The organism is Enterobacter cloacae complex sp. IR5418 (assembly GCF_049238105.1).
Taxonomy (GTDB): Bacteria; Pseudomonadota; Gammaproteobacteria; order Enterobacterales; family Enterobacteriaceae; genus Enterobacter; species Enterobacter hormaechei.
On sequence record NZ_JBMKHS010000001.1, the window covers coordinates 115,344 to 171,597 of the forward strand.

58 protein-coding genes (2 of these 58 only partly in view) are annotated in these 56,254 nt (G+C 55.0%); 16 read left to right on the forward strand and 42 right to left on the reverse strand.

The features are described from left to right. Positions 1-241, reverse strand: partial view of a transcriptional regulator LrhA gene (lrhA, locus tag ACOTX7_RS00490; protein ID WP_213827673.1) — the 5' end (the start) only. It extends 698 nt beyond the left edge of the window; only the first 241 of its 939 coding nucleotides appear in the window; it begins with the start codon at positions 239-241; its stop codon lies off the left edge, out of view. Between the two features lie 937 nt (positions 242-1,178). Between lrhA and alaA the strand changes: the two genes are divergently transcribed. Continuing rightward, complete coding sequence (alaA, locus tag ACOTX7_RS00495) at positions 1,179-2,393, forward strand: alanine transaminase AlaA (RefSeq protein WP_003861471.1); 1,215 nt, start codon at positions 1,179-1,181, stop codon at positions 2,391-2,393. Between the two features lie 117 nt (positions 2,394-2,510). Continuing rightward, positions 2,511-3,110, forward strand: coding sequence for a 5'-deoxynucleotidase (gene yfbR / locus ACOTX7_RS00500; protein ID WP_205922599.1), 600 nt, complete (start codon positions 2,511-2,513; stop codon positions 3,108-3,110). A gap of 82 nt (positions 3,111-3,192) precedes the next feature. Here yfbR and ACOTX7_RS00505 read toward each other — a convergent pair whose 3' ends face one another. The 4 genes from ACOTX7_RS00505 to yfbV all read right to left on the reverse strand — a co-directional run bounded on the left by ACOTX7_RS00505 (position 3,193) and on the right by yfbV (position 6,814). Beyond that, positions 3,193-5,025, reverse strand: a complete 1,833-nt coding sequence (locus ACOTX7_RS00505; RefSeq protein ID WP_221256276.1) for an SLC13 family permease — start codon at positions 5,023-5,025, stop codon at positions 3,193-3,195. A gap of 75 nt (positions 5,026-5,100) precedes the next feature. Further along, complete coding sequence (locus ACOTX7_RS00510) at positions 5,101-5,760, reverse strand: sugar phosphatase (protein ID WP_047353432.1); 660 nt, start codon at positions 5,758-5,760, stop codon at positions 5,101-5,103. Between the two features lie 11 nt (positions 5,761-5,771). Further along, entirely contained in the window at positions 5,772-6,266 is a 495-nt protein-coding gene (locus tag ACOTX7_RS00515) for a YfbU family protein (RefSeq protein WP_003861461.1), read from the reverse strand. Between the two features lie 92 nt (positions 6,267-6,358). Continuing rightward, a complete protein-coding gene (yfbV, locus tag ACOTX7_RS00520) occupies positions 6,359-6,814 on the reverse strand; it encodes a terminus macrodomain insulation protein YfbV (RefSeq protein ID WP_006811387.1) in 456 nt (151 codons plus the stop codon). Positions 6,815-7,151: 337 nt separating this feature from the next. Between yfbV and ackA the strand changes: the two genes are divergently transcribed. After that, a complete protein-coding gene (gene ackA, locus ACOTX7_RS00525) occupies positions 7,152-8,354 on the forward strand; it encodes an acetate kinase (protein ID WP_006811389.1) in 1,203 nt (400 codons plus the stop codon). 76 nt (positions 8,355-8,430) lie between these two features. Further along, complete coding sequence (gene pta, locus ACOTX7_RS00530) at positions 8,431-10,572, forward strand: phosphate acetyltransferase (RefSeq protein WP_006811390.1); 2,142 nt, start codon at positions 8,431-8,433, stop codon at positions 10,570-10,572. Between the two features lie 110 nt (positions 10,573-10,682). On the opposite strand, the gene ACOTX7_RS00535 is transcribed toward pta, so the two are convergent. The 5 genes from ACOTX7_RS00535 to ACOTX7_RS00555 form a co-directional block, all read right to left on the reverse strand. After that, positions 10,683-11,636 carry a transketolase family protein gene (locus ACOTX7_RS00535; protein WP_221256277.1) on the reverse strand — a complete coding sequence of 318 codons (954 nt, stop codon included), beginning with the start codon at positions 11,634-11,636 and terminating at the stop codon, positions 10,683-10,685. Beyond that, the gene (locus tag ACOTX7_RS00540) at positions 11,629-12,459 is read right to left on the reverse strand and encodes a transketolase (protein WP_214591802.1); all 831 of its coding nucleotides are present in this window, start codon (positions 12,457-12,459) and stop codon (positions 11,629-11,631) included. Before ACOTX7_RS00540 ends, ACOTX7_RS00535 begins: the two co-directional genes overlap by 8 nt. Further along, complete coding sequence (locus ACOTX7_RS00545) at positions 12,456-13,847, reverse strand: PTS ascorbate transporter subunit IIC (RefSeq protein WP_006811393.1); 1,392 nt, start codon at positions 13,845-13,847, stop codon at positions 12,456-12,458. Before ACOTX7_RS00545 ends, ACOTX7_RS00540 begins: the two co-directional genes overlap by 4 nt. A gap of 21 nt (positions 13,848-13,868) precedes the next feature. Further along, the gene (locus ACOTX7_RS00550; RefSeq protein WP_003861447.1) at positions 13,869-14,141 is read right to left on the reverse strand and encodes a PTS sugar transporter subunit IIB; all 273 of its coding nucleotides are present in this window, start codon (positions 14,139-14,141) and stop codon (positions 13,869-13,871) included. Positions 14,142-14,220: 79 nt separating this feature from the next. Beyond that, a complete protein-coding gene (locus ACOTX7_RS00555) occupies positions 14,221-14,664 on the reverse strand; it encodes a PTS sugar transporter subunit IIA (RefSeq protein WP_213827667.1) in 444 nt (147 codons plus the stop codon). A gap of 236 nt (positions 14,665-14,900) precedes the next feature. Between ACOTX7_RS00555 and ACOTX7_RS00560 the strand changes: the two genes are divergently transcribed. After that, positions 14,901-15,920: a LacI family DNA-binding transcriptional regulator gene (locus ACOTX7_RS00560; RefSeq protein WP_006811395.1), complete on the forward strand. Its 1,020-nt coding sequence runs from the start codon at positions 14,901-14,903 to the stop codon at positions 15,918-15,920. Between the two features lie 3 nt (positions 15,921-15,923). Here ACOTX7_RS00560 and yfcD read toward each other — a convergent pair whose 3' ends face one another. Genes yfcD through yfcF form a run of 3 tightly spaced genes read right to left on the reverse strand, consistent with a single transcriptional unit; the run spans position 15,924 to position 17,798 of the window. After that, on the reverse strand, positions 15,924-16,490 hold the full coding sequence (gene yfcD / locus ACOTX7_RS00565) for an NUDIX hydrolase YfcD (RefSeq protein ID WP_006811396.1): 567 nt from the start codon (positions 16,488-16,490) through the stop codon (positions 15,924-15,926). A gap of 55 nt (positions 16,491-16,545) precedes the next feature. Then, positions 16,546-17,097, reverse strand: coding sequence for a phosphodiesterase (gene yfcE / locus ACOTX7_RS00570; protein ID WP_221256278.1), 552 nt, complete (start codon positions 17,095-17,097; stop codon positions 16,546-16,548). 56 nt (positions 17,098-17,153) lie between these two features. After that, a complete protein-coding gene (yfcF, locus tag ACOTX7_RS00575) occupies positions 17,154-17,798 on the reverse strand; it encodes a glutathione transferase (RefSeq protein ID WP_221256279.1) in 645 nt (214 codons plus the stop codon). 140 nt (positions 17,799-17,938) lie between these two features. On the opposite strand from yfcF, the gene yfcG reads away from it, so the two are divergent. The 4 genes from yfcG to ACOTX7_RS00595 all read left to right on the forward strand — a co-directional run bounded on the left by yfcG (position 17,939) and on the right by ACOTX7_RS00595 (position 21,832). Further along, positions 17,939-18,568, forward strand: a complete 630-nt coding sequence (yfcG, locus tag ACOTX7_RS00580) for a GSH-dependent disulfide bond oxidoreductase (RefSeq protein ID WP_006811399.1) — start codon at positions 17,939-17,941, stop codon at positions 18,566-18,568. Positions 18,569-18,643: 75 nt separating this feature from the next. Further along, positions 18,644-19,012 (forward strand): dihydroneopterin triphosphate 2'-epimerase, encoded by a 369-nt coding sequence (gene folX / locus ACOTX7_RS00585; protein ID WP_032673976.1) that lies wholly within the window; start codon positions 18,644-18,646, stop codon positions 19,010-19,012. Positions 19,013-19,025: 13 nt separating this feature from the next. Then, a complete protein-coding gene (locus ACOTX7_RS00590) occupies positions 19,026-19,919 on the forward strand; it encodes a TIGR01777 family oxidoreductase (protein WP_221812893.1) in 894 nt (297 codons plus the stop codon). A gap of 92 nt (positions 19,920-20,011) precedes the next feature. Continuing rightward, the gene (locus ACOTX7_RS00595) at positions 20,012-21,832 is read left to right on the forward strand and encodes an ATP-dependent nuclease (RefSeq protein ID WP_221812891.1); all 1,821 of its coding nucleotides are present in this window, start codon (positions 20,012-20,014) and stop codon (positions 21,830-21,832) included. Positions 21,833-21,853: 21 nt separating this feature from the next. On the opposite strand, the gene ACOTX7_RS00600 is transcribed toward ACOTX7_RS00595, so the two are convergent. Further along, positions 21,854-22,105: a helix-turn-helix transcriptional regulator gene (locus ACOTX7_RS00600; protein ID WP_221812889.1), complete on the reverse strand. Its 252-nt coding sequence runs from the start codon at positions 22,103-22,105 to the stop codon at positions 21,854-21,856. Positions 22,106-22,227: 122 nt separating this feature from the next. Between ACOTX7_RS00600 and ACOTX7_RS00605 the strand changes: the two genes are divergently transcribed. Then, positions 22,228-22,488 (forward strand): helix-turn-helix domain-containing protein, encoded by a 261-nt coding sequence (locus tag ACOTX7_RS00605; RefSeq protein ID WP_045343824.1) that lies wholly within the window; start codon positions 22,228-22,230, stop codon positions 22,486-22,488. 83 nt (positions 22,489-22,571) lie between these two features. Next, positions 22,572-23,081, forward strand: a complete 510-nt coding sequence (locus ACOTX7_RS00610) for a GNAT family N-acetyltransferase (RefSeq protein ID WP_221812887.1) — start codon at positions 22,572-22,574, stop codon at positions 23,079-23,081. Positions 23,082-23,177: 96 nt separating this feature from the next. Here ACOTX7_RS00610 and hisP read toward each other — a convergent pair whose 3' ends face one another. The 15 genes from hisP to pdxB form a co-directional block, all read right to left on the reverse strand. Continuing rightward, positions 23,178-23,951: a histidine ABC transporter ATP-binding protein HisP gene (gene hisP, locus ACOTX7_RS00615; protein WP_032673977.1), complete on the reverse strand. Its 774-nt coding sequence runs from the start codon at positions 23,949-23,951 to the stop codon at positions 23,178-23,180. Positions 23,952-23,960: 9 nt separating this feature from the next. Further along, positions 23,961-24,674, reverse strand: a complete 714-nt coding sequence (locus tag ACOTX7_RS00620) for an ABC transporter permease (protein ID WP_003861424.1) — start codon at positions 24,672-24,674, stop codon at positions 23,961-23,963. After that, positions 24,671-25,357, reverse strand: coding sequence for a histidine ABC transporter permease HisQ (locus tag ACOTX7_RS00625; protein WP_006811404.1), 687 nt, complete (start codon positions 25,355-25,357; stop codon positions 24,671-24,673). The genes ACOTX7_RS00620 and ACOTX7_RS00625 overlap by 4 nt, the downstream gene beginning before the upstream one ends. An 88-nt stretch (positions 25,358-25,445) precedes the next feature. Next, positions 25,446-26,228, reverse strand: a complete 783-nt coding sequence (gene hisJ / locus ACOTX7_RS00630) for a histidine ABC transporter substrate-binding protein HisJ (protein ID WP_003861421.1) — start codon at positions 26,226-26,228, stop codon at positions 25,446-25,448. Positions 26,229-26,453: 225 nt separating this feature from the next. After that, a complete protein-coding gene (gene argT / locus ACOTX7_RS00635) occupies positions 26,454-27,236 on the reverse strand; it encodes a lysine/arginine/ornithine ABC transporter substrate-binding protein ArgT (RefSeq protein WP_006811405.1) in 783 nt (260 codons plus the stop codon). Between the two features lie 290 nt (positions 27,237-27,526). Beyond that, positions 27,527-28,096: a UbiX family flavin prenyltransferase gene (locus tag ACOTX7_RS00640; RefSeq protein WP_047353425.1), complete on the reverse strand. Its 570-nt coding sequence runs from the start codon at positions 28,094-28,096 to the stop codon at positions 27,527-27,529. A gap of 89 nt (positions 28,097-28,185) precedes the next feature. Further along, on the reverse strand, positions 28,186-29,703 hold the full coding sequence (purF, locus tag ACOTX7_RS00645; protein ID WP_205922590.1) for an amidophosphoribosyltransferase: 1,518 nt from the start codon (positions 29,701-29,703) through the stop codon (positions 28,186-28,188). A gap of 33 nt (positions 29,704-29,736) precedes the next feature. Further along, positions 29,737-30,225: a colicin V production protein gene (gene cvpA, locus ACOTX7_RS00650; protein WP_221257273.1), complete on the reverse strand. Its 489-nt coding sequence runs from the start codon at positions 30,223-30,225 to the stop codon at positions 29,737-29,739. A gap of 256 nt (positions 30,226-30,481) precedes the next feature. Continuing rightward, positions 30,482-31,168: a cell division protein DedD gene (gene dedD, locus ACOTX7_RS00655; RefSeq protein ID WP_221812885.1), complete on the reverse strand. Its 687-nt coding sequence runs from the start codon at positions 31,166-31,168 to the stop codon at positions 30,482-30,484. Next, positions 31,158-32,426 (reverse strand): bifunctional tetrahydrofolate synthase/dihydrofolate synthase, encoded by a 1,269-nt coding sequence (folC, locus tag ACOTX7_RS00660; protein WP_047353424.1) that lies wholly within the window; start codon positions 32,424-32,426, stop codon positions 31,158-31,160. Before folC ends, dedD begins: the two co-directional genes overlap by 11 nt. A 69-nt stretch (positions 32,427-32,495) precedes the next feature. Continuing rightward, positions 32,496-33,401 carry an acetyl-CoA carboxylase, carboxyltransferase subunit beta gene (gene accD / locus ACOTX7_RS00665; RefSeq protein ID WP_003861408.1) on the reverse strand — a complete coding sequence of 302 codons (906 nt, stop codon included), beginning with the start codon at positions 33,399-33,401 and terminating at the stop codon, positions 32,496-32,498. Positions 33,402-33,555: 154 nt separating this feature from the next. Beyond that, positions 33,556-34,215 carry a DedA family protein gene (locus ACOTX7_RS00670; protein ID WP_006811410.1) on the reverse strand — a complete coding sequence of 220 codons (660 nt, stop codon included), beginning with the start codon at positions 34,213-34,215 and terminating at the stop codon, positions 33,556-33,558. A 28-nt stretch (positions 34,216-34,243) separates the two neighbouring features. After that, on the reverse strand, positions 34,244-35,056 hold the full coding sequence (truA, locus tag ACOTX7_RS00675) for a tRNA pseudouridine(38-40) synthase TruA (RefSeq protein WP_001286071.1): 813 nt from the start codon (positions 35,054-35,056) through the stop codon (positions 34,244-34,246). After that, positions 35,056-36,069 (reverse strand): aspartate-semialdehyde dehydrogenase, encoded by a 1,014-nt coding sequence (locus tag ACOTX7_RS00680; protein ID WP_006811411.1) that lies wholly within the window; start codon positions 36,067-36,069, stop codon positions 35,056-35,058. The genes truA and ACOTX7_RS00680 overlap by 1 nt, the downstream gene beginning before the upstream one ends. A gap of 67 nt (positions 36,070-36,136) precedes the next feature. Continuing rightward, the gene (gene pdxB, locus ACOTX7_RS00685) at positions 36,137-37,273 is read right to left on the reverse strand and encodes a 4-phosphoerythronate dehydrogenase PdxB (protein WP_006811412.1); all 1,137 of its coding nucleotides are present in this window, start codon (positions 37,271-37,273) and stop codon (positions 36,137-36,139) included. Between the two features lie 111 nt (positions 37,274-37,384). On the opposite strand from pdxB, the gene flk reads away from it, so the two are divergent. Next, on the forward strand, positions 37,385-38,389 hold the full coding sequence (flk, locus tag ACOTX7_RS00690) for a flagella biosynthesis regulator Flk (RefSeq protein WP_006811413.1): 1,005 nt from the start codon (positions 37,385-37,387) through the stop codon (positions 38,387-38,389). Positions 38,390-38,427: 38 nt separating this feature from the next. Here flk and ACOTX7_RS00695 read toward each other — a convergent pair whose 3' ends face one another. Further along, entirely contained in the window at positions 38,428-39,606 is a 1,179-nt protein-coding gene (locus tag ACOTX7_RS00695) for an MFS transporter (protein WP_221812882.1), read from the reverse strand. A gap of 68 nt (positions 39,607-39,674) precedes the next feature. Beyond that, positions 39,675-40,892: a beta-ketoacyl-ACP synthase I gene (gene fabB / locus ACOTX7_RS00700; RefSeq protein ID WP_006811415.1), complete on the reverse strand. Its 1,218-nt coding sequence runs from the start codon at positions 40,890-40,892 to the stop codon at positions 39,675-39,677. A 158-nt stretch (positions 40,893-41,050) separates the two neighbouring features. Between fabB and mnmC the strand changes: the two genes are divergently transcribed. Then, positions 41,051-43,048, forward strand: coding sequence for a bifunctional tRNA (5-methylaminomethyl-2-thiouridine)(34)-methyltransferase MnmD/FAD-dependent 5-carboxymethylaminomethyl-2-thiouridine(34) oxidoreductase MnmC (mnmC, locus tag ACOTX7_RS00705; RefSeq protein ID WP_221812880.1), 1,998 nt, complete (start codon positions 41,051-41,053; stop codon positions 43,046-43,048). Positions 43,049-43,113: 65 nt separating this feature from the next. On the opposite strand, the gene ACOTX7_RS00710 is transcribed toward mnmC, so the two are convergent. The 6 genes from ACOTX7_RS00710 to prmB are packed head-to-tail and all read right to left on the reverse strand — an operon-like array spanning position 43,114 to position 47,662. After that, positions 43,114-43,389: a YfcL family protein gene (locus ACOTX7_RS00710; RefSeq protein WP_006811417.1), complete on the reverse strand. Its 276-nt coding sequence runs from the start codon at positions 43,387-43,389 to the stop codon at positions 43,114-43,116. A 13-nt stretch (positions 43,390-43,402) separates the two neighbouring features. After that, a complete protein-coding gene (locus ACOTX7_RS00715) occupies positions 43,403-43,948 on the reverse strand; it encodes an elongation factor P hydroxylase (protein ID WP_221256285.1) in 546 nt (181 codons plus the stop codon). Further along, positions 43,948-44,757: a sulfite exporter TauE/SafE family protein gene (locus ACOTX7_RS00720; protein ID WP_003861386.1), complete on the reverse strand. Its 810-nt coding sequence runs from the start codon at positions 44,755-44,757 to the stop codon at positions 43,948-43,950. Before ACOTX7_RS00720 ends, ACOTX7_RS00715 begins: the two co-directional genes overlap by 1 nt. Then, positions 44,757-45,581 (reverse strand): penicillin-insensitive murein endopeptidase, encoded by an 825-nt coding sequence (mepA, locus tag ACOTX7_RS00725; RefSeq protein ID WP_221256286.1) that lies wholly within the window; start codon positions 45,579-45,581, stop codon positions 44,757-44,759. The genes ACOTX7_RS00720 and mepA overlap by 1 nt, the downstream gene beginning before the upstream one ends. 2 nt (positions 45,582-45,583) lie before the next feature. After that, positions 45,584-46,669 (reverse strand): chorismate synthase, encoded by a 1,086-nt coding sequence (gene aroC / locus ACOTX7_RS00730; RefSeq protein WP_221256287.1) that lies wholly within the window; start codon positions 46,667-46,669, stop codon positions 45,584-45,586. A gap of 60 nt (positions 46,670-46,729) precedes the next feature. Next, entirely contained in the window at positions 46,730-47,662 is a 933-nt protein-coding gene (prmB, locus tag ACOTX7_RS00735; protein WP_047353630.1) for a 50S ribosomal protein L3 N(5)-glutamine methyltransferase, read from the reverse strand. Positions 47,663-47,807: 145 nt separating this feature from the next. On the opposite strand from prmB, the gene smrB reads away from it, so the two are divergent. Next, the gene (gene smrB, locus ACOTX7_RS00740; RefSeq protein WP_015572246.1) at positions 47,808-48,359 is read left to right on the forward strand and encodes an endonuclease SmrB; all 552 of its coding nucleotides are present in this window, start codon (positions 47,808-47,810) and stop codon (positions 48,357-48,359) included. A gap of 47 nt (positions 48,360-48,406) precedes the next feature. On the opposite strand, the gene sixA is transcribed toward smrB, so the two are convergent. The 4 genes from sixA to ACOTX7_RS00760 form a co-directional block, all read right to left on the reverse strand. Further along, positions 48,407-48,892 carry a phosphohistidine phosphatase SixA gene (sixA, locus tag ACOTX7_RS00745; protein WP_221256288.1) on the reverse strand — a complete coding sequence of 162 codons (486 nt, stop codon included), beginning with the start codon at positions 48,890-48,892 and terminating at the stop codon, positions 48,407-48,409. A gap of 209 nt (positions 48,893-49,101) precedes the next feature. Beyond that, entirely contained in the window at positions 49,102-51,249 is a 2,148-nt protein-coding gene (gene fadJ / locus ACOTX7_RS00750) for a fatty acid oxidation complex subunit alpha FadJ (protein ID WP_221256289.1), read from the reverse strand. Next, entirely contained in the window at positions 51,249-52,559 is a 1,311-nt protein-coding gene (fadI, locus tag ACOTX7_RS00755) for an acetyl-CoA C-acyltransferase FadI (RefSeq protein ID WP_221256290.1), read from the reverse strand. The genes fadJ and fadI overlap by 1 nt, the downstream gene beginning before the upstream one ends. Before the next feature lie 238 nt (positions 52,560-52,797). Continuing rightward, positions 52,798-53,082 (reverse strand): YfcZ/YiiS family protein, encoded by a 285-nt coding sequence (locus tag ACOTX7_RS00760; protein WP_003861368.1) that lies wholly within the window; start codon positions 53,080-53,082, stop codon positions 52,798-52,800. A 372-nt stretch (positions 53,083-53,454) separates the two neighbouring features. Between ACOTX7_RS00760 and fadL the strand changes: the two genes are divergently transcribed. Continuing rightward, positions 53,455-54,738, forward strand: a complete 1,284-nt coding sequence (gene fadL, locus ACOTX7_RS00765) for a long-chain fatty acid transporter FadL (RefSeq protein ID WP_032673980.1) — start codon at positions 53,455-53,457, stop codon at positions 54,736-54,738. A 44-nt stretch (positions 54,739-54,782) separates the two neighbouring features. Here fadL and mlaA read toward each other — a convergent pair whose 3' ends face one another. Beyond that, positions 54,783-55,535 (reverse strand): phospholipid-binding lipoprotein MlaA, encoded by a 753-nt coding sequence (gene mlaA, locus ACOTX7_RS00770; RefSeq protein WP_221256291.1) that lies wholly within the window; start codon positions 55,533-55,535, stop codon positions 54,783-54,785. A 314-nt stretch (positions 55,536-55,849) separates the two neighbouring features. Here mlaA and ACOTX7_RS00775 point away from each other — a divergent pair, with 314 nt between their 5' ends. Then, on the forward strand, positions 55,850-56,254 hold the start of the coding sequence (locus ACOTX7_RS00775; RefSeq protein WP_017383457.1) for a formate/nitrite transporter family protein. The gene runs 525 nt beyond the window's last position; only the first 405 of its 930 coding nucleotides appear in the window; its start codon is at positions 55,850-55,852; its stop codon lies beyond the right edge, outside the window.

Sequence of the window (56,254 nt, forward strand, 5' to 3'; positions counted from 1 at the left end):
TCTTTCTGGCATAACCCAGAAGCTGAATACCATGTTCTGTTAAAAGCTTATTACGCCCATGACGCGCAAAAAGCTCTTTACCAACCAGTTGTTCCAGCCGCTGCATTTGCTGACTCACGGCGGACTGGGTACGGCAAACGGCGGCAGCAGCTGCTGCAAAAGTGTTGAGATCGGCGACCGCAACAAACGTTCTCAGCAGATCGAGGTCGAGATTCATTATCGGACGATTTGCATTTATCATATCTTTTCACTTTCAGGTTGCTCGTGCGGAGCTGCCCGGGTTGAAGCTGTGTGTAACAGTTAAGCAATTCCTTCTGAAGAGTTTCCCTCGCATCCCGGCCCGGCAGACTGCCTGACAGATAGTTATTGTACTGCGGTATATCAACAGTCAGAAATCACGTTTCATGACGTTATTTTTATTCTCTTGCATTCAGGATATTTCGTTGTTTGCAGGTCGATGTAAATACCATTAAGAGTAAGACATGTTTTCTGCCATCTATATCGCAGCGTTGCTAACGTAGCAAGATGTGACTTACCCAATCAGCCAGAGATAACTTTAACAATAACAATCGATTAATACAGGAAAGCAGACCGCGTTATACGTAACAGGCCTATCGCTATGCTGCATTCCCGAAACACATCTTAACCCAAATCCACTATATTTATAAGTCTTATTGCAATATTAAGGATTTACCGCCAATGATAAGCAACTACACTCATTTTATTAAAATTAACGAAAGTTGCATTTTCGTCGTTAATAATAAATAAAGTTTAATTTAGATTCAGGCCATTCATTAATAACCCTTAACATTAATTTCACATGAGTAACTTTTAACCTGGCTTCGCTAATATGGCAATCGGTATCTCAGCATTCAGGTTTTACGAATGATTACTCAGGGGTACGAATCCTTCAGTCAGGATCGTCTTTTTATTTACCCCAGAATAATATTCATCATTATATGAAATTTTCAGCATAAACAACCCAGCAATTCCCTTTATTACGGTAAGTTCAGGCACAAAATCACTCCCTCGTTAGATTAAGCGATCACAGCGGTGCTGCCCGGTTGTACAAAATCTTCTTCTGTGCACCCTTCAAAACGAAGCGCGGTGGGAGTACATTGTTCCGTGCTCACTTCCACGGCAGGAAGTTGCAATAATAGCGAAAAGGTTAAAGGTTCATGTCCCCTATCGAAAAATCCAGCAAGCTCGACAACGTCTGTTACGACATCCGTGGCCCGGTACTCAAAGAGGCAAAACGCCTTGAAGAGGAAGGCAATAAGGTTCTGAAACTCAACATCGGCAACCCCGCGCCATTTGGTTTTGAAGCGCCGGATGAGATCCTGGTGGATGTGATCCGTAACCTGCCCACTGCACAAGGCTACTGCGATTCAAAAGGGCTTTACTCTGCCCGTAAAGCCATTATGCAGCACTATCAGGCTCGCGGCATGCGCGACGTCACCGTTGAAGATATCTACATTGGCAACGGTGTCTCGGAACTGATCGTTCAGGCGATGCAGGCGCTGCTCAACAGCGGTGACGAAATGCTGGTTCCTGCCCCGGATTATCCGTTGTGGACGGCCGCGGTGTCCTTGTCCAGCGGTAAAGCGGTGCACTACCTGTGCGACGAATCGTCTGACTGGTTCCCGGATCTGGATGATATTCGCGCCAAAATCACCCCACGCACCCGTGGTATCGTGATTATTAACCCGAATAACCCGACGGGCGCGGTCTACTCAAAAGAGCTGCTGATGGAGATCGTCGAGATCGCCCGCCAGCACAACCTGATCATCTTTGCCGATGAGATCTACGACAAGATCCTGTACGACGCGGCGCAGCACCACTCTATCGCCGCGCTGGCGCCCGATCTGCTGACGGTCACCTTTAACGGACTGTCTAAAACTTACCGCGTGGCCGGTTTCCGTCAGGGCTGGATGGTGCTGAACGGGCCGAAAAAACATGCGAAAGGCTACATTGAAGGGCTGGAGATGCTGGCATCCATGCGTCTGTGCGCCAACGTACCGGCGCAACATGCGATCCAGACAGCGCTCGGAGGCTATCAAAGCATCAGCGAGTTTATCGTCCCAGGCGGCCGACTGTATGAGCAGCGCAACCGCGCATGGGAATTAATTAACGATATTCCGGGCGTCTCCTGCGTGAAGCCTAACGGCGCGCTGTATATGTTCCCGAAAATCGACGCGAAGCGCTTCAATATTCACGACGACCAGAAAATGGTGCTCGACTTCCTGTTGCAGGAAAAAGTGCTGCTGGTTCAGGGGACGGCGTTTAACTGGCCGTGGCCGGATCATGTGCGTATCGTCACCCTGCCGCGCGAAGACGATCTCGAAATGGCCATCAGCCGCTTCGGGCGATTCCTCTCCGGGTATCATCAGTAACGTTGCCTTTCTGCCGGGTGGCGCTGCGCTTACCCGGCCTATACCATCCGCAAATTTGCATCTTCCCTCCCCTCCCCGCACAATGCAGTCTGTCGCAGTGAAGACATAAGGTAACCTATGAGTCAGAGTCATTTCTTTGCCCACCTCTCCCGCCTGAAACTCATCAACCGCTGGCCGCTGATGCGCAACGTGCGCACCGAAAATGTGTCTGAGCACAGTTTGCAGGTTGCCATGGTCGCTCATGCGCTGGCCGCGATTAAAAACCGCAAATTCAACGGGCAGGTGAATGCCGAACGTATCGCCCTGCTGGCGATGTACCACGACGCATCGGAAGTGCTGACCGGGGATCTGCCGACGCCGGTGAAATATTTCAACTCGCAGATTGCCCAGGAATATAAGGCCATAGAGAAGATTGCCCAGCAGAAGCTGATCGACATGGTCCCTGAAGAGCTGCGTGATATCTTTGAGCCGCTGATCGACGAGCATCAGTATACGGAAGAGGAAAAATCCCTCGTTAAGCAGGCCGATGCGCTGTGCGCCTACCTGAAGTGCCTGGAAGAGTTATCCGCCGGGAATAACGAGTTCCTGCTGGCGAAATCGCGCCTGGAGAAAACGCTGGACGCCCGCCGTAGCGAGGAAATGGATTACTTCATGCAGGTATTTGTGCCGAGCTTCCATCTGTCGCTGGATGAGATCAGCCAGGATTCGCCGCTTTAACAGTTCGCCCAGCGGCGCTGCGCTTGCAGAGCCTACGAGTTATGTAGGCCGGGTAAGGCGCAGCCGCCACCCGGCGAAGTTCTCAGAACGGAAATAACACCGGAATCAACACCACGCATACCAGCATCACCAGCACGGTGAACGGCACGCCCAGCTTCACAAAATCACTGAATTTGTAATTCCCTGGTCCCAGCACCAGCGTATTCACCGGGGAAGAGACCGGCGTCATAAATGCCGCGGACGCCGCCATCGCAACCATCATCGCAAATGGATACGGTGAGACGCCCATGGATTTCGCCATCGCCAGCGCAATGGGTGCCATCAGCACCGCCGTGGCGGTATTGGAGATGAACAAACCAATGGTGGCACACATGACGAACAGGCAAACCATCATCAGGTACGGACCATATCCCCCGCCCGCGTCCATTAAGCCTTTCACGATCAAATCCACCCCGCCGGTTTTCTGTAGCGCCAGGGCAAAAGGCATCATCCCGACAATAAGAATGATGCTCGGCCAGTGAATCGCTTTGTAGGCGCTTTCGGCGTCGATACAGCGGAATTTGCCCATTAACAGACAGGCGATGATCGCCGCCACCGGGTTAGGGATCTCGTCCGTCAGCATCAGCGCGACCATCAAAACCAGACAAAATATCGCGTGGGGCGCCTGACTGTGCGCCGGTGAGGCATCGCTCTCTTCAATCGGCATATTCAGCACCACAAAGTCACGGCCTTTCTGCCCGAGCTGGCTAATCAGTTTCCAGTTGCCGACCACCAGAAAAATATCCCCCAGCAGGATCGGCTCATCCACCACCGCCCCTTCAAGGGCGACCCCATCGCGTTTCAGGCCGACCACGTTGAGGCCATAGCGGGTACGAAAGCCGATTTCACGCACGGTTTTACCCAATAACTCCGATTCCGGGATCAGGGACACCTCGGCCATTCCCACATCCAGCGCCTGGTCGGAGAAATACTCACCGCGCAGCACCATCGGCTCCAGCAGCTGTTCGCTACAAAACTCGCGCAGATCCACGTCCGCCGTGGACATATCAATCAGCAGGACGTCACGCGCGCGAAACTCGGACACCCCGTTAACGTTAACGATCACCCGACGAAAACGACGCCAGCGCTCAACCCCGATGACGTTCGCGCCATAGCGTTCGCGTAGCTTAAGGTCATCCAGCCGCTGCCCCACCATAGGCGACCCCGGGCGGATAGCCAGACGCCGGGCACGCCCGGTCAGATGGTACTCTTTAATCAGATCGCGAAAAGAGCGCCGCTTCCAGCCCTCTTTGGCTTTGTCCTGCTTCTCCCCTTTCAGCGCGAAACGGGTCAAAAGCATATAGATAATGCCCAGCACCAGTACCACCAGCCCGATCGGCGTCACGCTAAAGAAGCTAAACCCCTCAAGCCCTTCACGGATCAGCTCGCTGTTCACAACGAGGTTCGGCGGCGTCGCGACCAGCGTCATCATACCGCTGATAAGCCCGGCAAAGCTCAACGGCATCATCAGCCGCGACGGGGAGATCTGCATTCTCATGCAGACGCTAAGCACCACCGGAATAAAGATAGCCACGACGCCCGTAGAGCTCATAAACGCGCCCAGCCCGGCGACCGTCAGCATCAGGTAAATCAGCATTTTGGTTTCGCTGCTGCCCGCCACCTTAACCAGCCACGACCCCATCATCGTCGCCACGCCGGTGCGTACCAGCCCGTCGCCAATAATAAACAGGGCGGCAATCAAAATAACGTTGGGATCGCTAAACCCAGAAAAGGCTTCCGGCAGGGAAAGCATACCGCTCAGAACGAAAGCGACAATCACAAACAGGGCGACGGCATCCATGCGCACCTTGCCCGTGGCAAAAAGAATGATGGCGATTAACAGCAGGCTCAGGACCCAAATCAGTTCACCGTTCACAACATGTCCTTGTCAGTGGAGGAGAAGCAATTTTGCCATAAAAAAGCCCCGGTAATACGGGGCGATATCATGGGATTACATTTTTAGCGAGACGGTTACAATGCCGTCAGAAGCCTTCGAGACGTCGAGGGCGGTCAGGGTGTTTAGCACAAAATCCGCCTCATTCAGTCGGGGGGAATCCGCCGGAACGTTTACTGCGATGACGTGGCATCCCGCGTTCAGCCCGGCCAGCACGCCTGCCGCCGCGTCTTCCACCACGACGCACGCCGCTGGCGCAAGGCCAAGCAGTTCCGCGCCGAGCAGAAACGCATCCGGTTCAGGCTTGCCGCGCTTCACGCGCTCAGCGGTAATGAACACGTCCGGCGTCGGTAAACCTGCCGCCTTATGACGGGCATGCGCGACGGGAATCGAGCCGGAGGTGACGATAGCCCACGGGATCTGCGCTTCATTCAGGTGCTCCAGCAGTTCGCGCGCACCGGGCAGCGCGGTGATACCCTCGGTGTCGGTGGCTTCAATCTGCTCAAGATAGCGGAACTCCGCCTGAATCTCGTCCTCAGAACGTCCCGCCAGGAAGTGTCGCAATGAGGTAATGGCCTGTTTGCCATGGATGAAATTCAGTACGTCCTGATGGTCAATACCGTGCCGGTCGGCCCAATGGCACCACGAGCGCTCCACCACCGGCAGTGAATCCACCAGCGTACCGTCCAGATCAAACAGAAAACCTTTACACTGCACACGCACCTCCGTCAGGCATTAATGATTTGTTGAATTTCGTTGCTGCTTAAATGGTACTGACGCGGACAGGCGTGCCACGCGCTCAGCATCCGTTGATATTTATCCCACATCGGGGTCTGGGCGTTGAAGCCGTGCGTACCCGCATCAAAATGGGTGTAGCGCCCTTCGGTATTCACCATAAAGCGCACATAGCTCAGATAGCGCGCTTCCGTCGCGGCATCAAAGCCCAGGAACGTCACGCGGCGCTCGTCAATGGTCTGCTGGTCTTTCAGATTGGTCCAGGACACATGCAGCGCATGGTACATCTCCATGATGTCGATAACGATACGGCAGGTTTCCTCTTTCAGTTCGCCAAATTCGCGATCCAGTTCGCGCATTTGCAAGCCAAAGCCGCGTTCGACAATGGTTTGCAGGCGGCTGTAGCGCGCAGCGTTATCGGGATCAAGCATAGTCATCATCTTGTACTGGTTAGACAAAATCAGACGTTGAGCATGGGTCATTTCCATCTTTCGACTCCTGTAGCGCATTGCACTGTAAAAAAAAGACACGGTAACGGTGTGTTACTGTGCCTTCTTTTGGTCGTCGTTTCGATGATCAATCACAAGTCATCGAGGAATGTTTTATCAAGCTGTTTAAAGGCGCGCTTGAGGGTATCCGCCAGCGCCTGGTAATCCGGCTTGCCTTCCACCGGCGCAAGCGCCTGGCCGGCCTCCTCCAGTTTTCCACGCACTTCATAAAACCAGTGTAAAATAGAGGGAGGAAGTGGCGTGACGGAACGTTTACCTAACCACCATAACCCCTGCATCGGCAGGCTTAACGCAAAGAGCGCCGTCGCGACGGCAGGCCCAAGCTGTCCACCTAACGCAATCTGCCAGCACAGGGTAAAAACGGCAATCGGGGGCATAAAGCGAATCGCATAGCGCGTGGCGCGGATAGTGCGATTCTCAATAAACATCGGCGCGAGGCGCTTTTCCATTGGCCACGTCTTTGAATAATGCTGCCCCCGGCGAAACAGACTGAAGAAGTTCACGGACGGGATTTCGGGTGTCGACATGGCTGTACCTCAACTTCACATATAAAAATTAAAATTTTCGTGCAAAACCACAACAGGCTATGACAACGTTCAAAATATTTTGTCATCGCTACCCCGTATCGGGTATCCTGTGCCAGCCTGATAGGGCCGTAGACGATAAGCGTTAGCTCGTCAAATTATCGCATATTATGCCATTGTCTGAAAAATGTTCAAAATGGCTTAAAATCATAGGTATTTCTTCCATCCTGCCAGAATGTTCGTTTGGCATGATGTTAATCATAAATGTCTGGGTCAGCATGCGTTACGCTTTTAGACTCACTGACGTTTTTTTAGCCACGTATCAATAATAGGTACTTCCATGTCGAGTAAGTTAGTACTGGTTCTGAACTGCGGTAGCTCCTCACTGAAATTCGCCATCATCGATGCGCTCAACGGTGACGAGTACCTCTCTGGTTTGGCCGAATGTTTCCATCTGCCTGAAGCACGTATCAAGTGGAAGATGGACGGCAGCAAACAAGAAGCGGCTTTAGGTGCAGGCGCCGCTCACAGTGAAGCGCTGAACTTTATCGTTAACACTATTCTGGCACAAAAACCAGAACTGTCTGCTCAGCTGACTGCGATTGGTCACCGTATCGTCCACGGCGGCGAAAAATACACCAGCTCCGTCGTGATCGACGACTCTGTGATTCAGGGCATCAAAGACTCTGCATCCTTCGCACCGCTGCACAACCCGGCTCACCTGATCGGTATCGCTGAAGCACTGAAGTCCTTCCCGAATCTGAAAGAGAAAAACGTGGCTGTGTTCGACACCGCGTTCCATCAGACCATGCCGGAAGAGTCTTACCTCTATGCCCTGCCGTACAGCCTGTACAAAGAGCACGGCGTTCGTCGTTACGGCGCACACGGCACCAGCCACTTCTATGTGACTCAGGAAGCCGCAAAAGTTCTGAACAAGCCGGTTGAAGAAGTGAACATCATCACCTGCCATCTGGGCAACGGTGGTTCTGTTTCCGCTATCCGCAACGGTAAATGTGTTGATACCTCCATGGGTCTGACCCCACTGGAAGGTCTGGTGATGGGTACGCGTTCCGGTGACATCGACCCGGCGATCATCTTCCACCTGCACGACACCCTGGGCATGAGCGTTGACGACATCAACAAAATGCTGACCAAAGAGTCTGGCCTGCTGGGTCTGACCGAAGTGACCAGCGACTGCCGTTACGTTGAAGACAACTACGCAGAAAAAGCAGACGCTAAACGTGCAATGGACGTTTACTGCCACCGTCTGGCGAAGTACATCGGTTCTTACACTGCACTGATGGACGGTCGTCTGGACGCGGTTATCTTCACCGGTGGTATCGGTGAAAACGCAGCGATGGTGCGTGAACTGTCCCTGGGCAAACTGGGCGTTCTGGGCTTCGAAGTTGATCACGAGCGTAACCTGGCTGCCCGCTTCGGCAAGTCTGGCTTCATCAACAAAGAAGGCACCCGCCCGGCTATCGTTATCCCAACTAACGAAGAGCTGGTCATCGCGCAAGACGCGCACCGCCTGACTGCCTGATTCCACACCGCCAGCATTGCTGGCGGTGCTGTTTTGTAACCCGCCCAGTCGCGGCGGTAACGAAAGAGGATAAACCGTGTCCCGTACTATTATGCTGATCCCTACCGGAACCAGCGTCGGCCTGACCAGCGTCAGCCTCGGCGTGATCCGCGCTATGGAACGCAAAGGCGTTCGTCTGAGCGTCTTTAAGCCTATCGCCCAGCCACGTGCCGGTGGCGATGCGCCAGACCAGACCACCACCATCGTGCGCAAAAACTCTAATCTGCCAGCGGCTGAACCGCTGAAGATGAGCCACGTTGAGTCTCTGCTCTCCAGCAACCAGAAAGACGTGCTGATGGAAGAGATCATCGCCAACTATCACGCTAACGCGCAGGACGCGGAAGTGGTGCTGGTTGAAGGCCTGGTCCCGACCCGTAAACACCAGTTTGCCCAGTCTCTGAACTTTGAAATCGCGAAAACCCTGAACGCAGAGATCGTTTTCGTGATGTCTCAGGGCACGGATACCCCAGAGCAGCTGAAAGAGCGTATCGAACTGACGCGCAGCAGCTTCGGTGGTGCGAAAAACACCAGCATCACTGGCGTAATTGTTAACAAACTGAACGCACCAGTCGATGAACAGGGCCGTACGCGTCCTGACCTGTCCGAAATTTTCGACGACTCCTCCAAAGCGAAAGTCATCAAAGTTGACCCGGCTAAGTTGCAGGATTCCAGCCCGCTGCCTGTTCTGGGCGCGGTGCCGTGGAGCTTCGATCTGATTGCTACCCGTGCAATCGATATGGCGCGTCACCTGAACGCTACCATCGTTAACGAAGGCGATATCAACACCCGCCGCGTGAAGTCCGTCACTTTCTGCGCACGTAGCATTCCACACATGCTGGAGCACTTCCGTGCAGGTTCCCTGCTGGTGACCTCCGCAGACCGTCCGGACGTGCTGGTTGCAGCCTGTCTGGCCGCGATGAACGGCGTGGAGATCGGCGCGATCCTGCTGACCGGTGCCTATGAGATGGACCCACGCGTGAGCAAGCTGTGCGAGCGCGCGTTCGCCACTGGCCTGCCCGTCTTCATGGTGAACACCAACACCTGGCAGACCTCCCTGAGCCTGCAAAGCTTCAACCTCGAAGTGCCGGTTGATGACCACGAGCGTATCGAGAAAGTTCAGGAATACGTTGCAGGCTACATCAACGCAGACTGGATCGAATCCCTGACGGCAACTTCCGAGCGCAGCCGTCGTCTGTCTCCTCCGGCCTTCCGTTACCAGCTGACCGAGCTGGCGCGTAAAGCGGGCAAACGCGTGGTTCTGCCAGAAGGCGACGAACCACGTACCGTTAAAGCGGCGGCCATCTGTGCAGAGCGCGGTATCGCGACCTGCGTGCTGCTGGGTAATCCGGACGAGATCAACCGCGTGGCGGCGTCTCAGGGCGTTGAGCTGGGCGCAGGCATCGAAATCGTTGATCCGGAAGTGGTTCGCGAAAGCTACGTTGCCCGTCTGGTTGAGCTGCGTAAGAACAAAGGCATGACCGAAGCCGTTGCGCGCGAGCAGCTGGAAGACAACGTTGTACTGGGTACGCTGATGCTGGAGCAGGACGAAGTTGACGGTCTGGTTTCCGGTGCGGTTCACACCACCGCGAACACCATCCGTCCACCGTTGCAGCTGATCAAAACCGCACCGGGCAGCTCTCTGGTCTCCTCCGTGTTCTTCATGCTGCTGCCTGAACAGGTTTACGTTTACGGCGACTGCGCGATCAACCCGGACCCAACCGCAGAGCAGCTGGCTGAAATCGCAATCCAGTCTGCGGACTCCGCGATTGCCTTCGGTATCGAACCGCGTGTCGCAATGCTCTCCTACTCCACCGGTACCTCTGGTGCAGGCAGCGACGTAGAGAAAGTGCGTGAAGCGACCCGTATTGCGCAGGAAAAACGTCCTGATCTGATGATCGACGGCCCGCTCCAGTACGATGCCGCCGTCATGGCTGACGTGGCGAAATCCAAAGCGCCGAACTCACCGGTTGCTGGTCGCGCTACCGTGTTCATCTTCCCGGATCTGAACACCGGTAACACCACCTATAAAGCGGTACAGCGTTCAGCAGACCTGATCTCCATCGGGCCTATGCTGCAAGGTATGCGCAAACCTGTGAACGACCTGTCCCGTGGTGCGCTGGTAGACGATATCGTCTACACCATCGCGCTGACGGCGATCCAGTCTTCGCAGCAGCAGTAAGCTAAAAAGCCCGGTGGCGCTAGCGCTTACCGGGCCTACGGTTTTGTAGGCCGGATAAGCGAAGCGCCATCCGGCAAGAGAGGCGACCACTTAACCGGTCGCCTTTTTTATTACAGCAGCTCCCGCGCCGCCGACACAATATCATGTGCCGTCAGGCCATACTCCTTCTGCAAGAAGTCCTGCGTCCCGACCTGGCCATACCGTTCTTTCACACCCACTCGCCGCATCGGCACAGGGCAGCTTTCCACCAGCACTTCCGCCACCGCTGACCCCAGCCCGTTGTGTATGCTGTGGTTTTCGCAGGTCACGATGCGTCCGGTTTTCTCGGCATAGTTTTTCACCAGCATCCGATCGATGGGCTTGAGGGTAAACATGTCGATGACCGCTGCGCTTACCCCCTCCGGTTCAAGCTGGCGCGCCGCCTCCAGCGCCTCCGCCACCATGATGCCGTTAGCAATCAGGGTAATATCGGTTCCCTCGCGCAGCACGTTGCCCTTGCCAATGGTAAAGGTCGAGCCTGGGGCATAGACACTCGGCGCCTGCTTGCGGATAGTGCGCACCCAGTAGAAGCCTTCCAGGTCGATAAGCTGACGCAGCACATCTTCGAACATCACCGCGTCGGTCACCTCCAGCACCACTGAATGCGCCAGACCGCGCACGATGCCCATATCCTCAAACGACATATGCGTTCCGCCGTTGTGGCAGGCCGTCACGCCAGCATCCGAGGCAATCACCTTCACGTTATTGCGCTGGTAGTCCAGGGACATAAACAGCTGGTCAAAGCAGCGACGGCTGGCAAAGGCGGTAAAGGTATGGACGAACGGCTTACGGCCGGTGAGCGACAGCCCCGCCGCGGTGCCGATGACATTGGCCTCCATAATGCCGCAGTTGATGACGTGCTGTGGATAATCACGCGCTACGCCGTCCATCGCCATTGAACTCATCAGATCCGCTTCGAGGGCAATGATCTCGCTCCCGGCCTCAATCTGCTTTGCCACAAATCCCGCGTAGACCTTACGCATCTCAACGGCATCTTTCTGTCCTGTCGGTGCAACCTTAATCATGTGAAGCCTCCAGTTGGCGAATCGTCTCGTTGAGCGCGGCTTTGCTCTCCTCGGTTAATCGCAGGTGATGCGAATTACTGAGCTGTTCCAGGTAAGGCACTCCCTGCCCTTTGATGCTGTCGAGGATCACCACCCGCGGACGCGCATCGGCCGCAGGGATCGGCGCAGTCACTTCCAGCAGCGCCGAAATGTCGTCCCCTTTCACCGTCACCACGTCAAAGCCAAAGGCGCGGAATTTCCCTTCCAGGTCGAAGGCGCTGATAATTTCGTCCAGCTCGCCGTCGAGCTGCTGTTTGTTCCAGTCCACGAATACCGTCAGGTTGTTCAGTCGATGGTGAGCGATAAACTGGAAGGCTTCCCAGCACTGGCCTTCGTTCAGTTCCCCGTCGCCAACGATGCAAAACACCCGGTTTGGCCTTCCTGCCAGCTTGTGCGACAGCGCCATGCCGCCAGCGATGGAGATCCCCTGCCCCAGCGAACCGGTGGTGGCATCCACGCCGCGCGTTTTCAGGCGATCCGGGTGACTTGGCAGACGCGTCCCGTTCTGGTTCAGCGTACTCAGCTCTTCAGTCGGGAAGTAGCCCTTAATCGCCAGCGTGCTGTACAGCGCCGGGCCGGCATGTCCTTTCGACAGCACAAAGTAGTCGCGCTCTGGCCAGTCTGGATCGGCCGGGTCAATTTTCATCACTGCGCCATACAGCACGGCCAGTGTTTCAACGACTGACATGCTGCCGCCGTAGTGGCCAAAGCCCAGCTGCGTCAGGGATTTCAGGGTCTCAAGGCGAATCTGACGTGCCAGCTCGGTTATTTCATTCTCATTCATGATTTGGCTCCGGGGTTTTCCTGCGCGTTACCGTTCGCAGGTTTGTTTTTAGCGAAGACGTTGTAGGCCACCAGCAGCGCGAACAACACAACAACCAGTCCGGTGATGGCAAGCGGTGAGAGGAAGCGTGCCAGGTTGCCCAGCACAATCCCGACCGCACCAAAATCAGCGTCCGAGAAGGTAGTATTGGCAAAGCCAATCGCGCCCAGAACAGGCAGCAGCAGGACCGGCAGGAAGGTGATCAGCAGGCCGTTGGCAAACGCGCCAATCATCGCCCCGCGACGTCCGCCGGTGGCATTACCAAATACGCCCGCCGTCGCGCCGGTGAAGAAATGCGGCACGACGCCCGGCAGGATCAGCACCCAGCTAAACTGACCGCAGATAAACAAGCCCACAATCCCGCCGAGGAAGCTGAACAGAAAACCAATCAGCACCGCGTTTGGCGCATACGGGTAGACCACCGGGCAGTCCAGCGCAGGTCGCGCATTGGGCACCAGTTTTTCCGAGAAGCCGGTAAAGGCCGGGACGATCTCCGCCAGAATCAGGCGCACGCCCTGCAAGATGATGAACACGCCTGCCGCGAAGGTGATGGCCATAATGATGGCGTACACCAGGTAGTTCTGGCCGCCGCTGAAGGTGGCCTCCACGTACTCACGTCCGGCGCTCACCGCCATGATCAGGTAGATAATCATCATGGTCAGAGAGATGGAGATTGAACTGTCACGCAGGAAGCTAAGGTTCTTCGGCAGGTTCATCTCTTCGGTGGAGCGCGAGCCTTTGCCGACCTTGCTGCCAATCCAGCCGGAGAGCACGTAGCCCAGCGTGCCGAAATGACCGAAGGCGATCTCATCGTTGCCGGTAATACGCTTCATATAGCGCTGCGCAATGGCCGGGAAAAAGGCCATAATCAGGCCGAGGATCAACGAACCGGTAAAGACCAGCCCTACCCCCTCGAAACCTGCGACCGTCAGGATCACGCCAATCATGCATGCCATGTAGAAGGTGTGGTGCCCTGTGAGGAAGATGTACTTCAGGCGGGTAAAGCGCGCGACAATAATATTTGCCACCATCCCGAAGGCCATAATGAGCGCGGTGGAAGCACCATATTTTTCCAGGGCAATCGACACAATAGCTTCATTATTGGGAATAATGCCCTGAATATTAAAAGCGTGCTCAAACATACCGCCCAGGGGATTTAAAGAGCCCACCAGCACGGTTGCGCCGCCGCCCAGTACAATAAAGCCGAGAATGGTTTTAATTGTGCCTTTCACCACATCCGAAAAGGCTTTTTTCTGCGCCACAAGACCAATCAGGGCAATTAACCCGACCAGCACTGAAGGAACTTTTAAAATATCAACAACGAAATTCAGCGTTTCAAGGATAAACATATCCACCTCGCCTTATCAGGATTATTGTCTTTCGAACCAGGCGCGCAGCTGCGCTTCGAGTTCGTTGATATCGATGATATTGTTGATTACCACCAGCTGGCTTTCCGGCACGCTGGCGCTGGCGGCAATGTCTTTCGCCATCACAAACAGGTCCGCCGCACCCGGCGTGGCCGAGGAGAGATCGGAGTGTTCAACCTCGGCCTCAATCTCCAGTTTTTTGAGCACCTTTTTAATATTCATTTCAACCATAAAACTGCTGCCCAGACCGGAGCCGCAAATAGCCATGATTTTCATTGTTATCCCCTTTTTTGAGTAGAGTACGTCCCATCACGCTGACGCGTAATGTTGAGATGAATTGGATTAAATAATTAAATCAGAAGCGGTCGATGACGGTTTTTATCTCCTCCAGCGTGTTCGCCCGATGTAATTCAGCCATATCTTCGTCGCTGGAAAATAATTCTGCTAAGGCGGATATCATTTCGATATGGCTATGTTTGTCCGGCGCCGCCAGCATCACAATCACATCGACGGGGTCAAACTCACCGGCACCAAAAGAGACGCCCTGTTTCAGTTTTAATAATGACAGGCCATGTCCTTTCGCCCCTTCTTCCGGCCGCGCATGTGGCATGGCCAGCCCCGGAGCCAGCACATAGTAGGGACCTAACGTATGGTGCTGCTCGATGATAGCCGTGACATATTCCGGCGCAATGACCTGCAAATCCAGCAGCGGTTTCGCGCACAGTTCCAGCGCCTGGGGCCAGTTTTCTACGCTATCCTGTAGGGTGATGGTTGTATCATATATCCATTTTTTGAGCACTTTTCACTCCCGCTAAAGACCAGACATGGGCAAACTTTATTCAACCCATCAATCAATGACTGCGATCGCGATCACAAAGATAGCGCTACCAACGACTAACATGCAGAACTGTGATAGCGCTATCAAATTGCTATCATGGTGTGAAATCACAGCAAAAAAAGGGATTTAAGGCGTATACTGCCAGTCACGTAAAATGAAGGATGAAACTGAATCGCGTCCTGTCAGCAGGAAGATGTATGTCTTTAACCCGAAAACGGCGCAGTACTGGAAAAGTAACGCTCGCGGATGTCGCACAGCTTGCCGGAGTCGGCACGATGACTGTTTCCCGTGCCCTCCGCACGCCCGAACAGGTTTCCGATAAACTGCGTGAAAAAATTGAAGCCGCGGTGCAGGAGCTGGGTTACATGCCCAATCTTGCCGCCAGCGCACTGGCATCGGCGTCGTCATGGACGATTGCGATGGTTGTTCCCAATCTTTCTGAAGCGGGCTGTTCCGAGATGTTCGCCGGGCTACAGCAGGTGCTCCAGCCAGCCGGATATCAGATCATGCTGGCGGAATCTCAGCATCGGCTTGAACAGGAAGAGAAACTGCTCGAAACGCTGCTGGCGTCAAATATCGCCGCCGCGATTTTGCTCAGCGTCGAGCACACGGATACCGTTCGCCACTGGCTGAAAAATGCCTCGATTCCGGTGATGGAAATGGGTGCCATGCGCGCCGACCCGATTGATATGAATATTGGGATCGATAACGTCGCCGCCATGTATGAACTCACAGAAATGGTGATTCAGCGCGGCTACCAGAATATCGGCCTGCTGTGCGCCAACCAGGAGCAGTGGATTTTCCAGCAGCATTTGCAGGGCTGGTACAAAGCGATGCTGCGCCACCATCTGTCGCCGAACCGGGTGATCAACGCGGCCATGACGCCAAGCTTTTCGACGGGCGCGGCACAGCTGCCTGAGTTCCTGCTGGCATGGCCGGAGCTGGATGCGCTGGTGTGTGTTTCAGATGAGCTGGCCTGCGGCGCGCTGTATGAGTGCCAGCGTCGGCGCATTAAAGTCCCTGACGATTTAGCGGTAGTGGGCTTTGGCGATAGCGACGTGAGCCGCGTCTGTCAGCCGCCGCTGACGACGATGGCGGTGCCGCATCGCAAGATTGGCATTGAAGCCGGGAAAGCGTTACTGGAACGTCTGAATGATGGAGACTGGCGCGACCATAAACCCATCGCGTCCAGCCTGTGCCTGCGGGAAAGCTGTTAAGGCTTACTCAGCCTCTTCCTCTTTTTCGGCTTTATTTTCCGGTTTAGCGGATTCGTTTTTGGCGTTGCGGGTCATCCACAGCGCCAGTGCTTTCAGGGAATCTGGCGTGAACTCGTCGCAACGCGCGGTGATCTCTTCCGGCGTCATCCAGCATACTTCGCTCACTTCCTCTTCCTGCAAGGCGAAAGGTCCGTGGGAAACGCAGCTAAACAGCCCGCCCCAGACGCGACAATGTTCATCTTCGAAATAAAATTGCCCGTGCTCGGCAAACGGCACGCCAGCAATGCCTAACTCCTCTTCCGCTTCACGACGTGCGGAATCCAGCAGTACTTCATCGGCCTGCACGACGCCACCCGCTGTGGCATCCAGCATACCAGGAAGAAAATCTTTGGTGTCGGTGCGGCGCTGGACCAGAATCTTGCCCATGCCGTCATGAACAACGATATACGTCGCGCGGTGACGCAGACGCTCCGCACGCATTTGTTCGCGGCTGGCCTGCGCGATCACTTCATTTTCTTCGCTGACAATGTCAACCCATTCAGTACTTGCCAAATGATTCTGCTCCACCATCGGGAAACCTTCTCGTCTAAGCGCTCTTTCGGCGCGTTTGCAGTTGTGGTGTAACTTACGGATTAATCGCTATCTGCGCAATAACTTGCTGATCATTAAGTGCGATAACGCTTAATGTGCCGTCTTCATATATGCCGTAGCTTGCCGGGTTGCCGCCTTTAGGAATGCTGACAGACCCGGGGTTAAAGTGATAAAACGCCCCACGTTTTTCCGCCACCGGAATATGAGTATGACCATAAACCAGGACATCGCCAGCGGCGAGTGATGGCAGGTTATCCGGGCCGAACAGGTGCCCATGGGTCAGGAACAGACGGCTGTTTTCCATCAACACCTGTTGCCAGGGAGCGGTGATGGGAAAATGCAGCAGCATCTGGTCAACTTCGCTGTCACAGTTGCCGCGAACGGCGATGATGCGTGAGGCAAGAGGATTGAGTTTTTCCGCCACCTGCGCGGGGGCATAGCCTTCCGGCAACGCGTTACGTGGGCCGTGGTTTAACACATCGCCCAGGATCACCAGCCATTGCGCCCCGCTTTGGGCAAACAGAGAAAGCACGCGTTCGGTCGCGGGCAGCGATCCATGAATATCCGACGCAAACATCAGTTTCATCAGTTACTCCTCGGGAATTCAGACTGCCCCTATCATACCTCAAGCGCCCCGTCTTATCAGCCCACGCGCTTAGCAGAGAGTGCCAGATAGCGCTGTACTGACGCGCGCTGCCACTGGAATGTGGCGTAATCCACCAGCAGCTGTGGTACGGCATCGCCGTTGAGGATCAGGCGATTAAGCATCAGCGCCAGATCGGTGTCGGCAATACACCACTCGCCAAACAGGTTTGGATTACCCTGCGCCAGCAGCGATGACGCGGTATCAATCAGCTTCCGGGCGCTGGATAAGCCTTCTTCGCTGAGGGCGGGCTTTTTGACGCCTGCGAACACCACGTCCGTAGAGCGTTCGGTGCGAATCGGCACCAGGTCGCTACGCAGCCATGCCTGGATCTGGCGGGCGCGGGCGCGCTTTTGCAGATCGTGAGGATAGATGCGTTCCCACTCTGGCGGGGCAAAACGGTCCTCAAGGTACTCGTCAATCGCCGAGGATTCACTCAACTCAAAACCGTCTATCTCCAGTACAGGGACACGGCGGGTGAGCGCGTAGCCCTGCCACTGGGGCTTCAGATGTTCGCCGCTGTCCAGGTCAACGGTTTTCAGACTAAAAGCAAGCCCCTTTTCTGCCAGCGCCACATAAACGCTCATGACATAAGGAGAAAAGAAGTTCGCATCGGACCACAACGTTATTACAGGCTGGCTCATAACATCCTCATCGGCTGATCGGTTTTCACTCAACATATAATCTCTTTGCCTCGCTGTCACTTGATGAAAACTCACGATTTACACCAAGCACCTATACTGTCTTTTCATGGCAACACTATTCGCACTGACAGGAGTTGAGAATGATAGATCTCTATTATGCCCCCACCCCTAATGGCCATAAGATCACCCTCTTTCTCGAAGAAGCCGAAGTGGACTACCGGATCATTCGCGTGGATATCAGCAAAGGCGACCAGTTCCGCCCCGTTTTTCTGGCCATATCCCCCAACAATAAAATTCCGGCCATCATTGATAACCTACCCTCCGACGGCGGCAAACCGTTAAGCCTGTTTGAGTCCGGAGAGATTTTGCTCTATCTGGCGGAGAAAACCGGCAAGCTGCTGAGCGGGGAGTTGCGCGAGCGTCATCACACGCTGCAATGGTTATTCTGGCAGTCGAGCGGCCTCGGGCCGATGCTGGGGCAGAACCACCACTTTACCGCCTATGCGCCGCAGACGATCCCTTACGCCATTGAGCGGTATCAGGTCGAGACCCAGCGCCTGTACGGAGTTCTGAACCGTCGGCTGGAAAAATCACCGTGGCTGGGAGGCGAACACTACAGCATCGCAGATATTGCCTGCTGGCCGTGGATCAACACCCATGAACGTCACCGGATCGATCTGGCCTCCTATCCGGCGGTGAACAACTGGTTTGAGCGCATCCGGACCCGCCCGGCCACCGAACGCGCCATGCAAAAAATCCATCAGATTTGAGCCTGCGCCCCGTTGGGTGCAGGTGTTCTCCTCATGTATGATGAGGCGAAAATACTGACACGGAGAAGACCTGCAATGTCCCAGCATGACGCTGTTATTCGTATAAAAAATTTACGCTTACGCACGTTCATTGGTATCAAAGAGGAGGAGATCGCTAATCGCCAGGACATCGTGGTGAATGTGGTGATCCACTACCCGGCAGACAAGGCGCGCGCCAGCGAGGACATCAATGACGCGCTGAACTATCGCACGATCACCAAAAGCATCATCCAGTACGTTGAGAACAACCGTTTTGCGCTACTGGAAAAATTAACTCAGGATGTGCTCGACATCGCACGCGAACACCACTGGGTCACTTATGCTGAAGTGGAGATCGATAAACTTCACGCCCTGCGTTACGCCGACTCCGTCTCGATGACGTTAAGCTGGCAGCGCCAGGCGTAAACCTGGAGGTTGTATGAAGATCCTGCTCACCGGCGGTACGGGCCTGATTGGTCGCCATCTCATTCCACGCTTGCAGGCGTTGCATCACGATATCACCGTGGTCACGCGCAGCCCGGAGAAAGCCCGTCAGGTGCTGGGCGCTGGGGTTGAGATCTGGAAAGGCCTGGCGGAACGGCAGGATCTGAACGGCTTTGACGCCGTCATCAACCTCGCAGGTGAACCTATCGCCGATAGGCGCTGGACTGAAGAGCAAAAACAGCGTTTATGCAACAGCCGCTGGAACATGACCGAAAAGCTGGTGGAGCTGATTCGCAACAGCGAGACGCCGCCCTCGGTGCTGATATCCGGCTCTGCTACAGGCTACTATGGCGATCTCGGTGAAGTGGTGGTGACCGAAGAGGAGCCGCCGCACAACGAATTTACCCATAAGCTTTGTGCCCAGTGGGAGCGCATCGCCTGCGCGGCGCAGAGCGATCGTACCCGCGTCTGCCTGCTGCGCACCGGCGTGGTGCTTGCGCCGAAGGGCGGTATTCTCGGTAAAATGCTGCCGCCGTTTAAAATGGGGCTTGGCGGGCCTATCGGCAACGGCCGTCAGTATCTGGCGTGGATCCATATCGACGATATGGTCAACGGCATTCTCTGGCTGCTGGATAACGACCTGCGCGGGCCGTTTAACATGGTATCTCCGTATCCCGTACGTAATGAACAGTTTGCTCACGCCCTGGGCCATGCCCTGCATCGCCCGGCAGTGCTGCGCGTGCCTGCAACAGCGATCCGGCTGCTGATGGGCGAGTCTTCCGTGCTGGTGCTGGGCGGGCAGCGCGCACTGCCAAAACGGCTGGAAGCGGCCGGATTTACGTTCCGCTGGTATGACTTAGAAGAGGCGCTGGGGGATGTGGTGAGATAAAACCAATAATGAGACATCTGACAGCATTTTAACTAATGACTTATAGTAATTTTGTTTGGCTAGAAGACAAATAAACCTATAAGGAAATTAAAATGCGTTTGGATAATTTAATTATAAAAAACTTTAGAAAATTAAAAGACTGCACAATAAACTTTAGAGATGCCACGTTCTTAATTGGTTCAAACAATGCTGGAAAGTCCAGTGTTTTCAGGGCATTGCAATTACTCCATCAAAATATTAATCCTACATCAGACGATTATTCTAAATGTTATAACCAAGAACGTGATGATTACATAAAAGAAGAGACTATAGAAATAATAGGGGAATACCATAATATTCCTGACGAAGCGGAAACATGGATAGGGTTTAAAGGTAGAATTATTAGGAATGAACACCCTTTACCTGGAGAAACAAACAATAAAATTGTTTACAGGAAAGTGTGGAGTATTACAAGCACAAAACCTGAAATTTATATAATGGAGAAAAACAAAAACAGAAGTGAAAAGTATCTTGCAGCGCAAACTCCTGCAGAACTTGAGGGCGATGATTTTACAGTTAAATTTCTAACAGATCATTTCGGTGTTGATAATTTAAATACATCGCTAAATACGAAAGCAAATAAAGAAAAAGCAAACGAACTACCGCAACTATGGGATGTTGTTGCAGATTCTGCAGCAACTTGGGTAAAAAATCCAGGCGGCATCCCAGGCAATATAATATCTAAACTGCCAAAAGTAATTATCATTCCAGCCGAATCGTGCATGTCTGAATTAACTAGCCAAAATGGGGCTCTATTAAGTCTATTAGGCGATCTATTCAAAAGTGTCAGAAACAGATCTGATAACTATACTCAAGCTCAGCAACATCTTTCTTTACTTGCCAGAGAAATGAATCCACAAGACAGGGAAACAGATTTCGGACGATTGATACAAGATCTGAATATAATGGCACATTCTTTATTTCCAAATGCATCTATACATGTAACTGCAAATTTAGATGATGCAGATAAAGTAATTAAACCATTATTTAATGTTGAAATGGAAAGCAATGTCAGAACTTCAGTAAGTTATCAAGGCCATGGAATTATTAGGTGCACTGCTTTTCAATTGATTAGATTTATACAGGATTATTTGAATACGCATGAAGAATCCCAAAGATCAACAATTCTATGCTTCGAAGAACCAGAAATATATTTACACCCTGCTGCTGCAAGTCAGATGAGAGATACAATCTATCAATTCGCATCGGGCATAAGTCAAATTGTAGCGACAACACATTCGCCTTACATGATAAATTTAGGATCAGATATTAACTTAAGCCTCACTAAATTCTCTGTAAGCGAAAATGATTTTACATCCACTCATTCTTTTAATCTTGAACAAGCATTCACAAGTTTACAAGAGAATGAAAAATTAAATCTTAAAATGCTCCTGAAGATTGATGATTATATTGCTAGAATATTCTTTACAAATAAATGTATATTTGTCGAAGGTGATACTGAAGAAGTCATGGTAAGAGAAACTATTAAAAGACTTTCTCCAGAACAAAAGTCTATAGCTATAGGAAATTGCGAGATTTTGCGTGCCAGAGGAAAGGCGGTTATGATTTCAATGGCTAAATACCTAAATGCATTAGGAATTGACTACATCATTTTACACGATTCTGATATAGGAACACCAAAAGCGGAATTAATTAACCCATTGATTTTAGCCGAAACAGGTGAGGCACGTAGAATAATGGTTAATAACTGCATAGAAGATATTCTCGGCTATGACGCGCCTTCGAAAGATAAACCATATAAAGCATATAATTTTATACAGCAAGAATGGGGAACTGATTTTAGTACCCTTCTTCAAAACTGGCGAGATATTTTTTTAAATCTTCACTCACCTTATCTTGATCATCTCCGCTAGTTAATTATACAAGCCAACTATTTACGAGTTGGCTTTTTTATAACTTTCAATATATTCAGCCAAATCATCTTCGACCGTATAAAAATAACAAGCCGGTATATTCAGCACCTCCGCCAACTTGCACGCCAGCGCAAAGTCAGGAGTGTGGATCCCCTTCTCATACTGGTTCATACGTGCGCTAGCCGTCGCTTCATCAATCCCCGCAAGGATCCCAAGTTTTTGCTGTGATAGTCCCGCTTTCAGTCGCGCCGCTTTAAGTCGATGGGGAAGCATGATGACTCTTCAAAATCTGGAAGTAGAGTCATGATTCTGGTATCCCATTATTGAAAATGTACTAAGTATTACTTAGTATTTATATCTGCAATTTGAACAAAATCATATATAAAGGAAAATGTATGAATAGAAATCAGGACATGCACCCAGCAGATATCATCGCCATGCTCCACAAGCGTAAGCTGTCACTTGCAGCTCTTTCACGCCAGGCGGGTTTAAGTTCTTCTACGCTTGCAAACGCGCTCTCCAGGCCGTGGCCCAAGGGGGAAAAGATCATCGCGGATGCACTTGAAAGAGATGCGGCGTCGATCTGGCCCAGTCGCTATTACGATCAATATGGCAACTATGTTGATCGTTCTAAGTTGATGAGGACCAAACGCTAACCCCCACCAACAAAATCCATTCTGTTCGCCAGTTCCATTCCGGTGTTAAGGTATTAAGCCAAATTCATCGGAATGGCGTAACAATGGCAACCATCACCACTCCCCGGCTCCACCTCACCCCTTTCGAACCTTCTGACTGGGCATTCTTCCGCTCTCTGCGTGAAGACCCCACCATCATGCGCTACATGGCCGCAATCACGCCGGAAAAAGAGACGCGCCGCGTATTTGCCGCGCGCCTGATGGCGGAGCATGTCTTTGTGATCCGTTTCCAGAATGACAATACGCCGTTGGGTGATATTGGCCTGCAAATCAGCCCGGCAAACCGTGAAGAGGCGGATATTGGCTACACGGTTGTGCCTGCCGCGCAGGGCAAAGGCATTGCCAGCGAGGCGCTGCGTGCGGTGTGTGATTACGCCTTTAACCAGGCGGGCGTGAAGGCGATTAACGCCTGGGTGCTGGCGGATAACAGCGGGTCGGTGCGGGTGCTGGAGAAAGCCGGTTTTGTACGTACGCAGGTGCTGGAGAAGGCGTATGAGATTAACGGCGTGCGGTATGACGACTGGGGATATCGGCTGGAGTGTGGTACGGTGTGATGCCCTCACCCCGGCCCTCTCCCACGGGGAGAGGGAGAACAACCCAATCCGTAGGCCCGGTAAGCGACGCGCCACCGGGCGATTGGCCTGTGCCTCTTACTTCAACGAACCCTTCAGGAACTGCTGCAAACGCGGGCTTTGCGGGTTCGCCAGCACCTCATCCGGGTGCCCCTGCTCCTCAATCTTGCCCTGATGCAGGAAGATAACGTGGTTAGAAACGTTACGGGCGAAGCCCATCTCGTGCGTCACCACGACCATCGTTTTGCCCTCTTCGGCCAGCTTCTGCATGATGCGCAGCACTTCGCCAACGAGTTCAGGATCCAGCGCGGAGGTCGGTTCATCAAACAGCAACACTTCCGGCTCCATCGCCAGCGCACGGGCGATGGAAACGCGCTGCTGTTGACCCCCTGACAGGTGTACCGGATATTTGATCTGCTGACGCTCGTCGATACCCACTTTCGCCAGGTATTTCACCGCACGCTCGCGGGCTTCCTGCTTGCTTAAGCCGAGCACCTGAATGGGCGCTTCCATCACGTTCTCCAGCACCGTCATGTGGCTCCAGAGGTTGAAGTGCTGGAACACCATCGTCAGACGCGTACGCAGGAGGCGCAGCTGGTTTTTATCCGCTACTTTAAGCTGACCGTCTTTATCACGGACCATGTTAATGTTCTGTCCGCTCACCACAATCGATCCTTCGCTCGGCTTTTCGAGGAAGTTGATGCAGCGCAGGAAGGTACTTTTACCCGAACCTGATGAGCCGATAATACTGATCACGTCGCCCGCGTTAGCCTCCAGCGACACCCCTTTCAGCACTTCATGTTCGCCGTAGCGCTTGTGCAAATCAATTACGTTTAATTTGTTCTCAGCCATCATAAATTCTCAGTGCGTCGACGGTTTTATATGCTGCAACCAGCGTTTTTCAGCCTTACGGAACAGGCTGATCAGAACGTAAGAAATGATCAAATAGAGCACTGCCGCAATGCCAAACGCCGTAAACGGCTGGTAGGTGGCAGAGTTAATATCGCGGGCAATCTTTAACAGATCCGGTACCGTGGCGGTAAACGCCAGCGCCGTGGAATGCAGCATTAAAATCACTTCATTGCTGTACGCCGGCAGTGCAATACGCAGCGCTGAAGGCAGAATAATACAGCGGTAAAGCTTCACGGAGGAGAAGCCGTACGCGCGCGCCGCCTCAATCTCACCGTGCGGCACGGAACGAATGGCCCCGGCGAAGATCTCAGTGGTGTAGGCGCAGGTATTGAGGGTCAGCGCCAGCACCGTACAGTTCAGACCGCTGCGGAAGAACGCGTTGAGCATCTCGGTGCCTTTCACGATCTCCAGCGTGTACATCCCCGAATAGAACACCAGCAGCTGCACGTACAGCGGCGTACCGCGAAACACGTAGGTGAACAGCCAGATCGGGAACTGGATAAATTTGTTGTTCGACACGCGACCGATGGCGAGAAACACCGCCAGAATGCCGCCCATTACCACCGAGGAAATCAGCAGCCAGAGCGTGATCGCCACGCCGGTAAAGCGGTAGCCATCCGTCCACAGCAGGGATTTCCAGTACTCCTGAATAATCTCAATCACAGGTCAGCCCTCTTCACACCCACGGAGTAGCGACGTTCGAGCAGAAGCAGCACACCATTGGAGACGGTCGTAAAGACCAGATAGATCACACCGCAGACCACCGCAAAATAGAACGGCTCCCAGGTGCTTTTACCTGCCAGCTGGGTGGCCTTCACCACATCTTCCAGCCCCAGCAGAGAGACCAGCGCCGTTGCCTTGAGAATAACCTGCCAGTTGTTACCGATACCCGGCAGCGCGTAGCGCATCATGGCCGGGAACATGATCCGGCGAAACGTTTGTGAAGAGGTAAAACCGTAGGCGGTCGCCGCTTCAATGTGCCCCTTCGGCACGGCCATGTAAGCGCCGCGGAAGGTCTCTGTAAAGTAGGCGCCGTAGATAAAGCCAAGGGTAATAATACCGGCCACCATGGGGTCGATATCGATCTGATCCATGCCGATGGCATCCGTCACGCCATTCAGTGCGATTTGCAGACCGTAAAAGATCAGCAGCATCAGCACCAGGTCAGGAACGCCGCGAATCAGCGTGGTATAGCCTTCAAATATCAGCGCCAGCGGTCTGTTGGCGGATAATTTTGCCCCCGCGCCCGCCAGGCCTATCAGCACCGCCAGCACCACGGAGCTGATAGCCAGCTCAAGGGTGACAAGCGCGCCCTGTAAAATAACGCCAGAAAATCCGTACAGCATACCGCGTGCCCTGTCGTCTCGTGAGTGGTGGAACCGTGTCTTTTCCCCTCCCGAAACGGGAGGGGCCGCACGTTATCAGACGGGGCGATTAGCCGCCGTAAACATTAAAATCGAAGTACTTTTTCGCCAGCTTGTCGTAGGTGCCATCCGCGCGCATTTCGGCGAACGCTTTGTTCAGGGCTTCACGCAGTTCATTGTCTTCTTTACGCAGGCCCATACCGGTGCCGACGCCAAAGAGTTTTTCATCCTTAATGGATGGACCGCCGAATTTGTAATCTTTTCCCACAGGCTGTTTCAGGAAGCCTTCGCTTGCCGCCACTTCATCTTGGAATGCCGCGTCAATACGGCCTGCCGTAAGGTCTGCGTAGATGTTTTCCTGACCCTGGTAAGAGACAATTTCAATCCCTTTAGGTGCCCAGTGCTCGTTGCCGTAGGTTTCCTGCGTAGTCCCCTGCAACACGCCCACGCGTTTGCCTTTCAGAGATTCAAGGGTTGGCTGAATGTCAGAGGATTTCGCTACCACCAGACGGGAATCTGCCGCGTAGAGTTTGTCCGTAAAGGCAATCTCCTGCTGGCGTTTTTCTGTGATGGACAGGGAGGACATGATCACGTCGATTTTTTTCGCTTTCAGAGACGGGATCAGCGCATCCAGCGGGTTTTCAACGTAGGTACATTGCGCTTTAATGCGTTTGCACAGCTCGTTAGCCAGATCAATGTCAAAACCGACCAGTTCCCCCTTCGCATTCTTCGATTCGAAAGGTGCATAGGTTGGGTCAGTTCCAATACGAATTTTCTGCGGAATGGCTGCGAATGCCGCGGTGGCGCTGGAAAAGGCCAGTACCAGAGAAAGTGACAACACCAGTTTTTTCATATCTGTCCTCAACAAACTGTCTTAATACGAGATTTTTACGACGACGGGGTAGTGTTAATGTGCCATTAATCCCCTCATTCAGGCAAAGATTAATGCCTCTGAACGGGAATTTTTGCATTTTAAATGCTTAACTATGCACACAACGATCCAGTATGGTGCATGTGCTGCACCATACTGGAACATTTCCGCCTGATATGCACCAATTCGATGCATATCATTCAGCCATTAATCACCGTAGACGTTGAAATCGAAGTATTTCTTCGCCAGTTTGTCGTAGGTACCGTCTTTACGCAGCTCATTAAACGCTTTGTCGAAGGCGGCTTTCAGTTCGGTATCATCCTTACGCAGGCCAATACCGGTGCCGTCGCCAAAGTACTTTTTGTCTTTTACCGACGGGCCGGCAAAGGCGTACTCTTTACCCGCAGGTTGTTTCAGGAAGCCTTCGCTCGCGGCGACTTCATCCTGGAACGCGGCATCCAGACGGCCTGCCGCCAGGTCAGAATAGATCAAATCCTGATTCTGGTAGGCAACCACATCGACGCCCTTCTCGCGCCAGTTGGCATTCGCGTAACCTTCCTGAGTCGAGCCCTGAAGCACACCAACATGCTTGCCTTTCAGCGAGTCGATGGTCGGCTGGATGGGGGAACCTTTCGCGGCAATCAGACGTGAATCGGCAGCGTAGAGCTTCTCAGAGAAGGCGATCTCCTGCTGACGTTTTTCCGTGATGGAGAGAGAAGAGATAATGGCATCAATTTTCTTGGCTTTCAGCGACGGGATCAGCGCGTCAAAGTCACTGCCCACCCATGTGCATTTCACTTCCATGCGTTTGCACATCTCATTTCCCAGATCGATATCAAACCCTACGAAATCGCCTTTCGCATCCTTGGATGAGAATGGCGCATAGGTTGCGTCTGTACCGATACGAACTGTCTGTGGAAGCGCTGCATAGCTGCCTGCTGCTGCACTCAAGCCCACGAGCAAAGACAGAGCCAGAACCGTCTTCTTCATACATTTACCCTCAAGAACCGTGATTTTATTATGGTTTATGTTGTGTGTTGTGTTGCAGGCTGCTCTTGCAGGTCTTATGCCACATTGTCGTCGGATAAAAACTACGACGTTAAATATGTTAATAAAACGTTGCGATACTGCCTTAATGGTGAAAGATAGCAGGTCTGCCGAACGAACCGGAAAGAGAAAAAGGGAAAAAGCGAATTAAATGTCGAGGATATGATCGCGGTTGCAGTTTTGCCCTGAAACAGGGCAAATTGTCTTTTCATGCACCTTGTGTGTGCACAGTTTCACGCCCCCTGCCAGCGGGTAAAGAGATCTTCCGGCAGGTCGATATCGAACTGATCCAGCACGCGGTTAACGGTCTGGTTAATGACATCGTCCAGCGACTGCGGGCGATGATAGAACGCGGGGACCGGCGGCATAATCACGGCTCCCAGTTCGGCAGCCTGGGTCATCAGGCGCAAATGGCCAAGATGCAGCGGCGTTTCCCGCACGCAGAGCACCAGCGGCCGACGCTCTTTCAGCACCACATCCGCCGCGCGCGTCACCAGCGTGTCGGTATAACTGTTCACAATGCCGGAGAGGGTTTTAATGGAACAGGGCAGGATCACCATACCGGCCGTTTTGAACGAGCCTGAGGAGATGCTGGCGGCGATATCGCGGGCATCGTGGACAACGTCAGCCAGGGCCTGCACGTCGCGCAGCGAGAGATCGGTTTCAAGAGAGAGGGTCTGACGCGCCGCCTGGCTCATCACCAGATGGGTTTCTACGCCTGGAACGTTACGCAGCACCTGTAACAGCCGGACGCCATAAATCGCGCCGCTGGCACCGCTGATCCCTACAATGAGTCGTTTCATGATTTTCGCCCTTGCTGATTTCAGGGCAGACTGTGCAGGATTTTACGGGGAGTTGCAAGTGAGGGCGAGCGCCCTCACCTGCATGCGCATCAACCTTCGTTGTGCATCTCTAAACTTTCGAGATCGTTTTGCAGCTGGACGGCTTTCGCATCGTCGTTACGCAGCGAATCAAGGTAGTCGAGATACTGCTGGTCAACGTCTTTCGTCACGTAGATCCCATTGAACACCGAGCATTCGAACTGCTGAATATCCGGGTTCTCGGCGCGCACCGCGTCGATCAGATCGTTCAGATCCTGGAAAATCAGGCCGTCGGCCCCGATGATCTGGCGAATCTCATCCACTTCACGACCATGCGCAATCAGCTCGTTAGCGGTTGGCATATCAATGCCGTACACGTTCGGGAAGCGAATTTCTGGGGCTGCGGAGGCAAGATACACTTTCTTCGCCCCGGCCTCGCGCGCCATCTCGATGATCTGCTCAGACGTCGTGCCGCGCACGATGGAGTCATCCACCAGCAGCACGTTCTTGTCGCGGAACTCGGCACGGTTAGCGTTCAGCTTACGACGTACGGATTTACGACGCAGTTGCTGGCCCGGCATGATAAAGGTGCGGCCCACGTAGCGGTTCTTCACGAAGCCCTGACGGTACGGCTTGTCCAGAATGCGGGCAATCTCCAGCGCGATATCACAGGAGGTTTCAGGGATTGGGATCACCACGTCGATGTCGAGATCGTCCCACTCACGGGCTATCTTCTCGCCCAGCCTGGTGCCCATATTCACGCGCGCACTGTAAACGGAAATCTTGTCGATGAACGAATCCGGACGCGCGAAGTAAACGTATTCGAACAGGCACGGGTTGCTCACCGGGTTGTCGGCGCACTGACGGGTAAACAGCTGGCCCTTCTCAGTGATGTAGACCGCTTCGCCTGGCGCGACATCACGCAGGAATTCGAAGCCCAGGGTATCCAGCGCCACGCTTTCGGAGGCAACCATATACTCGGAGCGTCCATCGCCGAGGTCACGTTTGCCGAGCACCAGCGGGCGGATGCCGTTTGGATCGCGGAAGGCTACCATACCGTGACCGATGATCATCGCTACGCAAGCGTACGCGCCACGGATCAGGCGGTTAGTCGCGGCAACGGCGGCAAAAATGTTGTCTGCTTCCAGCGGATAATGGCGGAAGTTGTCCAGCTCACTGGCAAAGATATTGAGCAGGATTTCAGAATCAGAGGTGGTGTTAATGTGGCGACGTTTCTCTTCAAACAGCTTTTTACGTAGCTCGTGGGCGTTGGTCAGGTTGCCATTGTGGGCAAGCGTGATGCCATACGGGGAGTTAACGTAAAAAGGCTGAGCCTCAGAGGCGCTGGAACTGCCAGCAGTAGGATAACGAACGTGACCGATCCCCATATTACCTTGCAGACGCTGCATATGGCGGGCTTCAAACACATCGTTTACCAGGCCATTCGCCTTACGTAAACGGAAGCAGTTGTTTGCATCAATGGTGATGATACCCGCAGCATCCTGCCCACGGTGCTGAAGCACCGTTAACGCGTCATAAATCGACTGGTTTACCGGCATGAAACCGGCGATACCGACAATACCGCACATTCGTCTTTTCCTCGTTAAGCCACATCTCAGGGTTTATGCCCTGGGCAAGAAACTCGACGTGCTTTGCAGATAGTCAAAGAACCATCTGATGATGAAGCTGAACTCCGGAATGAGCTGCGATTTTTGCCAGTCTTCACTTTTGGAAAACCCGGTAAAGGTATCCAGGAAGAACAGGATCGCGGCCACAATCAGCACGCCTCGCAACGCCCCGAAACAGATGCCGAGCACCCTGTCCGTTCCTGACAGACCGGTTTTCTCGACCAGCTGACCTATCACGTAATTGACGATAGCGCCGACAATCAGCGTCGCGATAAACAGCACCGCGATGGCGATTCCGTTTCGGACCAGTTCATCTTCAAAGCCCGTGAACCAGACAGACAGGTAAGTGTAGTAATGACTGGCAACAAAGAAAGCACAACCCCAGGTTACCAGCGATAACGCTTCACGAACAAAGCCACGGATCAGGCTAACCAGACAGGAAAAACCAATCACCGCAATGATGGCGTAATCAATCCAGACCATATGTGTCCCACGATTTAACGCCCTGTCATCCAGTTCGGGGCGAATTCTAACAGAAAAAGAAAACGTTTGCGTAGGGATTTCCTTCCCACGCATAAATAAAAAAGGCGCTGAAAAAATGCTCAACGCCGTTGGCTTATTACGTCTCTTTGGACGCCTGCCATTCCCCCTCACCCCAGCCCTCTCCCTCAAGGGAGAGGGAGCAAACCATTCCCTCGCCCCTCTGGGGAGAGGGTTAGGGTGAGGGGGGTAGATCTTATCAGTTCGCGCTGTAGTTCATCACCACACCGCTCAACCCGGAGATCTGCTTCAGCTCGCCCAGCGAACCTTTGAGCTTATCCTTCGACGCATCCGGCCCTACAAGGATACGGGTGATTTTACCCTGCACCGGCGTGGTGGGTGAAGTATAAACACGGTATCCCGCACCGCGCAGTTTACTCACGATCTCATTGACCTTATCAGCGTTTTTCAACGCACCGAGCTGAACAACGTAGGCTTTACCGGTCGGTGCCGCGTCTTGTTTTGCTGGCGGTGGCGTGTCTGAGGCGGCTGCCAGTTGCTCGGCCGCTTTATCCCGCTGCGGTTTCGGCTGCGGCTTCTCCACCGGTTTTGGCTTCTCAACAGGCTTAGGCTGTTCTACCGGCACCGGATCAATCTCGATGTTATTGTTCGTCGCCAGACGCGAAGGATCGAGCGACGGCGCGGCTGCATCACCTGCGCGCACCTCTTCCGCTGCGCCTTCCGGCGGCTGGGCAGGCAGCGCCTGCGTTGCCGCTGGCAGCATGTCGGGCTCCTCGCGATCGCCCGGCTTAGGTACCAGCGGTATGGCCGCAAATTCATCCTGGTAATGCTTTTTCTGCCCGTCGAGCAGACCCGGGAGAATAATCACCCCGAGCGCGACCAGCACAATGGTTCCTGTTAAACGGTTCTGAAACTTACTCGCCACCGGTTCTCCCCGCGTCCATCACTTCCATGACATGTGCCACCGTGTGGAATGATCCACACACCAGCACGGTATCTTCTGGTTTAGCCTCCGCCATCGCAGCACGCCAGGCCGAAACCACACTGCTGTAGATTTCGCCTTTGCCGAGATGTTCCATCAACTGCTCAGCAGTCGCGCCGCGCGGCCCTTCCAGAGGAGCACAATACCAGCTATCGACCACACTCTCCATGCAGGCCAGCGTACCGCCAATATCTTTATCATGAAGCATACCGATAACCGCCAGCACGCGCCCGGTTTTTGGTAACGATTTGAGACGTCCTGCGAGGTACGCCGCCGCGTGCGGGTTATGCGCCACGTCCAGAATCAGACGCGGCGACTCGCTCACAATCTGAAAACGCCCCGGCAGCAGTGCGTTCTGAATGCCGTCACGGATCGCCTGCTCGCTTACCGCTAATCCGCTGGCGCGCAGTGCCGCCAGCGCGGTCGCCGCGTTAGGCTGTGGCACCTGCGGCAGCGGCAGGTTGTCCAGCACGCCGTGGGCGTCGCTAAAGCGCCAGCCGTTGTCCTGCACCTCATACTGCCAGTCTTCGCCGCGACGCAGCAGATGTGCGCCCTTCTCGTTTGCGACATCAGCAATGGTGTGCGGCATGTCCGGCTCACCGACCACGGCGGGCTTGTTGGCGCGGAAAATACCGGCCTTCTCGCGACCAATGCTTTCGCGGTCCGGACCCAGCCAGTCGGTGTGATCCAGCGCGATGCTGGTGACGACGGCGACATCCGCATCCACCATATTGGTGGCATCCAGACGCCCGCCCAGCCCCACTTCCAGGATCACCACGTCCAGTTGTGCCTGTTTAAACAGCCACAGCGCCGACAGGGTGCCGTATTCAAAATAGGTTAATGAGGTTTCCCCGCGCGCAGCTTCAATAGCAGCGAACGACGCCGTATGGGCCGATTCCGCCAGCTCGGTGTTCTGCACCCTCACGCGCTCGGTATAGCGCACCAGATGCGGCGAGCTGTATACGCCAACCTTGTATCCCGCCGCCATCAGGACAGATTCCAGCGTGCGGCAGGTGGTGCCTTTACCGTTAGTGCCGGCGACGGTAAACACGAAAGGCGCGGGTTTCAGCACGTCAAGACGCGCGGCAACCTGGCTTACGCGCTCAAGGCCCATGTCGATAGTTTTACTGTGCAGATTTTCCAGATAAGAAAGCCACGCGGCCAGGGGCGACGTGGCTTGAGGAATGCTTTTATTTTCCATGATGCCCGGTTGTCATTAACGGTTAGAAAGCAAAAGGGCAGCGCCATTCGGCCCTGCCCTTTTCAGTTATCAGGCCTCGGGTTCCTGATCCGGTACCACCACGCCTTCGCGCGGCTCGTCCGGGTTCGGCGCTGGCAGATTCATCAGCTTCGCCAGAATGCTGGCCAGTTTGAGGCGCATTTCCGGACGGCGGACGATCATATCGATGGCGCCTTTCTCGATGAGGAACTCACTGCGCTGGAAGCCCGGCGGCAGTTTTTCACGCACGGTCTGCTCGATAACGCGAGGACCGGCAAAGCCGATCAGCGCTTTTGGCTCGGCGATGTTCAGGTCGCCCAGCATCGCGAAGCTTGCGGAGACGCCACCCATAGTTGGGTCGGTCAGTACCGAAATGTACGGCAGACCGCGCTCCTGCATTTTCGCCAGCGCCGCAGAGGTTTTCGCCATCTGCATCAGGGACATCAGCGCTTCCTGCATACGTGCCCCACCGGAGGCGGAGAAGCAGATCAGCGGGCAGTTGTCTTCCAGCGCCTGCTCAACGGCACGCACGAAACGCGCACCCACCACAGAGCCCATTGAGCCGCCCATGAAGGAGAACTCAAACGCGGCGGCAACCACTGGCATCTCATGCAGGGTGCCTTTCATGACGATCAGCGCGTCTTTCTCGCCGGTCTCTTTCTGTGCAGAGGCCAGACGATCTTTGTATTTTTTGGAGTCGCGGAACTTGAGCACATCTTTTGGCTCCAGTTCGCTGCCCAGTTCTACCAGAGAACCTTCGTCCAGCAGGCTATGCAGGCGGTTGCGCGCCGACATACGCATGTGGTGGTCACACTTCGGACACACCTCAAGATTGCGTTCCAGCTCTGCGCGATACAGAACCTGGCCGCAGCTATCACACTTCGTCCATACCCCTTCAGGAATGCTCGCTTTACGCGTCGGGGTAATGTTGCTTTTAATTCGTTCAATCCAGCTCATTGATAACCTTTCTGCCTGAACCTGGTCGTATGCCAGTTTTGCTGTAAGAGGCGAATAATGCCATTTTTGCCTCCAACAGACCATGAATGTTGCACATTAAAACATAACAGCCCGAAACTTTGGATAAAAAAGTGGTCGAACCGCCAGCGTGCATTTACTTCGCTTGTTTTGCCGCCGCGCGTTTGTGACGAATGATTTCGATCACCCCCGGCAGAACGGACAGCACAATAATCGCTACAATCAGTAACTTAAGATTTTCCTGAACCACAGGCAGATCGCCAAACAGGTAGCCCGCATAGGTAAAGAGCAGCACCCACAGCAGTGCGCCCACCACGTTATACATTGCAAAATGACGATAGGACATGTGGCCCATTCCCGCCACAAACGGTGCAAATGTACGCACAATAGGCACAAAGCGGGCAAGGATAATGGTCTTGCCGCCATGGCGCTCATAGAACGCATGGGTTTTATCTAAATAACTGCGACGGAAAATCTTCGAGTCCGGATTACTGAACAACCGCTCGCCAAATACCCGCCCGATGGTGTAGTTGACCGCATCACCAATAATTGCGGCAATGATCATCAGGACGACCATCAGGTGGACATTCAGATCATTCGTTGGCAGCGCGGATAACGCACCCGCCACAAACAGCAGCGAATCGCCCGGCAGGAACGGGGTCACCACCAGACCGGTTTCACAGAACAGGATCAGGAACAGAATGGCATACACCCAGACGCCGTACTGCGCGACCAGCTCCGCCAGGTGAACATCAATATGCAGGATGAAATCAATCAGAAAACGTATTACGTCCATATTGTCTAAGCCCTAATTGCACCTTTGTTTAGTCCGCTAAAAACAGCGGGCCCATTGGCGGTTTTGGCAGGTCGAACCGGTCCGGATAATCCACCGAAACCAGATACAGCCCTTCCGCTTTCGCCGTTGCTGCCGCAAGCGTTCTGTCCTTCGCTGCCAGCAGTTCTGCAATCCAGCTCTCCGGCTGGTGTCCGGCGCCCACTTCCATCAGGCTGCCCACAATATTCCGCACCATATGATGTACAAAGGCATTGGCTTTGATATCCACCACCACATACGCGCCATAACGACTGACGTTAATGTGCATGACGTTACGCCACGGCGTACGGGACTGACACTGCACCGCACGAAACGACGTAAAATCATTCTCTCCAATCAGGCACTGCGCCGCACGCTGCATACGTTCTGCATCGAGCGGTTCATAAAAATGCGTCACGCCCTGGCTTAACACCGCCGGACGCAGGCGCTGGTTGTAGATGACATAACGGTAGCGCCGCGCCGTCGCGCTGAATCGCGCGTGAAAATCATCCGGCACAGCTTTCACCCAACGCACGGCAATGTCACCAGGCAAATTCGCATTTACACCCAGCGTCCAGGCCGCGTCTTTGCGAACGGCGGTGGTGTCAAAATGCACCACCTGCCCCGTGCCGTGAACGCCGGCATCGGTGCGGCCCGCACAGAAAACGCTTATCGGTTCATTCGCCACCTGAGAGAGCGCTTTCTCCAGCTTCTCCTGGACGCTGCGCACCTCATTCTGACGCTGCCAGCCATAGTATTTACTGCCATCGTACTCAATGCCGAGGGCAATTCTGTGGACCGGCTTCTGTTCCACATCAGACATCAGTACAGATACTCCTGCACCAGTTTTTCCGCGATTTTGACCGCCATCAGCGCGCCGCCAAAACGCACGTTGTCGGCAACGGACCAGAACTGCACCTGCTCCGGCATTCCGTAATCGTTACGCACACAGCCCACGGAGAGATGCGCGCTGCCGGTGGCGTCGCCCACCTGGGTCGGGAATTCGCTCTCTTCGGAAAGGACAATGTCCTCACCGCGGCCAAACGCGTCGCGGGCTTCTTCAGCCGCCAGCGGACGCAGGGCTTCAAAGCCGACCATCTGCGCGTGGCCGTAAAAGACCGGAGACTGCACGACACTCGCGGAGATCATCAGCCCGTCATCCTGCAAAATTTTGCGCGCTTCATCGACAATACGACGCTCTTCCCGCACCGAACCTTCACGATCCGGCAGCAGCGGCAGCATGTTAAACGCCAGCTGGCGGCCAAAGAAATCATCTTCGTCGATCGGGACGCCGTTCAGCAGCTTCGCGCTCTGCCCTGCCAGCGCATCAACAGCCTTTTTGCCGTTAGCGGAGGCAGACAGCAGGCTGGTCACGGAAATACGCGACAGACCACCGTCGTCGATCAGCGGCTTCAGCGCGGTCAGCAGCTGGCTGGTGAGGCTGTTCGGTACCGCGATGACGTTACGGTTGCGGTAGTCAGCCAGCACAAACGGGTTGACGTCCGGCACCACCAGCGGCACATCCGGCTCCAGGGAGAACAGGCCGCTCAGGTCGATCACCAGACAGCCTGAATTGGTCGCTTCTTCAATATAAGACGCCGTGGCTTCCGCTCCTGCGGCAAAAAACGCCAGCTGAGCCTGCGTCCAGTCAAACGCGGCGGCATCCTGCACCATCACGGATTTCCCGCCGAAACGCAGATGTTCTCCTGCGCTGTCGGTACGCGCCAGCGCGTAAATCTCACCCACCGGGAACTGACGCTCAGCAAGGGTTTCAAGCAGGGCTTCGCCCACGGCGCCAGTGGCGCCCAAAATGGCAATGTTCCAGCCTTCAGACATGGTGGTTTACTCCAGAAATAAAAAAGCGTCCCTGTCAGAGTATCCGACAGGGAGCATTAAGAAGACATTAATGCGCCGGGTGATGGACGGCGTTAAAACCCAGCGCTTTCAGCAGCGTCGCAGCCGCTGCGTCATCGCACATCACATACAGGGAAGACCACTCGCGGCGCTCAACGTAATGCTTGCGCAGCTTGTCAAACTCACCCGGGATCCCCGCCACTTTACGCAGCAGCGCATCGTCGCGGCGCACATCATACACCAAATGTACCAGCCTTTTCAGCGTTGCCTGATCGAGCGGGCCATGCAGGGTGATGCGGCCAAATTCAGGCGCGGGTAGCAGCGTATCCAGCGCCACCTGCTGCGGATGGCCGATAAAGGCGCTGTAAGCCTCAAACACCTGGGTTGTGCCGCGCGCTTTGCCTTCGAGAGTATACCCCGCGATATGCGCGGTACCCACGTCCACCTTATTCAGCAATGCGACGTTAAGATCCGGCTCTGGCTCCCAGACGTCCAGCACGACGCTCAGATCTTGTCCCGCGTCGAGACATTTCAGCAGCGCCGCGTTGTCCACCACCGGCCCCCGGCAGGCATTTATCAGAATAGTGCCAGCCTTCAGACGGCGGATCCGTTTTTCATCGGCCAGGTGCAGAGTCTTGTACGGCCCCTCTTTAAAGAGCGGCGTGTGGAAGGTGATGACATCGCACTCGTCGACCAGCTCATCCAGCGCGCGGAAGTCGCCTTCATCGCCGTTGTCCTTGCGCGGCGGATCGCACAGCAGGGTGCGAATACCCCAGGCTTCAAGACGCTTTTGCAGACGTCCGCCAACGTTGCCCACCCCCACAATTCCTACGGTGCGGTCTTTCAGCGCAAAACCATCACGCTCGGCCAGCATCAATAGTGAGGAAAAGACATATTCCACGACGGCAATGGCGTTACAGCCTGGCGCCGCGGAAAAACCAATCCCTGCCTGCTTAAGCCACTGGTCATCCACATGATCGGTCCCGGCCGTTGCCGTCCCGACAAATTTAACCCCTTTGCCGGAGAGCAGTGCCTCATTTACTTTGGTCACCGAGCGCACCATCAGGGCGTCTGCATCGTCCAGTTCGCTGACCGGGATCGGGCGACCAGGGACAGCCTTAACCTCACCCAGGCGGCTGAACAGCTCACGGGCGTAAGGCATATTTTCATCAACGAGGATTTTCACGTCTGAGTACCTGTTTGAGAGGAAGTAAACCTGCCAAGTGTGCCATAATCTCGCCGCCGGGCATATATCTCCGCCCGGTTACGCAGAGTTTGACTTTAAGGATTTTTGACGATGCAGCCCATTTCAGGTACGCCTCCGCGCCCTCCGGGTGAAGGCCCCGTAACGCCCAACACCCCAGGCGAACAACCGCTCTCCACGCAGCAACGCACCGTACTGGAGCGGCTGATCACGCGCCTTATTGCGTTGACCTCACAGCAAAACGCAGAGGTATGGGCTGGCGTTAAGCACGATTTGGGCGTCAGAAACGATGCGCCGCTACAGTCGCGCCATTTCCCTGCCGCTGAACAAAACCTGAACCAGCGTCTTGCCAGCGCACAGCAGCAACATACTACCCGTCAGATTATCTCGCAGCTGACCGAGCTGTTGGGCCAGGGGAATAATCGCCAGGCGGTGAGTGATTTTATCCGTCAACAGTACGGTCATACCGCCCTGAGCCAGCTTTCGCCGGAACAGCTGAAAACCGTGTTGACCCTGCTGCAAAGCAATCAGCTTTCTATCCCACAGCCGCAACAGCGCCCGTCGACAGAGCGTCCGTTGCAGCCTGCGGAGCATAATACGCTCAAGCAGATGGTCACTAAGCTGGCTGCCGCCACCGGCGAGCCAACAAAGCTCATCTGGCAATCCATGCTGGAACTTTCCGGCGTGAAAGCGGGCGAGATGATCCCGGCAAAACAGTTTACCCATCTGGTCACCTGGCTCCAGGCGCGTCAGACGCTCAGCACCCAGAGCGCCCCTACCCTGCACAGCGTACAGGCGGCGCTGAAACAGCCGCTGGAACCGCACGAGTTCGATATGATTCGGGATTACGCTCAGCAGAACTGGCAGGCTACGCCGCAAACGGTGCTGACCACCGCGCAGGTGCAGGATGTGCTCAATCAGATCTTCGTTCGCCGCGCCGAGCGGGAAGGCGGCGTGCCGGAAGTACGAAACATTCAGCCGATCTACAACCCGCTGTTTGCCCCCGTAGTCGATACGTTTAAAACGCTTTCTGCCCGTCCGGGATTGATGTTTATCGCGTTGGTGATTGCGCTGGCGATTTTCTGGCTGGTTGCTTAAAACTGCCGGGTGGCGGCTACGCCTTACCCGGCAACATACTACCGCTTGCGAAACGCCACCAGCGTCACCACAATCCCCACCACCGCTGACACCGCACCGGCGAGGAATACGGAAGGATAGCCAAACGACGTTGCAAGCAGCCCGGCCAGCGGCCCGGTGATGCCGTAAGAGATATCCTGAAACGCCGCGTAGCCGCCCAGCGCCGTGCCGCGCACCTGCGGAGCCACGCGCTTCACCACCTCCACGCCCAGCGCCGGGAAGATCAGCGAGCAGCCGCAGCCGGTTAACGCCGCGCCCAGCAGCGCAACGGGTGCGGACGGCGCCTGCCAGAGCAGTACCAGACCCACGGTTTCAATTACCAGCGACGCCACGGCCACCTTCACGCCGCCAAAGCGATCCGGCATCCAGCCAAACAGCACGCGCATTAACACAAACGCACCGCCAAAGGCCGTCAGCGTAAAGCCCGCCATCGCCCAGCCGCGGCTCATGAAATAGAGGGAGACGAAGGTACCAATAACCGCGAAGCCCACCCCCTGAAGCGCCAGCCCTAGCCCCGGCTGCCAGATTTGCCCCACCACGCTCCACAGCGAAGGACGTTCGCCTTTATGGGCAGGCACTTTACGCACCGAACCGTTAAACGCCCACGCCAGCAGCGGCAATACCATGGTGGTACCCGCCAGCGCCGCAAAACCAAACTGGCTGTGGATCAGCAGCCCCAGTGGAGCGCCTGCCGCCAGCGCGCCGTATATCGCCATCCCGTTCCAGGACATCACTTTACCGGAACGTGCAGGCCCCACCAGCCCCATTCCCCAGGTCAGGGTGCCGGTCAGCAGTTGGCTTTCGCCAAAGCCGAGGATCAGGCGCCCTGCTACCAGCAGCGCGAATTTATACGCTGCCTCAATCGGTAACAGTGCCGCCAGCAGCCAGGCGCCCCCCGCCAGCCCGCAGGCCAACATGCCCTGCAACGCCGAGCGTTTTGCACCGTGCTGATCCGCCAGGCGACCGGCGTAGCCCCGGGTTAATACCGTCGCTAAAAACTGAATGCCCACCGCAATACCGACCATGGTGTTGCCATAGCCCAGCTCGTGGTGAACAAACAAGGGGATCACCGGCAGCGGCAGGCCAACGGTCATATAGGTCAGAAACACCGCAAAGGCGATGCGGAAAAGGGAAAGGTTCCCGGAAGGAGCGCTCTTCTCAGGGGTAGCAGCCTTCATGCATAACTCCGTGTTCAGGCATAAAAAAAGGGAGCCGCGCGGCTCCCTTCTACTATACCTTCAAACGCTTACGCTTTCAGCTTACGCATCACCAGCGTGGCGTTGGTGCCGCCGAAACCGAAGCTGTTAGACATAACGGTCGTCAGCTCACGTTCGGTGGTTTCGGTCACGATGTTCAGGCCAGCCGCCTGCTCGTCCATCTCGTCGATGTTGATGCTTGGGGCGATAAAGCCGTTTTCCAGCATCAGCAGAGAGTAGATCGCTTCCTGCACGCCCGCCGCACCCAGAGAGTGACCGGTCATGGCTTTGGTGGCAGAGATAGCCGGGCTGTTGTCGCCGAACACTTCACGGATCGCGCCCAGCTCTTTCACGTCGCCTACCGGCGTAGACGTACCGTGGGAGTTCAGGTAGTCGATTGGGGTATCAACACCGTGCATCGCCATCTTCATGCAGCGCACCGCGCCTTCACCGGATGGAGCAACCATGTCAGCGCCGTCGGACGTTGCGCCGTAGCCCACGATCTCAGCGTAGATGTGCGCGCCACGCGCCAGCGCGTGTTCCAGCTCTTCAACCACAACCATACCGCCGCCGCCAGCGATAACAAAACCATCGCGGTGTGCGTCATAGGTACGGGACGCTTTGTCTGGCGTTTCGTTGTATTTGGTGGACAGTGCGCCCATCGCGTCGAACTCACAGGCCATTTCCCAGCCCAGCTCTTCGCCGCCGCCAGCAAATACGATGTCCTGTTTGCCCAGCTGGATCTGCTCAACCGCATTACCGATACAGTGTGCGGAGGTCGCACACGCGGAACTGATGGAGTAGTTCACACCGTGGATTTTGAACGGCGTTGCCAGGCACGCTGATACCGCAGAGCCCATGGCTTTGGTCACAACGTAAGGACCGACCGCTTTCAGGCCGCGCGGGCTACGCATAGCGTCAGCACCGAACACCTGCGCTTTAGAGGAACCGCCGGAACCTGCAATCAGGCCCACGCGTGGGTTGTTCTGGTAAACGTCTTCGCTCAGACCAGAATCCTTGATCGCTTCCTGCATGGAAAGATAGGCGTAGATAGAGGCATCGTTCATGAAACGAACCACTTTACGGTCAATTAAACCGGTGGTGTCCAGTTTAACGTTACCCCATACGTGGCTACGCATTCCAGAATCTTTAAACTCTTCAGAGAAAGTGATCCCGGAGCGTCCTTCACGCAGAGATGCCAGGACTTCCTGCTGGTTATTACCGATGCTGGAAACGATGCCCAGGCCAGTAATCACTGCACGTTTCATTCAATACCTCTGTAAGTCGCACTATAAAAAGTTTCGAGTCGCACAATAGCGTACACTTGTACGCCGAACAAGTCCGATCAGCCATTTTCTGTGGAAATTTGCACCGACAGGCTCACATCGTTAAGATCGTGCCACTGCCTGTCGGACGAGTAACTTACGTGAAACAAAACGCCATACAACCTGCCAACCTCGAATTCAACGCTGAGGGTACACCTGTTTCCCGAGATTTTGATGACGTCTACTTTTCTAATGATAACGGACTGGAAGAGACGCGCTATGTCTTCCTCGAAGGAAATCATCTCAGCACCCGCTTCCCTGTTCATCCGCGCAGCCTGTTTGTCGTAGCGGAGAGCGGTTTCGGCACCGGACTGAATTTTCTGACACTCTGGCAGGCGTTCGACCAGTTTCGCGCTGCACACCCCGAGGCTACCTTACAAAGATTACATTTCATCAGTTTCGAAAAATTTCCGCTTACCGCGCACGATCTGCGGCGTGCCCATCAGCGCTGGCCGGAGCTTGCCCACTGGGCGGAGCAGCTTCAGGCCCAGTGGCCGTCTCACATCGGTGGCTGTCATCGTCTGATTCTGGACGACGGACGCGTCACGCTCGACCTGTGGCTGGGCGACATTAACGACCTGACCGATAAGCTCGATGACACCATGAATCAGAAGGTGGATGCCTGGTTCCTGGACGGTTTTGCGCCCGCCAAAAACCCGGATATGTGGAGCCCGCATCTGTTCAGCGCCATGGCACGTCTGGCGCGCCCGGGCGCGACGCTTGCCACCTTCACCTCCGCGGGCTTTGTCCGCCGTGGGTTGCAGGAGGCGGGGTTTACCATGCGGAAAACCAAAGGCTTTGGCCGCAAACGCGACATGCTGGTCGGGGTGATGGAACAGGATCTGGCGATTCCGGCGCAGGCCCCCTGGTTTGCCCGTCGCCCCAGCACGTCGCGTGAGGTCGCCATAGTGGGCGGCGGTATTGCCAGCGCCCTGCTCTCGCTGGCGCTGCTGCACCGTGGCTGGCAGGTGACGCTCTACTGCGCTGACGAGGCCCCAGCGACGGGTGCATCAGGCAACCGCCAGGGCGCACTTTATCCCTTATTAAGTTCACACGATCCGGCCCTGTTCCAGTTCTTCCCGGCGGCGTTTACGTTTGCTCGTCGCCTTTACGATAGCCTGCCGGTTACGTTTGATCACGACTGGTGCGGCGTGACGCAGCTCGGCTGGGATGAGAAGAGCCAGCAGAAAATCACACAAATGCTGTCGCTGGGTCTGCCGGAGGCTATCGCCCATGCCGTGACGGCGCAGCAGGTTGCTGAGACCACTGGCGTCGACACCGGCTGTGGCGGTATTCAGTATCCACTTGGCGGCTGGCTGTGCCCCGCTGAACTGACCGCTGCGGTGATGGCCCTGGCCCAGTCCCAAGGGCTGGCGGTGCGCTATGGCCACAAGGTTGAATCGCTTAGCCGGTCAGAACGGTGGGAGCTTCATTTTGCTGATGGCAAAGCGGCGCTGCATGCCAGCGTTGTGCTGGCAAACGGGCACAACATCAGCCAGTTTATGCAGACAGAAACATTACCGGTCTATCCAGTCGGCGGCCAGGTGAGCCATATCCCTGCCGCGCCCCAACTGAGCAAACTGCGTCAGGTGCTGTGTTACGACGGCTACCTGACGCCGCAAAATCCGTCCAACGGCCATCACTGCATCGGTGCCAGCTACCATCGCGGTGAAACAGATATGCAGTACAGCGAAGCGGATCAGCAGCAAAACCGCCAGCGGCTGATTGATTGTTTCCCGCATGCGGCCTGGGCGAAAGAGGTGGATGTCAGTGAGGGTCAGGCGCGCTGCGGCGTACGCTGCGCGACCCGCGATCACCTGCCGATGGCGGGAAACGTACCGGACTATGACGCCACGCTTGAAGTCTATCAGGATCTTGCAGACAACAAAGAAACGGCGGTAAGTGCGCCGGTTTATCCGGAACTGTTTATGCTGGGTGGCTTAGGCTCGCGGGGATTGTGTTCCGCGCCGTTGCTGGCTGAAGTGCTGGCCGCGCAAATGAGCGATGAGCCAGTTCCACTGGACAGGGTTACGCTCGCGGGACTGAATCCGAACCGACTGTGGGTACGTAAATTGCTGAAGGGGAAAAGGGTTAAGTAGGGTGCGGTCGAATCCCCTCACCCTGACCCTCTCCCCAAAGGGGAGAGGGAAGAGAAGGCGGCGGCTTAGCGTTTAGCCTGCTGGAATAAATTGTCCCACATGCCCAGCACTAAAGACTGATCGCGCGGAGAGAGTTCCCCTGCCTGAATAGCGTTTTCCAGGCTGCGAGTGACTTCCGCGTGAACGGCGTCGGCAGAGTGATCGTCCCCGGCTTCCAGCGCGGCGACCGCCAGCGTCAGGTGACCACGCAGATAACCGCTGGCGAACAGCTCATCGTCACTGGCGTGTTCCACCATGTCATCAATTAACGCCAGAATGCGTGATTCAAATTCTGCGATCATCTTCTTTCCTCTGTTAAAGATCTTCCGGCCAAGGGAAGCATTCCGCCGTGATCTCCGGCGTGTGGTAATAATTCTGTAAAGCCCCGATCAGGCGCGCCGGACGTTCCGGGATGCCTTTCTCAAGATATTCCATCACCTGCGCATGCACGCGGCGCTGGAAGACGATACGGTCTGGCTCGAAGTCGCCTTCGAGATTGTCACAACTCACATTGAACGGGAAACCCGCCGCCACGCAGAACAGCCATTCCAGCGCCTGGGGTTTCACCTCCACATCTTCAAACTGGCCCTGGGTAGCGGCGTCGCGACCGTCCGGGCAGTACCAGTAACCGAAGTCCACCAGCTCGCGACGCGCTTTCCCCGCGATGCACCAGTGCGAAATCTCGTGCAAACCGCTGGCGTAAAAGCCGTGGGCAAAGATGATGCGGTTATACGGAACCTCGTCATCAGCAGGAAGATAGATCGGTTCGTCGTCGCCTTTAATCAGACGGGTATTAAAATCTTCAGCAAAACAGCGATCGAAAATCTCAATCAGCTGTTCATATTTATGCGTACTGTTCATTAGTTCATCCCCAACCAGGTGAGGATCTCCTGTCCATGGCTGTCATAAAGAAGTTTGGCGCTCATCACCGCCGAGACGACAACAATCATCGGACGGATCAGCTTTTGCCCTTTGCTTAATACCAGACGCGAGCCTGCGCGCGCGCCCAAAAACTGCCCTGCCATCATCACAAAGCCGGTAGCCCAGATAACCTTGCCACCAATGATAAACAGCAGCAGACCGCCAACGTTGGAGGTCGCGTTGAGAACTTTAGCGTGGGCGGTGGATTTGGCGAGGTTAAACCCAGCCAGCGTCACGAACGCCAGCGCATAAAACGAGCCAGCCCCCGGGCCAAAGAATCCGTCGTAAAAACCGACGCAGCCACCGGCAATCAGCGCAAACGGCAGGCCGTGAAGACGACGCTGTCGATCTTCTTCCCCGAGCTTTGGCATCAGTAAGAAATAGAGGCCGATACAGATAACCAGCAGCGGCAGGATCTGGCGCAAAATATCGGACTGCACGTGCTGGACCAGCAGCGCACCCGCCGTCGAGCCAATAAATGTCATCAGGATATTGAGCTTCTGATCGGCGAGATTGACCACTTTGCGCCGAATGAAATAGAGCGAGGAGGAGAGCGAACCGCCGCATGCCTGGAGTTTGTTGGTGGCGAGCGCCTGGGCTGGGCTCATGCCTGCCGCCAGCAGCGCCGGAACGGTAAGCAACCCGCCGCCGCCTGCCAGGGCATCGATAAATCCGGCTAACATCGCAACAAAAAAGAGCACTGCCAGCAGCAGCGGTGACACCATGAACAGATCGACGAAATTATCCATTAAAGTACATGCTCATCCAGTAGCGCCTGGCAGGAAGGCGGCAACGGAGGCGGTGTCTTCTTCTCAGGCTTAGAGGTTCCAGGCTTAGCCGGTTCAAACCAGCTTTGCAGTTCGTAACCGCAACCATCGCCAGGCGGTGGCAGCGGCTGATCTTCACATTCCAGGCTGTTCGCCGGGCAGCGCAGGCGAACATGCATATGCGCCCGGTGCTGGAACCACGGGCGTACTTTACGCAGCCAGTCGCGATCCGTTCCCGCATCGAGGCAAAGCTGCTGCTTGATGGCTGGGTTAACAAAGATCCGCGTGACGTCGTTATCCTCTGCCGCCAGCTTAATCATGCTGGAAATTTCCGGCGACCATCGCGAGGCGACGACCCGTTTACCGTCGGCCGAGACCAGATCCAGCGCCTGCGGTTTCAGCAACTGCGCCGAGCTCCAGCGCGTTTTCGGCAATTGCAGGAAGATATCCACATCCAGTCCGGTCTGGTGGCTGGCGTGACCGCCGTTGAAGCGACCACCGGCAGGCATCCCCATATCGCCAATCAGCATCGTCCCCAGCCCCAGATTATGCACCTGGTTCCCAAGACGCTGAATAAACAGCAGCAGATCGGGATGACCGAAATAACGGCGCTGATCGGTACGCATCACCTGATACGTATCTGACTGCAACGGCAGCGCCTGCGCACCGACGATACACCCGTTGGAGAAAGCGCCAATGGACTGCGCGCTCCCCGCCACCGGGTGAGTGATTTTCTGCCACGGCGTGGCGGCCTGGCTTGCTCCACTGGCCAACAGCGCCAGCAGCGCGATTGCGGTTTTTTTCATAGTTACCAGCGTGGAAGGGTGGTTGTCACATCCGCATTCTGCGCGCGCTGGCGCAGGAAGTGATCCATCAGCACGATCGCCAGCATCGCTTCGGCGATCGGCACCGCGCGGATCCCCACACACGGATCGTGACGCCCTTTGGTGATCATCTCAACTTCTTCGCCAGCGCGGTTAATCGTGTGGCCCGGCACGGTGATGCTGGATGTTGGCTTCAGCGCAATATTGGCAATAATCTGCTGTCCGCTGCTGATGCCGCCCAGAATGCCGCCCGCATGATTGCTCTGGAAACCCGCCTTCGTGATTTCGTCGCGGTTCTGGCTGCCGCGAAGCGCCACCACGTCGAAGCCGTCGCCAATCTCAACGCCCTTCACCGCGTTGATGCTCATCAGCGCGTGGGCGATATCGGCGTCGAGGCGGTCAAATACCGGCTCGCCCCAGCCCGCCGGGACGCCGTCGGCTACCACGGTGACTTTCGCGCCAATGGAGTCGCCCTCTTTTTTCAGGCCGCGCATCAGCTCGTCCAGCGCGTCAAGCTTATCCGCATCGGCGCAGAAGAACGGGTTAAGTTCTACCTGATCCCAGTCTTTGATCACCAGTGGAATGTCACCCATCTGGGTCAGACAGCCGCGGATAACGATGCCGCATTTCTGCTGGAGATATTTTTTGGCAATCGCCCCTGCCGCCACGCGCATCGCGGTTTCACGTGCGGAAGAACGCCCGCCGCCGCGATAGTCGCGAAAACCATATTTTTGCTCGTAGGTGTAATCGGCGTGGCCAGGACGGAAGACGTCTTTAATCGCACCGTAGTCCTGAGAGCGCTGATCGGTGTTTTCAATCAGCAGGCCGATGCTGGTCCCTGTGGTACGGCCCTCAAAGACGCCCGAGAGAATTTTGACCTGGTCCGGCTCGCGACGCTGCGTGGTGTAGCGAGAGGTACCGGGACGACGACGATCGAGGTCATGCTGTAAATCGGCTTCGGTCAGTTCGATGCCTGGCGGGACGCCATCAACGATACAACCCAGTGCCAGACCGTGCGACTCGCCAAAGGTGGTCACACGGAATACCTGTCCAATACTGTTTCCTGCCATCACGGCTCCGATGTTGTTGTTTGTGTTTGAGCGTTGTGAAACGGGCCGAAGCCCGCTGGATTAATCTTTGTAAATGCTGAAGTATTCGCGTGCATCAAGCAGCTGCGCTTTAGTCAGCATAAAGACGCCGTCACCGCCGTTGTCGAACTCAAGCCAGGTGAACGGCACATCCGGGTACTGCTCTATCAGATGTACCATGCTGTTGCCCACTTCACAAATCAGAACACCGTCGTCGGTCAGATAATCCGGCGCGCAGGCCAGGATGCGACGGGTCAGCTTCAGGCCATCAGAACCTGACGCCAGGCCCAGCTCCGGCTCGTGACGGTACTCGTTCGGCAGATCGGACATGTCTTCTGCATCCACGTACGGCGGATTGGTGACGATCAGGTCGTATTGCAGCGTCGGCAGGTCGCGGAACAGGTCAGAGCGGATAGGCGTGACGTGATGGATCAGCCCGTGCTCTTCGATATTGTGTTCGGTGACGGCCAGCGCGTCGGTGGAGATATCGACGGCGTCCACTTCCGCTTCCGGGAAGGCGTACGCGCAGGCAATCGCGATGCAGCCGCTGCCGGTGCACATATCGAGAATGTGCTGCGGCTGATGGTTAATCAGGCCTTCAAAGTGGTTGTTGATCAGTTCACCAATCGGCGAGCGCGGCACCAGCACGCGTTCATCGACGTAGAACTCGTGGCCGCAGAACCAGGCTTTGTTGGTGAGGTAAGCTACCGGAATACGCTCGTTCACGCGACGGATCACGCGCTCAACGATGCGGTGTTTTTCACTGGAGGTCAGGCGCGCGGTGCGCATGTCTTCCGGAATATCCAGTGGCAGGTAGAGAGACGGCAGCACCAGTTGAACGGCTTCATCCCACGGGTTATCCGTACCGTGACCGTACCAGATATTGGCGGCGCTGAAGCGGCTAACCGACCAGCGCAACATGTCCTGTATGGTATGCAGCTCGTTTACTGCTTCATCGACAAAAATTTTATCCACTCTTTCCTCCAGGGCATGCTCGCATAATTTTCGGCGGCTAGTTTGCCATGAAGACGGCGATAAATCAGCAATGACGCGTACCGCTTGAGGTTAAAAAATGCGTTTAGTCGGGTACACTATCGGAAATACGAGATGAGAATGACGAATGAAAAAGAAAACATCGCTCAGCGAGGAGGATCAGGCTCTCTTCCGTCAGCTGATGACCGGGACGCGTCAAATCACGCACGACACCATTGTCCATCGCCCGCAGCGTAAAAAAGTCAGCGAGGTACCGGTCAAACGGTTGCTTCAGGAGCAGGCCGATAACAGCCACTATTTTTCAGATGAGTTTCAGCCGCTGCTTAATACTCAGGGTGCGGTGAAATACGTGCGCGAAGACGTCAGCCATTTTGAACTGAAAAAATTACGCCGGGGAGATTATTCGCCGGAGCTGTTCCTCGATCTGCATGGGTTGACCCAGATGCAGGCGAAACAGGAGCTGGGGGCGCTGATCGCGGCATGTCGTCGCGAGCATGTTTTTTGCGCCTGCGTGATGCACGGCCACGGCAAACATATCCTCAAGCAGCAGACACCGCTGTGGCTGGCTCAGCATCCACACGTCATGGCTTTTCATCAGGCGCCAAAAGAGTACGGCGGAGATGCCGCATTGCTGGTACTGATTGAAGTGGAGGAGTGGCAGCCGCCGGAATTGCCCTGACAGGATGGCGGGAGGCGCCGTCGCACCCCGCCATATCGCACGTCACGTCAGATCGCTTTTGCCATCTTCAGGTTGCACGGACTCATTTGCCAGTTAAAGACCCCTTTGCCGGTTTCGTCGAGGGTGACATTGGCAATGGCGGACGTCGTGAACATCGGTGGCGTTTCGCCCGGGCACAGCTCAGATACCAGATAGCCGACCAGCGGCAGGTGGGAAATGACCAGTGCGGAAGCGACACCTTCATTGCACAGCGCCTGAAGATAAGCACTGACAAGACCGACATCGCCACACGGCGTGAGTTCAGGGAGAACATCCACACTGGAAGGCAGGTTCATACACTCCCCTACCACATCCAGCGTCTGTTCTGCCCGCAGGAACGGACTCACCAGAACGCGTTCAATGTCCACTTTTTGACCTTTAAGCCACGTCGCCATCTGACGGGATTCGTCACAGCCACAGATGGTTAAAGGACGTACTGAGTCACTGGCGGCATCGAGTGCCGCGTCGCCGTGACGCATGATAAAAACTTGCATATTGCACCGCTTTTGTTAACCAGAATCACCGGCGTTAACTACCCGCGATTAATGCTCTGAGGTAGAAAACCCGATGGCCGGGCATTGTGCCTGATCCATTCGGTGAATGAAACGCTGTTTTTTACCTCAATGGCGTAAGTATAGTCAATCTCTGTTTACAATTTCGCCAGAACAGGTTCATTCACCACAGGATTTACCCTTTTTTGACTTCAGTTTACGCAATCAGTTTCCCTTGCGGGCCAGAATGTCTGACCCCGTTCCGCCATCTGCAATAATTCGTCACACGGGGTAAACCGTGGACCGTATTGCGAGGCCAGACGTTGCAGGATCGCAACCACTTCACCCGCCCCGAGGGTATCCATATACCGGAACGGGCCGCCAAGGAATGGCGGAAAACCGATACCAAACACGGCGCCGATGTCGCCGTCGCGCGCGCTTTTGATAACCTGCTCACCAAAGCAGCGCGCCGCTTCATTGAGCATCATCATCACACAGCGCTCAGCACACTGAACCGCCGACAGTTTTCCCTGACCCGTAACAGGAATAAGCGCATAAACTGAAGGGTCGATCTGTTTCTTGCTTTTACGCCCTTTCGCGGCGTAAAGATAGAAACCTCGTTCATTTTTTCTGCCTTTGCGATCGTCCTTCAAAATTGCAGAAACAACGTTTGCAGGCGGCGCAAAACGATCGCCATAAGCCGCTTCCAGCACAGGGATAATTTTAGTGCCGGTGTCTATTCCTACCTCATCCAAAAGTTGGATTGGACCGACGGGGAAGCCAAACTTTACGAGCGCCTCGTCGACGTGCTCGATTTTCTCCCCTTCCGTCAGCAACCGCATCGCTTCGTTAATGTACGGCGCCAGAATGCGGTTAACGTAGAAGCCAGCTTTATCCGCGACCACAATGGGGGTTTTGCCCTGCTTTTTCGCCAGCTTCACCACGGTGGCAATAGCTTGTGGGCTGGTTGTGGCATGCGGGATCACCTCCACCAGCGGCATTTTTTCGACAGGGCTGAAATAGTGCAGCCCTATCACCTGCTCCGGGCGCGCAGCTTTCGCCGCGATGTCGCCGATCGGCAAAGATGAGGTGTTTGACGCGAAAATAGTGTGCGGCGCGCAGTGCTGCTCAACGTCCGCCGCCATCTGCTGCTTAAGGGCCAGATCTTCGAACACGGCTTCAATAACCAGATCGCGATGTGCGAACCCACTGTAATCGGTAGTGCCAGTGATCATCGCGAGGGTTTTATCGCGTTCACTGGCCTTGATATGGCGGCGTTTCACTTTGCGATCAAGGTTCTGCCAGCTGTACTGCAACGCGTGGTTGATGCCCTTAGGGTTGATATCTTTGATACGTACGGGCAATTTGCCTTTGCTGGCGGTGACAAACACGATGCCGCCGCCCATTAGCCCACCACCCAGAACGCCAATGGCGCGCAGCGGAGCCGGTTCAGCTTCGCTGCCCGGATCTTTTTTCACCTCTGTGCTGGCAAAGAAAATACTTCGCAGCGCCTGCGACTGCGGCGTCATCGCCAGCTCGCCAAACGCTTTCGCTTCCGCGGCATAACCGCTGCTGCTCCCCTGGGATAAACCGGTTTCAATCACCTCCAGAATGCGCGTCGTTGCCGGATAGTTCCCTTTGGTTTTTTGCCCGGTTTTTTTACCCACCCTATTGAACAGCAGCGCGCGGCCCAGCGGCCCGGCGAGGATACGCTCGCGCACCGACAGGGGACGTTTCGCCTGACGACCTTTCAGCGCCCGCTCAACGGCGGCCTCAAGCAAGATTGTGTGCGGAACGACCTCATCAACCAGACCCGCCTTTAACGCCTGACGGGCGCGCAGCTGTTTACCGGTTAAAATCATCTCCAGCGCCGTACTGACGCCCACCAGACGCGGCAGGCGCTGCGTTCCACCAGAACCGGGCAGCAACCCAAGCTGTACTTCCGGCAGTCCGAGCACCGTTTTCGCATCGTCGGTACAAATGCGGCTGTGGCAGGCCAGCGCCAGCTCAAGCCCGCCGCCCAGACAGGCCCCGTGGATCGCGGCGACAACGGGTATCGACAGCGCATGGATCTCCGCCATCACCTGCTGTCCCTGACGCGCCAGATCTTCGGCTTCCTGAGCGCTTGTCGCGCGGGCGATCATGTTGATATCCGCCCCGGCAATAAAGTTGTCCGGCTTGCCCGAAATAAACACCAGACCACGAATGGCTTTGTTTTCGCGGATCTGTCTGAGCATCGCACGCACCTGAACGCCGAACTCGGCCTTCAGGGTATTCATCTTTTCATCGGGCACATCAATGGTGATAACGGCCACGTTATCGAGGCGAACAGCCAGGTTAAATGCAGATGTCGTTTCCATTATTCAGCCTCCAGAACCATTGCTGCACCCAGGCCGCCCGCCGCACACGCGGTGACGAGACCAAAACCGCCGCCACGGCGACGCAGCTCGTGCAAAGTCTGGGTGATCATTCTCGCCCCGGTTGCCGCAAACGGATGACCGTAGGCAATGGAGCCACCCAGCACGTTAAATTTACTCTGATCCACTTCACCTGTGGCATGTGCGCGGCCCAGCACGTCGCGGGCAAAGCGCTCGCTCGCCATAAGCTGCACGTTTGCCAGCGTTTGCGCGGCAAAGGCTTCGTGCATATCAATCAGCGTGAGATCGGAGAGCGTCAACCCTGCGCGATCCAGCGCCAGCGGCGTGGACCAGGCCGGACCGAGCAGCATGTCCTGCCAGACATCACTGGCGGTGAAGGCGTAGCTGCGCAAATAGCCCAGCGGCGTGATGCCCAGCTCTTTCGCCCGGGATTCCGTCATCAGGATCACGGCGGCGGCGCCGTCCGTCAGTGGCGTACTGTTAGCTGCGGTAACTGTACCGTGTTTACGGTCAAAGGCCGGGCGCAGCTTCGCATAATCCGCCAGCGTGGAGGTGCCGCGGATGTTGTTATCTTCTGAGAGCGGTTCCCGGTAAGGCGGCACATAGGCGGTCATCACTTCGTCGGTCAGTTTGCCTTCCGACCAGGCTTTCGCTGCCAGCTGATGTGAACGATGCGCCAGCGCATCCTGCTGCTCTCGGGTGATACCGTAGGTTTTTGCCATCTGTTCAGCGGTATCCCCCATGCGCAGGCCGGTGGAGTATTCCGCAACGGCAGGTGGCACGGGCATGAGATCGCGCAGGCGTAAACGCGAAAAGAGTTTGAGTTTCGCGCCGGTAGTGCGGGCTTTATTAGCATCCACCAGGATGCGGGCCAGCTGTTTGCTGACGCCGATGGGCAGCACGGATGAGGAATCCGCGCCTCCGGCGATCCCCGCGCGAATGGTTCCCGCCATCAGGCTTTCCGCCACGTTCGCCACCGCCTGGAAACTGGTGGCGCAGGCGCGGCTGACGCTGTAGGCATCGGTGTGAACATTCATGCCTGTGCCCAGCACGATTTCACGCGCGATATTGGGCGCTTCCGGCATTTGCACCACCTGGCCGAAAACCAGTTGCTCAATAACCTCTGGCGGGATCTCGCTGCGAGCCAGCATCTCCCCCACCACCATTTTTCCCAGATCGACAGCCGGTATACCGTGAAAGGCTGTTGCCTGACGCGCAAACGGCGTACGTAACCCGCTGACAATGGCAATGCGGTCACCGTGTCGGGTGATAAGCGGTAATGCCTGACTCATAACTCTCCCCTGTAAAAAAATTTTGCGCGCACACTAAGTGGTCTGACCTGATAATAGTCTTAACTATTTTTTTACATTCAGCCAATCGGGGAAGCGAAAAATTGCGAGCTAAGGCACAGAGAAGAAAAAGAAAATGCCCCGAGGTAAAAGCAAAACGGTAACCCGTAGGTTACCGTTTTTAGTGTTTGCGCCCTCTCCCGTGGGAGAGGGTTGCGGTGAGGGCACCAGGCCGCAGGAATTAACGCAGGCCTAACTGGAAAATCAGCGTTTCAGCTTCGCAGGCGAACACAAAGTCGATATCCAGCTGCACGCCACCTTCCACTTCCGTGAAGGTGGATTTAATTTCGCACGGATCGGATTCAACTTCACGCGCGCGCTGGCTCAGCGCGGCCAGCGTCTCTTCCGCTTCGGCGCGGTTAGGGAATACGCGGCTGTAAGAAGCGGTGCAATCGGTGTTGTCCATGATGGTGCCAACATCCATACAGCAGCAAACCGGGGTTTCATCAGCACTGCATTTACTCATAGCTCAATTTCCTCTGTATTCGCGCAGGGCGCGAGAAAAACACGATGCAGCTATTTTACGCCCCCTCGCGAGCCCCCTCCAGCCGTTAATGGCGCAAAATCGGATAAGTGACCAATATCACACTAAAAAATGATCTAAAACAAAATTCACCTTTTCAGATGAATCGCACTGGTCACAATTTTGCCAACCAGATCTCGTTTCAAGAAACATATCTGAAAATATTAATAAACAAACTTGCAACATCACAGCTGGTCAGACCTATACTCACGCCACTGGTCTGATTTGTATGTCATACCTCAGACCCTACACTTCGCGCTCCTGTTACGGTATGTAACAATTATTGAATAAAAATAACTCAATGAGGTTATGGTCATGAGCCAGAAAACCCTGTTCAAACAAACTGCTTTAGCAGTTGCAGTGGCAATCGTCTCAACGTCCGCCTGGTCAGCGGGCTTCCAGTTAAACGAATTTTCTTCCTCTGGCCTTGGCCGTGCGTATTCCGGGGAAGGTGCGATTGCCGATGACGCAGGCAATGCGAGTCGTAACCCGGCGCTGATCATGATGTTTGATCGCCCTACCTTCTCTGCCGGTGCGGTTTACATCGATCCTGATGTCAACATTTCTGGCAAATCACAGTTCACCGGCGCAGATCTGAAGGCGGATAACATTGCGCCGACGGCGTGGGTGCCTAACCTGCACTTTGTTGCCCCGATTAACGAACAGTTTGGTTGGGGTGCCTCTGTTACCTCTAACTATGGCCTGGCAACGGAGTTCAATAACAACTATCCAGCCGGGGAATACGGCGGTAAAACCGACCTGACCACCCTGAACCTTAACCTGAGCGGCGCTTATCGTCTGAACGATAACTGGAGCTTTGGTCTGGGCTTTGATGCTGTCTACGCCGATGCCAAAATCGAGCGTTATTCCGGTGAGCAAACCGCTGCACTGCCGAAAAACAGCAATAAAATTGCCAGCCTGAAAGGTGATGAATGGGGTTACGGCTGGAACGCCGGTATCCTGTACGAACTGGATAAAAACAACCGCTGGGGTCTGACCTATCGCTCAGAAGTGAAAATTGATTTCGATGGCGATTACAAAAGCGGCATCCTGAGCCCAGTCAACGGCATGGTGCCGGGCGCAGGCACCACCATTCCATGGGGTACTTCGAATCAAACTGTACCGGGTTCACTGTCGCTGCATCTGCCAGAAATGTGGGAAGTCTCCGGCTACAACCGCGTTGCGCCGCAGTGGGCAATTCACTACAGCCTGGCGTACACCAGCTGGAGCCAGTTCGAGGAGCTGAAAGCCACCGGCACCAACGGCCAGACGCTGTTCTATAAAGACGAAAGCTTCCATGATGCTTACCGTATCGCGCTCGGTACGACCTATTATATGGATGACAACTGGACGTTCCGTACCGGCGTAGCATTTGATGACAGTCCGGTACCGGCAGATAAACGTTCTATCTCGATTCCGGATCAGGACCGTTTCTGGGTGAGTGCGGGGGCAACCTACGCGTTCAACGAGAATGCTTCTATCGACGCGGGTGTGTCGTACATGCATGGACAGAAAGTAACCTTCCAGGAAGGCCCTTACGAGTTTACCTCTGAAGGTAAAGCCTGGCTGTTTGGTACCAACTTCAACTACGCGTTCTAATCCCAACACAATTAAAAAAGGTGAGCATTGCTCACCTTTTTTATTTATTCCGAATCGATATCTTTTAATTCATTCTCGATGGCTTTCGCGTTCGGATTATCTTCCGGCTTCAGCTTACCGCCGTTGGCAATAAAGTCATGGTTCTGGAAGTAGGCCTCGCGTACCATGATGTAAGGATCGGAAGACTGGCGCAGCAGACCGTCAGAGTCCAGCAGTTGCGCACGGGTTTCAATTCCTTCCACGGTCCATTTACCAATCGACAGCGGCCAGGTGAGCCATGACAGCACCGGATAGAGCGTATCCACCATGTCGCCGCCATCATCACGCACGGTGAAGCTGCCGTAGAATGGCAGGTGCACATACGGACCATAACCTACGCCATAATGCCCCAGCGTGCTGCCAAAACGGTGCGGCTGTTCACGCTGTAGTTTCGGGTTCGCCATGCCTGCGACGTCAATTAAGCCGCCCATACCCAGCAGGGAGTTCAGGAAGAAGCGGGTGAAATGCACCATCCCCTGATACGGGTCGCCCTGGAGGAAGTAGTTCACCATGACCGCTGGCTCTTCCAGGTTACTGGTAAAGTTGCTCAGCCCGTTACGCGCTGGCTGCGGAACGTAGTCACGCCATGCCACGGCAACCGGACGAACCAGATACGGATCCAGCACATTATAGTTAAAGCTGTACATTGAACGGTTAAATCCTTCGAGAGGATTGGAGCGTCCCGTTTGCTCGCCAGAGCTGGCGCAGCCCACAAGCATTGTTACGCCCAGCGCAAGCGCCGACAGCCGAAGCTTCATAAATTTCTCCCTGTTCAATATGGCTATCGTTGAATGCCATCTGTGACGGAGCCTGTGACGCTCCGTCTGAAACGTGCAAGTGATTGTAACAGCACGCTTACCGATGTCTACGAGGACGATGACGACCCGCTCGTGTCATCACGCTAATTTCAGCATAGCCTGTCTTTAAGAATTCGTTTCGCTGGCAATTTTATATTGGCTTTGAAAGCGATGTCTCACCTTTATTGCCATTTTCAGCAATTTAAGAGCATCCCCACGGGCAAGGCGCTAAAAGCCGCTACGCTTAAATGAGCGATTACCCCGAAGGAGTTGTTATGAAAGACATTAGCGAAGAGAAAATTGGCGAAAGCAAAGAGGAACATGAGATTGAAAGTGAGGAGAAAGACCGGGGAGAAGAGATAGAAGTCGATGAAGATCGCCTGCCGTCGCGCGCCATGGCTATTCATGAGCATATTCGTCAGGACGGTGAAAAAGAGATGGAGCGCGACGCAATGGCCCTGCTGTGGTCGGCCATCGCAGCCGGTCTGTCGATGGGCGCGTCACTGCTCGCAAAAGGGATATTTCACGTTCAGCTTGAAGGCGTGCCGGGCGGTTTTTTGCTGGAGAATTTAGGCTACACGTTCGGCTTTATTATCGTCATTATGGCGCGACAGCAGCTTTTCACGGAGAACACCGTCACTGCCGTACTGCCCGTCATGCAAAATCCGACCCTTGGTAAT

Excerpts from the sequence above, each read along its gene's own strand:
- alaA (WP_003861471.1), top strand. The coding sequence starts at position 1,179 with ATGTCCCCTATCGAAAAATCCAGCAAGCTCGACAACGTCTGTTACGAC.
- yfbR (WP_205922599.1), top strand. The coding sequence starts at position 2,511 with ATGAGTCAGAGTCATTTCTTTGCCCACCTCTCCCGCCTGAAACTCATC.
- ACOTX7_RS00515 (WP_003861461.1), bottom strand. The coding sequence starts at position 6,266 with ATGGAAATGACCCATGCTCAACGTCTGATTTTGTCTAACCAGTACAAG.
- yfbV (WP_006811387.1), bottom strand. The coding sequence starts at position 6,814 with ATGTCGACACCCGAAATCCCGTCCGTGAACTTCTTCAGTCTGTTTCGC.
- ackA (WP_006811389.1), top strand. The coding sequence starts at position 7,152 with ATGTCGAGTAAGTTAGTACTGGTTCTGAACTGCGGTAGCTCCTCACTG.
- ACOTX7_RS00535 (WP_221256277.1), bottom strand. The coding sequence starts at position 11,636 with ATGATTAAGGTTGCACCGACAGGACAGAAAGATGCCGTTGAGATGCGT.
- ACOTX7_RS00540 (WP_214591802.1), bottom strand. The coding sequence starts at position 12,459 with ATGAATGAGAATGAAATAACCGAGCTGGCACGTCAGATTCGCCTTGAG.
- ACOTX7_RS00545 (WP_006811393.1), bottom strand. The coding sequence starts at position 13,847 with ATGTTTATCCTTGAAACGCTGAATTTCGTTGTTGATATTTTAAAAGTT.
- ACOTX7_RS00550 (WP_003861447.1), bottom strand. The coding sequence starts at position 14,141 with ATGAAAATCATGGCTATTTGCGGCTCCGGTCTGGGCAGCAGTTTTATG.
- ACOTX7_RS00560 (WP_006811395.1), top strand. The coding sequence starts at position 14,901 with ATGTCTTTAACCCGAAAACGGCGCAGTACTGGAAAAGTAACGCTCGCG.
- yfcD (WP_006811396.1), bottom strand. The coding sequence starts at position 16,490 with ATGGTGGAGCAGAATCATTTGGCAAGTACTGAATGGGTTGACATTGTC.
- yfcE (WP_221256278.1), bottom strand. The coding sequence starts at position 17,097 with ATGAAACTGATGTTTGCGTCGGATATTCATGGATCGCTGCCCGCGACC.
- yfcF (WP_221256279.1), bottom strand. The coding sequence starts at position 17,798 with ATGAGCCAGCCTGTAATAACGTTGTGGTCCGATGCGAACTTCTTTTCT.
- yfcG (WP_006811399.1), top strand. The coding sequence starts at position 17,939 with ATGATAGATCTCTATTATGCCCCCACCCCTAATGGCCATAAGATCACC.
- folX (WP_032673976.1), top strand. The coding sequence starts at position 18,644 with ATGTCCCAGCATGACGCTGTTATTCGTATAAAAAATTTACGCTTACGC.
- ACOTX7_RS00590 (WP_221812893.1), top strand. The coding sequence starts at position 19,026 with ATGAAGATCCTGCTCACCGGCGGTACGGGCCTGATTGGTCGCCATCTC.
- ACOTX7_RS00595 (WP_221812891.1), top strand. The coding sequence starts at position 20,012 with ATGCGTTTGGATAATTTAATTATAAAAAACTTTAGAAAATTAAAAGAC.
- ACOTX7_RS00600 (WP_221812889.1), bottom strand. The coding sequence starts at position 22,105 with ATGCTTCCCCATCGACTTAAAGCGGCGCGACTGAAAGCGGGACTATCA.
- ACOTX7_RS00605 (WP_045343824.1), top strand. The coding sequence starts at position 22,228 with ATGAATAGAAATCAGGACATGCACCCAGCAGATATCATCGCCATGCTC.
- ACOTX7_RS00610 (WP_221812887.1), top strand. The coding sequence starts at position 22,572 with ATGGCAACCATCACCACTCCCCGGCTCCACCTCACCCCTTTCGAACCT.
- hisP (WP_032673977.1), bottom strand. The coding sequence starts at position 23,951 with ATGGCTGAGAACAAATTAAACGTAATTGATTTGCACAAGCGCTACGGC.
- ACOTX7_RS00625 (WP_006811404.1), bottom strand. The coding sequence starts at position 25,357 with ATGCTGTACGGATTTTCTGGCGTTATTTTACAGGGCGCGCTTGTCACC.
- hisJ (WP_003861421.1), bottom strand. The coding sequence starts at position 26,228 with ATGAAAAAACTGGTGTTGTCACTTTCTCTGGTACTGGCCTTTTCCAGC.
- argT (WP_006811405.1), bottom strand. The coding sequence starts at position 27,236 with ATGAAGAAGACGGTTCTGGCTCTGTCTTTGCTCGTGGGCTTGAGTGCA.
- ACOTX7_RS00640 (WP_047353425.1), bottom strand. The coding sequence starts at position 28,096 with ATGAAACGACTCATTGTAGGGATCAGCGGTGCCAGCGGCGCGATTTAT.
- purF (WP_205922590.1), bottom strand. The coding sequence starts at position 29,703 with ATGTGCGGTATTGTCGGTATCGCCGGTTTCATGCCGGTAAACCAGTCG.
- cvpA (WP_221257273.1), bottom strand. The coding sequence starts at position 30,225 with ATGGTCTGGATTGATTACGCCATCATTGCGGTGATTGGTTTTTCCTGT.
- folC (WP_047353424.1), bottom strand. The coding sequence starts at position 32,426 with ATGGAAAATAAAAGCATTCCTCAAGCCACGTCGCCCCTGGCCGCGTGG.
- accD (WP_003861408.1), bottom strand. The coding sequence starts at position 33,401 with ATGAGCTGGATTGAACGAATTAAAAGCAACATTACCCCGACGCGTAAA.
- ACOTX7_RS00670 (WP_006811410.1), bottom strand. The coding sequence starts at position 34,215 with ATGGACGTAATACGTTTTCTGATTGATTTCATCCTGCATATTGATGTT.
- truA (WP_001286071.1), bottom strand. The coding sequence starts at position 35,056 with ATGTCTGATGTGGAACAGAAGCCGGTCCACAGAATTGCCCTCGGCATT.
- ACOTX7_RS00680 (WP_006811411.1), bottom strand. The coding sequence starts at position 36,069 with ATGTCTGAAGGCTGGAACATTGCCATTTTGGGCGCCACTGGCGCCGTG.
- flk (WP_006811413.1), top strand. The coding sequence starts at position 37,385 with ATGCAGCCCATTTCAGGTACGCCTCCGCGCCCTCCGGGTGAAGGCCCC.
- ACOTX7_RS00695 (WP_221812882.1), bottom strand. The coding sequence starts at position 39,606 with ATGAAGGCTGCTACCCCTGAGAAGAGCGCTCCTTCCGGGAACCTTTCC.
- fabB (WP_006811415.1), bottom strand. The coding sequence starts at position 40,892 with ATGAAACGTGCAGTGATTACTGGCCTGGGCATCGTTTCCAGCATCGGT.
- ACOTX7_RS00710 (WP_006811417.1), bottom strand. The coding sequence starts at position 43,389 with ATGATCGCAGAATTTGAATCACGCATTCTGGCGTTAATTGATGACATG.
- ACOTX7_RS00715 (WP_221256285.1), bottom strand. The coding sequence starts at position 43,948 with ATGAACAGTACGCATAAATATGAACAGCTGATTGAGATTTTCGATCGC.
- ACOTX7_RS00720 (WP_003861386.1), bottom strand. The coding sequence starts at position 44,757 with ATGGATAATTTCGTCGATCTGTTCATGGTGTCACCGCTGCTGCTGGCA.
- mepA (WP_221256286.1), bottom strand. The coding sequence starts at position 45,581 with ATGAAAAAAACCGCAATCGCGCTGCTGGCGCTGTTGGCCAGTGGAGCA.
- aroC (WP_221256287.1), bottom strand. The coding sequence starts at position 46,669 with ATGGCAGGAAACAGTATTGGACAGGTATTCCGTGTGACCACCTTTGGC.
- smrB (WP_015572246.1), top strand. The coding sequence starts at position 47,808 with ATGAAAAAGAAAACATCGCTCAGCGAGGAGGATCAGGCTCTCTTCCGT.
- sixA (WP_221256288.1), bottom strand. The coding sequence starts at position 48,892 with ATGCAAGTTTTTATCATGCGTCACGGCGACGCGGCACTCGATGCCGCC.
- fadJ (WP_221256289.1), bottom strand. The coding sequence starts at position 51,249 with ATGGAAACGACATCTGCATTTAACCTGGCTGTTCGCCTCGATAACGTG.
- fadI (WP_221256290.1), bottom strand. The coding sequence starts at position 52,559 with ATGAGTCAGGCATTACCGCTTATCACCCGACACGGTGACCGCATTGCC.
- ACOTX7_RS00760 (WP_003861368.1), bottom strand. The coding sequence starts at position 53,082 with ATGAGTAAATGCAGTGCTGATGAAACCCCGGTTTGCTGCTGTATGGAT.
- fadL (WP_032673980.1), top strand. The coding sequence starts at position 53,455 with ATGAGCCAGAAAACCCTGTTCAAACAAACTGCTTTAGCAGTTGCAGTG.
- mlaA (WP_221256291.1), bottom strand. The coding sequence starts at position 55,535 with ATGAAGCTTCGGCTGTCGGCGCTTGCGCTGGGCGTAACAATGCTTGTG.